The following is a 57,671-nucleotide window of genomic DNA, read 5'->3' as shown; positions in this document are numbered from 1 at the left end:
TTAGAGCTGACCATTCGTAGTTTAATTAATGAAGCGTACAATAACCAACAAGCCCTACTTGAGCACCTAAACAAACTATTTGGTCAGGAACGTGTAAAAAAATGGCTCAACGTTGCCGATCGTGATGACGTATTGAGCGGTACCCTTTTCAGTGAACTCGCCTCACTATTTATTGATAAAGACGAATATCCCATCCACTACTCTCCACTTTATCAATATACCCCTTTGCTCAGCTTTGTTAACGATAAACGTAGAACACTGAATACCTTTCTTGACGATATTCGCGTAATTCGCAACCGTCTGGCGCATCATAAGCGGGTAACCTCCGTCCAAACAACATTGATGAATTACTATTACCAAGAAATTACTGAGCCGGTACAGGAGGCCTTCGACGAAGGCCGGGTAAAAGTTAACCCTGATCGCTTTTTTGATGACAGCAATGCTGAGGTTGCTCACTATTTCGAACAGACAGCCCAAAAAATTGAAGATCTCGGCGGTGACGTTCAGGAAATAAAGGATGATCTGGTGGCTCAGGCTCAGGATATTGGAAAAATCAAAATTGATACGCGCATCATTCGCAATCGAGTAGCCTGGGTGCTGGGCGGTATCGTCGTCATTATTGTTGGCTCAGTACTGACTTTCGGAACCTCAACCAAGACGCTGGTGAATACGGAGTCCATCCGTAGCGATCTCGGGGAAGTGGGTAAAACGGTTGCTGGGGCGAAAAAAGAAACCAGTAACGATCCGCGTAAAGAACTGGCGAATATCGGCATTGCCTGGGATGAAAAAAATCTTCGCGCCGCTATCGACCGCGGTGATACCCAGGTTGTCAATCTGTTTCTTGCCGGAGGCATGCGCTGGAAACTGTATTATGCCGAAGCCGCATTACAGGAAGATCGCCAGGAAACGTTGAATGCCCTATTACAATCAGCGTCGTTGATGGATGAAAAAAACGGCTGCCTCAGAATGGCCGGTAAATTACGTCAGCAAGCGGACCACAATGGCACGCTGACCCCCATACAGATTCGTTATTTAAAAACATTCTGTTCTTCTGCCAAGGATGTTCAGGGTATTAAAGCGGAACTGGACAGAGCGCTTAATTTTGAGAAAGCCCAGAAGAAAGCTTACGATGAAGAAATGGCCAAAAATGAACCTGCAGGTCGCTGTGAGCGCCGTCTGATGGCCGATAATGCGCGTGAGTTACTGGCTGACGCGGCGCAATTTTCACTGCAAAGACCGACCACTTATTCACTCCATGATGTGTTATTGAAAGAACTGAATACGCGTCTGATGTTCGGCACACTCAACGAGGCAGAGTTAAAAAGCCTGGTTAAGAACTACTGCGTAAAACAAGAAAACCATGAGCCCAATATTGCGATTGGCGATAACTGGAGTCGCTCACAACGGGTCATTTATAACGTAGTCAAATAATGAGCGATCCAACAACACATTCATCGAAAGAGAATTATATGTTCGCATTCAATAATGCATGGCCGCTGTTTACTTTCGAGTTCAATCCGTCGCAGCGTGATGCACCGGCAGGCAGCCTACTGATCGGATTGGGCGACGGCAATGATACGGAAAGCCAAAAGGGTGTCGCGCTCAATAACAAAGGATACCGTGCAGGTCACTACAATTCGGTGAGTGAACTGGTGGCAAATGCCGACGATCGTCAATGGTCTATATGGCGCAGTAAACTCTCAAGTGTCCAGGGAATACAACGAATCGTTATCGAAGATTTCTCTCTGGATACCTGTTTTACGCTGTTGCTGTTTTTGAACCATCTCGATGCCGCTGGTTCGCTGTCGCTATCAACACATCCGTGGCTGGAATACGTCACCGCATGGGAAAGCGGTATTTATCTGGACGGTGATGATACAACTCGTTCTGCCGCTTGCTTGTTATCCGCACTCGCGCATAGCAGCCTGTGCGAGCAATCCATGGATGATACTGCCGTTGTTCGCCACAACATGCTGGCCTGCCTTCGCCTGTTGAGCGATATGATGATAGCCAACCCAGACCCCACCGCAGGCATTATGCCCATGCACACGCAATGTTATGCAAGTGCGGTCGCAAGTCTGGCGTATGAGCAACAGATTTACCAACACGTTATCAAGCGTTCGGTTACCTGCCAACTCCTGCTGGATCTCGGCACAGGCCGGCGGCAAACGGTGGTTGATGCACTGTTTATTACCGAAACGCTCCCCTCTGGTATGTTGAAAATTCTCGCGCGGTGCGATAAAGAACGCAGTTGGACGCACAATGGATTTGGGTTGCTGGCCATTTATCGACCGCGAGAAGTGGGTACGGGAAATGATATCGTTATTTCGCTCAACCCGATTCAGGGGACACGCCTTGATGCCCTGTGGTCCGCTCTGGAACAACGTGAAGATGTGGCCTGGCAAGGGCTACGCCCGCGCGATACTCCGCGTTTTCTCGAAAGCTATCGCCTGGCCGGAAGCGATAAATTGATCCCAGGCGCACCGAACCAACCCTGGTACGACGATCAAGGCAGAATGACGCTAATTGCGGCACCGAAGCAGCTTGCGCCCGGAGAGCCCGGCTCGAAACTGACCTGGCAAAAAGACGTTTTGCCCGCAATCTGGGAAAATTATTTTACCCGTTATCTTGATAACGCCATTGTGCCAATAGCTTTACCCGAACTTGATTGCCGCACAAAAGGTAAATGCATTCGTGTCTATCAGCATCGCATCCCGGAGGGTGGTGATATTACGATCGTCCCGCTGATGCGAATGATCGATACCCCCACCTTTCATGCCTGGCTGGCAGCACAGAGCGATAGCACGCGCGTCGTTAGGAGTCCTGCGGATCTCCCCCCCACCAGCGAGTACCACTGCCAATGGTACAGCAATATTCTGGTTATCGCTCACCGTCATGGCGTCACAATCTTCTGTCGCGAAGAAGAGGATAAACATCTGGCGATACTGATTAAAGCGGCCATTTCTGTAGCGGATGTAAGCCATGAGTATGAAAATTTTCTGGCGAACTCTGCCCAACAGATTGAACAGTGGCTCAAGGATCTGCTCGAGTCGCAGCAAAAACACAACCGAAAGGGAAAAATTCGTCGTCTATCTGACTGGTCCGAAATGATGCTGGAAACCAAAGCCCAGGCGCTAAAAGCCATGAATAAAGGTGCTTTAGTCGGCAACGATGCCCTACATAACCAACTGAGTGAAGATCTCTCTCGGCAGTGGGGATTGTCTGAGCAACGTCAGGAGCTCATGACGCAGATAGAGCAATTGGATCAGCTCATGCGCCAGGCTATTAGTCAGCGTCAGGAAAAACGCCAACGTATTTACGGCGCACTGTTTTCTGCTTTAGCACTCGGCGCGGCGGCTAACCATATTTGGGAACCGATTAAAGAGATAAAAACAACAAACCTTTATGAATGGCAACTCATGCTATTCAAAGAGCAGCCAGCCCCGGCAATGGACAAGTTACAGACGATTGCTGCAGATGCCGCGCGATATGAAGTCTATACCCTGGCTATTCTGCTAATTTTTGGTTTTATTGGTTTTATCTTGTTCTGGTTTTTCGATTTTAATGGCAAAGAAGAGTAAGGAATAACGTTTTACTCATGATGCCGTCAGCATAAACTTTGCCGCATCTCTCACTTCCGCTGTTTTATGCACCACCACGTTTCAATATGGAACATTAAAAGATGCTAATGTTCCGTATTGAAACACCAATCACATCAATTTTCTTTTGACTACCCGTGTGCAAAATTACCTTATCGGCAGCGAGCGGTCGCCGTGACGTTGAACCAACCGATACCCTACATCAGATGCCTGCCCGAATTTGGCAGCCATCCAGGACTGTCTGCGGAGCATAAATAATGAAAAAATTGATCAACCGTGTTGAAGACGTACTGAATGAACAACTCGCCGGACTGGCGAAAGCGTATCCTTCCCTGGCACTGCATCAGGATCCTGTATATGTCACCCGCGCAGATGCGCCGGTGATGGGCAAAGTGGCTCTGCTTTCCGGTGGCGGCAGCGGACACGAACCTATGCACTGCGGCTACATTGGTCAGGGCATGCTCTCTGGCGCCTGTCCAGGTGAGATTTTTACCTCACCCACGCCGGATAAAATGTTCGAATGCGCCATGCAAATTGACGGTGGCGAAGGCGTGCTGCTGATAATCAAAAATTACACCGGCGACATTCTTAATTTCGAAACCGCCACCGAGCTGCTGCATGAAAGCGGTGTCAAAGTCACCACCATGGTGGTGGATGACGACGTGGCGGTGAAAGACAGTTTGTATACCGCCGGTCGACGTGGTGTGGCGAATACCGTATTGATCGAAAAACTGGTCGGCGCGGCCGCCGAACGCGGTGATTCGCTGGAAGCCTGTGCGGCGTTGGGCCGTAAGCTGAATAACCAGGGCCACTCCATTGGCATAGCCATTGGCGCCTGTACCGTTCCAGCCGCTGGACAACCGTCGTTCACGCTGCAGGATAACGAAATGGAGTTTGGCGTAGGTATCCACGGGGAACCCGGCATTGACCGTCGCCCCTTCACCTCTCTCGATCAGACCGTTGATGAAATGTTCGATACCCTGCTGGAAAACGGTAACTACAGCCGTACACTCCGCCACTGGGACAACGTCCAGGGCGCGTGGCAGGAAGGTAAAGAAAGCAAGCGTGCGTTACAAAGTGGCGATCGCGTTATTGCGCTGGTCAATAATCTCGGTGCGACGCCGTTGTCTGAACTCTTCGGCGTGTATAACCGCCTGGAAAGCCGTTGTCAGGATGCAGGCATCGTCATTGAGCGCAACCTGATCGGTTCTTACTGTACCTCTCTGGATATGACCGGTTTCTCGATCACCCTGTTACAGGTAGATGACGAAACGCTGAGATTATGGGATGCACCGGTTCACACCCCTGCCCTCAACTGGGGTAAATAAGGAGATTCATGATGTCCCTCAACAGAACGCAAATTGTTAACTGGCTCTATCGTTGCGGCGAGATCTTCACCACAGAAAGTGATTTTCTCACCGGACTTGACCGAGAGATCGGCGATGCCGACCACGGTCTGAACATGCATCGTGGTTTCAGCAAAGTCGTTGAAAAGCTGCCGTCCATCGCAGACAAAGACATCGGCTTTATTTTGAAAAACACCGGTATGGTGCTGCTCTCAAGCGTCGGCGGGGCCAGTGGACCGCTGTTTGGCACCTTTTTTATTCGCGCCGCTCAGGTGACTCAGGCTCATCAAAGCCTGACGCTTGAAGAGCTGTATCAAATGATGCGTGATGGCGCAGAAGGTGTGATTAGCCGCGGTAAGGCTGAACCTGGCGACAAAACCATGTGCGACGTCTGGCTGCCAGTAGTCGAGTCCTTACGCCAGTCCTGCGAGCAGAAACTGAGTGTACAAGCAGCGCTGGAAGCGGCAAGCCAGCAAGCGGAAGCCGCAGCACAAAGCACCATCACCATGCAGGCTCGCAAAGGCCGTGCCAGCTATCTTGGTGAGCGCAGTATTGGGCATCAGGATCCCGGCGCAACGTCGGTCATGTTTATGATGCAAATGCTAGCTCAGGCGTCCAGAGAGTAAGGATAAAGCGATGGTAAACCTGGTTATTGTTTCTCACAGCGCCCAACTGGGCGAAGGCGTCGGTGCGCTGGCCCGGCAGATGTTAATGGGCGGTGATTGCAAAATCGCCATTGCCGCAGGCATTGATGATCCTGAGAATCCGATTGGCACCGATCCGATCAAGGTGATGGAAGCCATCGAGTCCGTGGCCGATACGGACCACGTGCTGGTGATGATGGATATCGGTAGTGCATTACTGAGTGCGGAAACCGCGCTGGAACTGCTCGACCCTGGCATTGCCGCCAAAGTGCGTTTGTGCGCAGCACCACTGGTTGAAGGCACACTGGCCGCGACGGTTAGCGCCGCCGCGGGTGCTGATATCGATCGGGTCATCCGTGATGCCATGAACGCCCTCGACGCCAAATGTGAGCAACTGGGTTTACCTTCGCCATCCGCAGCGAAACCCGCATCTGCTGCACTGTCTCCCGATGCAGATGCCCGTTCTGTTGCCATTGTGGTGAAAAACCCTAACGGCATCCACGTTCGCCCGGCTTCGCGGCTGGTTTCCGCGTTGTCTGGTTTTAACGCCGACATGTGGCTGGAGAAAAACGGCAAGTGTGTGGTTCCTGATAGCCTGAATCAGATAGCTCTGCTGCAGGTACGCTGTAATGACACGCTGCGCCTGATTGCCAAAGGCGAACAGGCAGAGGATGCGCTGGCCGCATTTAAACAGCTGGCAGCGGAGAATTTTGGTGAATCGCTCGAGTCCGCTAATGCTGATAACAAGGCAACTCAGGCTCCCTCAAAAGTCACGGGGACGGCATTCTGTTACACGCCGTTCTCACCCGAGGTAAACCCGCAGCCAGCCGCATCACTCCAGGCTGAGCAGCAGCGATTACAGACCGCCATCCAAAGTACGCTGAACGATCTGAGCGAACTCACCGCACTTGCTGAAGAACGATATTCCGCAGATATCGCTGCCATCTTCTCCGGTCACCACACGCTGTTGGACGATCCTGAACTGTTTGAAATGGCCTGCGATGTAATGCGCGAAAAGCAGTGCAGCGCCGCCTGGGCCTGGCATCAGGTGCTGAGCGATCTCAGCCAGCAGTATTTACAGCTCGATGATCCTTATCTGCAGGCGCGATACATTGATATTGAAGATTTGCTGTCCCGTTCACTGCAGCATTTGACGGGAGAGAGCGCACAAATTCCCGCGTTCTTGCGCCCCACTATCCTGGTCGCTGATGTCATTTATCCGTCTACGGTACTGCAACTCGATCCGAAGACCATCAAAGGTATCTGCCTGCGGGACGGCAGCGAAGCCTCGCATCCGGCGATTATCGCTCGTGAAATGGGTCTGTGCTGGATGTGTCAGCAAGGCGCGGCTCTCGATAGCATCAAGATGGGCGATACTCTGACCATTGACTGTGTCACACAGCGGATAACCCGCGCAAACTGATACCGAAGCACACCCTTTCCAACAAAGGGTGTGCTTCTTCTCTATTCGCGTCGGGAAATGTCTGTTTATTCGCAAAATGGGGAGCCGATCACGCGAAACGGTCATTCCTGAACTAAGGTTTTCTCATGGTAAATGCCGCTACTTCGGCACGCCGCTAAGGAGATTAACCGATGATAACGCCAGCAACTCGCCATCCTGGCCTGCTCTCTGTTGCAATAAAACTGACGCTCGCAAGCACCTTTTTTGCCCTTTCCTCTTTTACCGTCAACGCCGAGGACGCACCAGCCGCTACGCCTGCTCCGCCTGATATTCTGCTTGGCCCCCTGTTTAACGATGTACAAACAGCCAAACTGTTTCCTGACCAGAAAACCTTTGCGGACGCGGTGCCAAACAGCGATCCATTAATGATCCTTGCCGATTACCGGATGCAGAAAAACCAGTCCGGATTCGACTTACGCCATTTTGTGCAAGTGAATTTCACCTTGCCGAAAGACGGCGAGAAATACGTGCCCCCGGCTGGGCAATCATTACGCGAACATATCGATGGCCTGTGGCCGGTACTCACCCGTTCGACAACCGACGCTGAAAAATGGGATTCGCTGCTGCCGCTCCCGGAACCGTATGTGGTACCTGGCGGGCGTTTTCGCGAAATATATTATTGGGACAGCTATTTCACCATGCTGGGGCTTGCCGAGAGCAATCACTGGGATAAGGTCTCGGACATGGTGGCAAACTTCGCTTACGAGATTGATTCCTGGGGACACATTCCTAACGGCAACCGCACCTACTACCTGAGTCGTTCGCAACCGCCGTTCTTTGCCTTTATGGTTGAACTACTGGCGCAGCACGACGGGAATGACGCGCTGAAAAAATACCTCCCACAGATGCTCAAAGAGTACAGCTACTGGATGGAAGGCGTCGAAACACTCCAGCCCGGTCAGCAAAATAAGCGCGTAGTTAAACTGGATGACGGCACCATTTTGAACCGCTACTGGGATGAGCGCGATTCGCCTCGGCCAGAGTCGTGGGTAGAGGATATCGCCACCGCTAAAAGCAACCCGAACCGCCCGGCCACAGAAATCTACCGCGACCTGCGTTCAGCTGCCGCGTCCGGCTGGGATTTTAGTTCCCGCTGGATGGACAATCCTAATCAGTTGGGCACTCTGCGCACCACCAGCATCGTTCCGGTCGATCTCAATGCGCTGATGTACAAAATGGAAAAAATGATCTCCCTCGCCAGCAAGGCTGCTGGTGATGATGCCAAAGCGGCGCAGTACGATGGCTTCGCTAATACCCGACAAAAAGGGATCGAGAAGTACCTGTGGAACGACAAAGAAGGCTGGTATGCCGACTACGATCTGAAAAGCCACAAAGTACGCAACCAGCTCACGGCTGCCGCCCTGTTCCCGCTATATGTCAATGCAGCGGCAAAAGATCGCGCCAGTAAAGTCGCCACGGCCACCCAGGCACATCTGCTGCAACCGGGCGGCCTTGCTACCACGTCGGTGAAAAGCGGCCAGCAGTGGGATGCCCCCAATGGCTGGGCCCCGCTCCAGTGGGTAGCAGCATCCGGGTTACAGAATTACGGTCAGGATACTGTCGCCATGGACGTGACCTGGCGATTCCTCACCAATGTTCAACACACCTACGATCGCGAGAAAAAGCTGGTTGAGAAGTATGACGTGAGCACCACTGGAACCGGCGGTGGCGGCGGTGAGTATCCGTTGCAGGATGGTTTCGGCTGGACCAACGGCGTAACGCTGAAAATGCTCGACCTGATTTGCGCCAAAGAAAAGCCCTGTGACAACGTACCCGCATCACGACCTACCCCGGCAAGTACTGCGCCAGTCGAGTCTAAAAAACAGACTCAACCGACGCCATAACATCATAGCCTGAGCCGTTTTACTTCCTGAATCCGCGCTTCGTCGCGGATTTTTCTTTCTTATATTTCCCCCTTCCAGCTGTCTCTATGGCCTCTAGCCCTTATGGGGTATCCAGGGTTTTCATCCGTGAGAAATTGATTCTGAACATGTTTTTATTCGCTGTATATGTAAATATATAGCGATTTTGTAACCTTCAGGATAACAATAATGCCACTGACAAGACGGATGTTTGCCCAACTCGTGGCATCTGCACTGCTGCTACGCCATCTTCCCGCGTTTGCTCAAACCTCGCTGACTGTGGCCATTGGAGACTCTCCGAAGCCAGAAACGACCCAACGCGTGGTCAGCGCGGGCGCGCCTGCTGACATGCTGCTGCTGGCCGTCGCACCGGAAAAACTGGTGGGGCTTTCCTCCTTTGATTTCTCTCGCCAGACCGCCATCCCGTTTAACGATAACATTCGGACTTTGCCGAAACTCGGCAGGCTGGCGGGGCGCGCCAGCACGCTCTCGCTTGAAGCACTCCTGGCGCTTAAACCTGACCTGGTTATTGACTGCGGTAATGCCGATGAAACCTGGCTTTCTCAGGCCAGACAAGTGAGCACACAAACACACATTCCCTGGCTGCTGATTAACGGCGAATTGCGCCATACCCCAGAACAGTTACGCGCAGTCGGTGAAGTATTGGGCGTCGTCTCGCGAACCGCAATGCAGGCCGCGCTGGCCCGTCGATTTATCGATGATGCAATAGCTTTCTCGCATTCACCCGCGGCGAATCTGCGTTTTTATGCCGCGCGCGGTGCCAGAGGACTGGAGACTGGTTTACAAGGTTCTCTGCATACCGAAGCAGCAGAACTACTGGGGTTGCACAATGTGGCGCACATCCCCGGACGACAGGGGCTCACACAGGTCTCAATGGAAAATCTGCTCAGCTGGCAGCCGGATATTATCCTGGTGCAGGATGCAGTGACAGCGCAGTTCCTACGAGAAGATCCGGTCTGGCAAGGGGTCAAAGCGGTTGCTGACCGGCGCATTCTGTTTCTCAGCGGTCTGCCGTTTGGCTGGCTGGATGCACCTCCTGGCATCAACCGTTTACTGGGGTTACGCCGCCTGCACGCCTGGCTTGATCCACAGGTTGAAGCGAGCTTTAAAACCGATATGCAGAACTACAGTGAATTGTTCTGGCACACCACGCTAAGCGACGCACAGTATCAAAGGTTGGTGGCAGTCTGATGAAAACATCAACCCTCGGTTTTCTGATGATTGCTGCGGTAGTGCTTTGCGCGAGCGTCGCCGCGGTATCAGGCGCGTATCGCCTGGATGCACAACAGGTTTTGAATCTCGTGGCCGGTGCAGATGGCGTTCCAATGCAGGACAAAATCGTCTTCTGGCAAATCCGCCTGCCACGCATACTGGCTGCATTGCTGCTCGGCGCGGCGCTGGCGGGCGCAGGAACCACCTATCAGGGCATGTTCCGCAACCCGCTGGTCTCGCCGGATATTCTCGGCGTGGCGGCGGGTGCGGGTTTAGGTGCCTGTTTAGCAATCCTGTTAGGTTTACCGATCCTGTTCATTCAGCTGTATGCGTTCACGGGCGGTTTATTCGTGGTCGCCGGTGTCTGGTTGATTACCCGGCGAGTCAAGCGTCACGACCCGGTGTTAACGCTGGTGCTGGTCGGGATTGCGCTGGGCACGGTATGCGGCGCGGGAATTTCACTCATCAAAACGCTGGCCGACCCGTATACCCAACTCCCCTCTATCACTTTCTGGCTGCTTGGCGGTTTATCGACGATCACGCCGCACGATCTGTGGTTCTCGGCACCGCTGATCTTCGCAGGACTGGTCCCGCTATTGCTGCTGCGCTGGCGCATGAACCTGCTCACCCTGTCGGATGATGAAGCACGATCGCTTGGGATCAACGTCTCCCGATTGCGACTGGGACTGATCGTCTGCGCAACGTTAATCACCGCCTGTACCGTTGCCATCGCGGGCATTATCGGCTGGATTGGGCTGGTTGTACCGCACATCGGCAGACTCCTCAGTGGCAATAACCACCAGCAGTTGCTGCCAGTTTCCATGGGGATCGGCGCCATTTTGCTGCTGCTCACCGATACTCTTGCCCGCACGCTGAGCAGCACAGAAATCCCGCTGGGGATCCTGACGGCATTTATTGGCGCACCGTTCTTTTTGCTGCTTTTGCTACGGGGAAATCGCCCATGACGCTTCTGACCGTTCGCCATGCGTCGTTGGGATACCACAGTCACCAGCCCGTGTTACGCGATGTCTCATTTCAGGTTTCGCCCGGCTCCGTCTGTTGTCTGATTGGGGCCAACGGCAGTGGAAAAACCACCCTGATGCGCACCATTCTCGGCGTTCTTTCGCCGCTTCACGGTGACATTCTGCTTGATGGCGTCGCTATAAATCATCTCAGCGATCGGCAACGCGCCGCCGCTATCGCCTGGGTTCCTCAGGCACATGACGGCGCGTTTGCCTTCACTGCGCTGGACATGGTGATGATGGGGCTGGCCCCGCAATTGGCGGCATTTGCGGTTCCCGGCGCTAAAGAGCGTGAAAATGCGCACCAGCAGATGACGATGCTGGGCATCTCTCACCTGGCGCCCCGACGCTGGAACATGCTGAGCGGCGGAGAGCGGCAACTGGTGTTAATTGCCCGCGCGCTGGCGCAGCGTCCGCGTCTTTTGTTGCTGGATGAACCCGCTTCCAGCCTGGATTTTGGGCATCAGATCCGTCTGCTCGACACGCTGGTGACGCTGAAAAATTCAGGTATGGCCCTGCTAATGTCGACGCATCATCCGTTGCACGCCCGGGCAATCGCCGACAGCGTGGTACGCGTTGAACCGAACGGTGAAGTGTCGCAGGGGCTTCCTGAACATCAGCTTGCTGCCGATCGTCTGGCGGAACTGTATCGCGTTACACCGTCACAAATCGCTCACCATCTCTTTGGCTCACATAACTAAGGAATAATAATGCTCATTGACGACATTGATTTTGCCGATCTTTACCGTAAACAGTTACAGCTGGCGAACAGAACCGAGAAAAAGCCGGAGCACTGGGATAAACGTGCGGAAAAAATGGCGGAAAATTGCGCCTCATTAACCGACAGCTATCTGCTGCAACTGCTGGGGAAAATCGACCTGAAAGGGGCGGAGTCGCTGTTTGACATGGGTTGCGGTCCCGGTACCGTCTCGCTGGCGCTGGCTAAAAAGATGCCAATAATTTACGGCGTAGATTACAGCCAGGGCATGCTTAGCGTAGCTGCCCGCCGCGCTGCGCAAATGAACGCCCGTCACGTGCAGTGGGTGCAGCGGGCCTGGGAGGAACACTGGGATGATTTACCCCAGTGCGATATCGCCGTCGCCTCGCGCTCTACGCTGGTTGCCGATATGCGCCAGGCGATGACCAAACTGAATAATCAGGCCCGACTGCGGGTTTACACCACTCATCTCGTCAGTTCATCTTTCGTTTCCCCCACCATTCAGCGTGCACTGGGCCGCGAAGTGATTGAGCTTCCCAACTATATCTATGCGCTTAATGTCCTGTATCAGATGGGGATCCACGCGCATGTTGATTTTATCCGCGGACCCAACTGCCAGCAGGACAACAGCACCTGGACGCGTTTTCTGGAAAACGTGCGCTGGAGTATGGGTGAACTGAGCGCCGACGAGGTCGAACGTCTGGAAACCTGGTATCAACAGCAGGATCCACGCACGATTGCCCCCGCCAGCCGTGACTGGGCGCTTATCTGGTGGGACAGCGTGCCGCGGGAGGCGCTGCGATGATCTACTTTTCGCAGGCGCAAACCGACGCGCTGCTGCTGGAAGATATTCAGGGCGGCGATCTGACTACCCGCGCGTTGGGGATCGGCGCACAGCCGGGCGTTATGGCGTTTTACCATCGCCAGGGCGGATGCGTTAGCGGCACCGCCGTTGCCAGACAAATGCTCACCTCATTAGGGCTGACCGTCAGCGACATGGTGGCCGATGGTGAACAGGTAAGTGCAGGACAGCGATTGATTCGCGCACATGGGAATGCGGCGGCGCTACACCAGGGTTGGAAAGCGGTACAAAATGTCCTGGAGTGGAGCTGCGGGGTTTCAGGCTATCTTGAGAGCATGTTGAGCCAACTGCGCCAACGCTATCCTGATGGGCAGATTGCCTGCACCCGCAAAGCCATTCCCGGCACGCGTTTGTTGGCGACTCAGGCAATACTCGCCGCGGGAGGCATTATCCATCGCGGAGGATGCGCCGAAACGGTACTGCTGTTTGCTAATCACCGCCATTTTCTTACCAATCCAAACGACTGGACAGGCGCGATTGCGCGCTTACGCCGCCATGCGCCAGAAAAAAAGATTGTGGTTGAAGCAGATACGCCAGATGAGGCATTAGCCGCGCTACGCGCCGCGCCCGATGTCCTGCAACTCGACAAATTTACCCCTGAGCAAGCAACAGAAATTGTCCGCCAGGCCCCTTCTCTGGCCCCCCATTGCACGCTGGCGCTGACTGGCGGCATTACCCTCGCCTCGCTGGCGAGTTATCTCGACTGTGGCATCAGACTTTTCATCACTTCCGCGCCTTACTACGCTCCGCCCGCGGATATCAAAGTTAGCCTGAGCCCGGACGCACGTGGCATATAACATTAATAAATGGACTAAAAATAATGAATTTCAACAAAAGTTGTCTTTACACAGCCCTGTCGTTTGCTTTCGCGCACAGTGCTTTTGCTGGGCAGGAAAGCGAAACCATGACCGTCTGGTCAAGTCCGGCCTCCGCCGCAACCACTACGGTTCTCGGCCAGGAAACGATGCAGCAACTGGATAAGCAAAACGTGGCGCAGGCACTGAGCGTTGTCCCCGGCGTCGTGCTGCAAAAGTCAGGCAACCGCAATGAACAGCAGGTGAAAGTCCGCGGTTTTGACAGCCGTCAGGTTCCCGTCTATTTTGACGGCGTGCCGGTATACATCCCCTATGATGGCAACCTCGATTTAGGCCGTTTTCTGACCTCCGATATCGCTTCGGTTGAAGTCTCCAAAGGCTACTCGTCGCTGTTACAAGGGCCGAACCAGATGGGCGGCGCCATCAATATCACCACCCAAAAACCCACCAAACCGATTGAAGGCAGCATTGGCTATCGCCAGGGCTGGAGTCGTAGCAAAGACAATGCCCACGATATGCACGCTTCATTTGGCGCCAGCAACGATCTCGGCTACATCCAGCTCAGCGGCAGTCAGTTGAAGCAGGATTTCCTAGGCTTACCGCACGGCGTGGACAATCCTATTGCGGGCAGCAACGGCAAGATGATTAACTCCTCCGCCGATGACAAACGCGGCATCGTGAAGCTGGGCTTTACCCCACGTGGTAATGACGAATATGTGCTGACCTATATTAATCAGGACGGTGAAAAAGATAACCCGCCGTACGCTGGAACCAGCAGTCAGAAATCACGCTACTGGCAATGGCCACAGTATGATAAAGAGAGCTACTACTATCAGGGCACCACCCATCTGGGCGATCGTTTCACACTAAAAAGCCGTCTGTATCGCGATACCTTTGAAAATACGCTGATGATGTACAACTCACTTGCCGATCTGAAAAACAAGAAAGGCAACTACAGTCATTATTCAGACTATAGCGATGGCGCTGGCCTGCAACTTGCTGCGGATATGCGTGAAAACGACCAGCTCTCTTTCGCCGTGAACTGGAAAGATGATGTTCACCGCGAGAAAGGCGCTCCGAATGCGGCTTACGATCGCTACGAAGACCGCACCTGGTCCGTTGCCAGCGAATACCAGTGGGCAGCGGCGGATAACGTCGATGTCGTGGCGGGAATAAGCTATGACTGGCGCGACAGTCTGGAAGGCATGAAGCACGAGAAAAATGGCAGCGTCACCCACTATGATGACAACAATCAGTCGGCCTTCAACTGGCAGATGATGACCAAATATCACTTTGAAAATTCAGACACATTAGCGCTGTCCTACTCTGACAGAACACGTTTCCCGACGTTGAAAGAGCGCTACACCACCTCGAAACCGGCCTATAACCAGGTGGCGCTGGTCAATCCGCAGCTTAAACCGGAACGCGCCCGCAGCGTGGATCTGACCTGGAATGGTTCACTTGGTAAAGACTGGGGATTCGAAGCCAGCGTCTATTACAACCGCATCAGCGATGCGATTCTTTCACACAATATTGATGCCGATACCATCCAGAATCAGAACAGCGGCCGAGTGGATTACACCGGTCTGGATGCAGGCGTTAAAGGTAAAGTCTTTGATATGCTGGATGTTGGGCTGAGCTATGGCCTGATTCATGCGGACGTCAAACGCAGCGACATCGGCAAAATAACCGATTTGCCAACACAAACCCTCACCGCCTGGATGACGCTGAAACCGTGGGATCCGCTGAGCATTACGCTGTCTGAAGAGGCCCGCTCATCGAGCTATAGCAATAGCGACGGCTCTCAGAAAGCCGCAGGTTTCGCCATTACCCATTTACGCGCCGACTACGCCATCGGTCACGGTTTTAGCGTCAACGCTTCGGTCAATAACCTGTTCGATACACAATACGTGTACAGCGAAGGATTTATCGAAGAAGGCCGTAATTACTGGGCGGGAATTGAGTACCAGTTCTGACTTAGACATATAGAGAAACGGCCCCCACAGGGGCCGTTCGATTAATCTCGTCGTACAAGCCGGAAGACACCCAGCACAACAATCGCGCCGACCACGGCCACCAGGAAGCTATGGAGATTAAATCCGCTGACATCGCCGCCAATACCAAACATCGTTGCCAACCATCCACCGACCACAGCACCGACAATACCGAGAATACAGGTCAGGATAAACCCACCGCCATCACGCCCCGGCATAATCAGTTTGGCGATAACCCCCGCAATCAGACCAAAAATAATCCAGGCAATAATTCCCATTTTCAGGCCCTCTTTCCAGTGAACGCACGCGCAAGACGTTCCTGCGCCAGCACTTAAAGTATAGGCAAGCCATCGCGACATGCTTTTATCACTCAGACTTAATTCATTGGGTTTGGTAAAAAATTTCATCCATTTGTATTAAGTTCCGTCGATTAATGCCGATAACCCAACGACAAACCAGGCATCCAGGAGTCATTAGGTGTGAGTAACTACAATGAGCAGTTCCTGAAGCAAAATCCGTTAGCGGTGTTAGGTGTACTTCGGGACTTAAAGTCGCAGCAGGTTCCACTGCGTATCTCCTGGTCAGGCGGCCAGTTCATCAGCAAAATTCTGACCGTCAGTCCCGATGAACTGATCATGGATTTTGGCAGCCAGGAATATGAAAACCAGGCCGTACAGCGGGCCAGCCAGATCTCAATTATCGCCGAAACGCAGGGAGCCAAAGTAGAATTCACCCTGCCACAGCTGAAAAAAGGCGAGTATCAGCAACTGCCGGCGTTTATTTCATCCTTGCCGCCTTCTCTGTGGTTTGTGCAGCGTCGGGAATATTTCCGTATCGGCGCTCCGCTGCATCCTCCCTATCGCTGCACGGCAAAAATGCCGGACAACAGCATTCTGCATTTTCGCTTATTCGATCTATCTCTCGGCGGCATGGGCGGGCTGTTAGAAGTGGCAAAACCAGAGGGGTTGGCAGAAGGTATGCGCTTCTCGCAGGTTGAACTAAATATGGAGCAATGGGGGGTGTATCACGTTGACGCCCAACTTATTTCCATTAGCGAACGCAAGGTTATCGATGGGAAAAACGAAACCATTACCACTCCCCGCCTGAGCTTTCGTTTTCTCAACGTCGGCCCGGCGGTGGAGCGGAACTTACAGCGGATTATTTTTTCCCTTGAACGCGAGGCCCGGGAAAAGTCGAACAAGGTGCGCGATTAGCATCACCTGAATTACATCACATCCAGCGCTTGTTGAAGCTTCCAGATATAGCGCGGGGCCTGCGGCGCCGGATGATTGTCCGCAACATGTTCAATAAATTCATCCGGGCTGAGGTCGTTGATTTTATTGATCGCTTTTTTCCTGTCGGATGAGAACGTGCGTAACAGTGCGCCCGCACCGTTGGCGTACGAGACTACCAGCGCGTACTGCATCACCTGCGGATCTTCAATCCCGGCCAGCGGCCCGGTTTCGAGAATACTCAGGTATGCGGCCCCCATCGAGATATTGCGCTCGGGGTTTTTCAACTCACTGGTCGACGGCTCTCCGCTCCAGCCCATGCGGCGATAAACATCGCGTCCTGAAGTTGAGGCTTTCAACTGCATCAGACCAATCGCATTGGACTTACTGACCGCATTCGGATTTCCGCCTGATTCAATGGCGATAATAGCGGTAATCAATTGTGGACTGACACCCCAGGCCGCACCGGCTTTTTCACTGATCGGCATCCATTGCATTGCGCGTTTAACCGGAACTTCAGCATTCCACGGCGGGTTTTTGTAATCCTGTTTTGAACTACAGCCCGCAAGTAATACAACCAAAAAAGCAAACCATCTCAATTTCACGTCATCTATCCTTATAGCCGGAACCTGTCGCTGAGGTGACAACGACATACCTACGCGGCATGATATACATTTGGTTTTAGTTGTAGCAAGGAAATGCCATGTCCCGGTTTCACTTAATTGCCCCATCGGGCTACTGTATCAATCAGCAGGCTGCCTTACGTGGGCTTGCGCGTCTTACTGAGGCCGGTCATCAGGTCGACAATTCAGCGGTCATTGCGCGCCGCTGCCAGCGTTTTGCGGGGACAGAGGCAGAAAGGCTTGCTGATGTGAACTCGCTCGTTAATCTGAAAACCCCCGATACCATTGTGATGGCGGTACGCGGCGGCTATGGCGCGAGCCGTTTACTGGAAGATATTGACTGGCAGGGGCTGGCAGCCCGCCAGCAACAAGATCCACTGCTGCTGTGCGGACACAGCGATTTTACGGCGATCCAGTGTGGTCTGCTGGCACAGGGGAATGTGATTAGCTTCAGCGGCCCGATGCTGGCGGCGAACTTCGGCGCCGAAGAAATGAACGCATTCACCGAGCACCATTTCTGGCAGGCTTTGCGTAATGCCCAATTTACCCTCGAATGGCAGGGTGACGGTCCGCAGTGCGCAACTGAAGGTACACTGTGGGGCGGAAATCTGGCGATGATCATTTCGCTGATGGGTACACCGTGGATGCCGGCCATCAAAAACGGCATTTTGGTGCTGGAAGACATTAACGAGCATCCATTCCGTGTCGAGCGCATGCTGCTGCAGCTGTACCACGCCGGAATATTGGCCCAGCAAAACGCCATTATTCTCGGCAGTTTTAGCGGTAGCGCACCCAATGATTACGATGCCGGTTACAATCTTGATTCAGTTTGTGATTTTCTGCGCACCAGATTGTCAGTACCGTTGATCTGCGGCCTCGATTTTGGCCATGAACAACGCACTGTCACCCTGCCTTTGGGAGCCAATGCGGTGCTGAAAAATGATAAAAACGGCACTCAGCTCACCTTAAGTGGGCATCCGGTACTAAAATCGTAAAAAAAGCGGCTAATGGGGCTAAGCAAAACGCTGTTTCTGTCGTTATTATGGTAGGGTTTATTAATACGAAACAGCGTAATTCAGGAGTAACCGAACGTTGGATGCCGCAGCAATTATTAGCCTTTTTATTTTGGGTTCCGTTCTCGTCACCTGCAGTATCTTACTCAGTTCATTCTCATCACGTCTTGGTATCCCTATCCTGGTGATATTTCTCGCTATCGGTATGTTAGCGGGCGTAGATGGTATAGGCGGCATACCTTTCGATAACTATCCATTCGCCTACATGGTGAGTAACCTGGCACTGGCAGTTATCCTGCTCGACGGCGGGATGCGCACCCAGGCCAGCTCTTTTCGCGTTGCGTTAGGCCCGGCGCTATCGTTGGCGACGGTCGGTGTGCTGATTACTTCCGGACTCACTGGCATGATGGCCGCGTGGCTGTTTCATCTGGATCTTATCGAAGGACTCCTGATTGGCGCGATTGTTGGTTCAACCGACGCCGCGGCGGTCTTTTCCCTGCTTGGCGGTAAGGGGCTTAACGAACGCGTTGGCTCTACGCTGGAAATTGAATCCGGCAGTAATGACCCGATGGCCGTGTTTTTGACCATCACGCTCATCGCCATGATCCAAAACCACGAAACCGGTTTAAGCTGGATGTTCGCGGTGCACATTATCCAGCAGTTTGGCTTAGGCATCGTTATCGGTCTGGGCGGTGGATATATGCTCCAGCAGATGATTAACCGCATTTCTCTGCCTGCCGGACTGTATCCGCTATTGGCGTTAAGCGGTGGGATCCTGATTTTTGCCCTGACCACTGCGCTGGAAGGCAGCGGTATTCTGGCAGTTTATCTGTGTGGTTTCTTGCTGGGTAATCGCCCTATTCGCAACCGGTTTGGTATTCTGCAAAACTTCGACGGTCTGGCCTGGCTGGCGCAAATCGCCATGTTCCTGGTGCTCGGACTGCTGGTTACGCCGTCCGACCTGCTGCCTATCGTGGTTCCTGCGCTGATTTTGTCTGCGTGGATGATTTTCATTGCCCGCCCACTTTCGGTTTTCGCCGGACTGCTGCCGTTTCGCGGCTTCAATCTGCGCGAACGCATTTTCATCAGTTGGGTGGGTCTGCGCGGTGCGGTACCCATCATCCTCGCCGTCTTCCCAATGATGGCGGGTCTGGAGAATGCACGCCTGTTCTTTAACGTCGCCTTCTTCGTGGTACTGATCTCGTTGCTGTTCCAGGGAACCTCTCTTTCATGGGCCGCTAAAAAAGCCAAAGTGGTGGTCCCTCCTGTTGGCTGGCCCGTGTCGCGCATTGGCCTGGATATTCATCCGGATAACCCGTGGGAGCAGTTTGTTTATCAGCTCAGCGCCGATAAGTGGTGCGTAGGAGCCGCATTGCGCGACCTGCATATGCCGGAAGAAACGCGAATAGCCGCCCTGTTTCGTGACAACGTGCTGTTTCACCCCTCCGGCAGCACACGTCTTCGCGAAGGCGACGTATTGTGTGTTATTGGCCGCGAGCGCGATCTCCCGGCTCTTGGCAAGCTGTTCAGCCAGTCGCCACCTGTGTCGTTAGACCAGCGCTTCTTCGGTGATTTTATTCTTGAAGCCAGCGCAAAATATGCCGATGTGGCGCTGATTTATGGCCTGGAAGATGGCACCGAGTATCGTGATAAGCAGCAAACGTTGGGTGAAATTGTCCAGCATCTGCTTGGTGCCGCGCCGGTCGTCGGTGACCAGGTGGAATTCGCTGGCATGATCTGGACCGTAGCCGAGAAGGAAGATAATGCGGTGCTGAAGGTCGGTGTTCGCGTTGCTGAAGATGAGGATGAGTAAAGCGGATGTTTTGCCGGGTGGCGGCTGCGCCTTACCCGGCCTACAAAATGCACTGACTCTGGAGGCCTGATAAACGCAACAGCATCAGGCAATGCTATATAAAGTTACACCGTCACAACTGGCACGCGCAGCGCCAGAGAACACATTAACTCGTAGCCTACCGTACCTGCGGCGGTGGCCACATCGTCAATTTTAATCTCTTTGCCCCACAGCTCTACCGGCGTCCCGATCCCTGCCTGCGGGCATGGTGTCAGATCTACCGCCAACATATCCATTGAGACTGTCCCCACCGTCCCGGTACGTACACCGTCCACCAGCACCGGAGTACCACTTGGCGCATGGCGTGGATAACCGTCTGCATAGCCGGTCGCTACAATGCCAATGCGCTGCTCGCCGCTGGCAGTGTAGCGTCCACCGTAGCCCACCCGATCGCCAGCTTTCAGCGTCTGTATGCCGATGATCTCACTGCTCAGCGTCATCACTGGCTTCAGGCCGGTGTTAGCGATGTCCCGCCATTGTCCTGAAGGCGACGCACCATACAAAATAATGCCCGGACGAACCCAGTCATAATGCGCTTCAGGGTGCCACAGCGTGGCTGCCGAATTCGACAGCGATCGTCTGCACTCCAGCCCTTCAGTTGCCTGCGCAATACGTGTCATAGCCTCCTGGATACCTTCCGGGTGCTCTGCATCGGCAAAATGTGACATCAGCGTCATTTCACCGACGTTGGGCATCGTCCGCAGCTGTTGCCAGACCGTGGGAACTCTTTCCGGTAAAAAACCAAGGCGGTTCATACCACTGTTCACCTTCAGGTAAACATCGAGCGGCGCCTTCAGGCGCGCATTCTGCAATGCTTTTAGCTGCCAGTTACTGTGTACACAGGTGGTGAGTCGATAATTGTCATATACCGTCAGGTCTTCGGCGTGGAAAAAACCCTCCAGCATGAGTATCGGGCCTTTCCATCCGCGCTCGCGTAGGGTTATCGCCTCTTCAAGATTGAGCATGGCAAAACCATCGGTTGTGCCCAGCGCATTCCAGACGCGTTCAATACCGTGTCCATACGCATTGGCTTTCACCACCGACCAGACGCGGGCGTCCGGTGCGGCCTGGCGGGTAATGGTCAGATTTTGTTTCAACGCCTGCAGGTCAATGCTGGCCAGTATCGGGCGGGTCATCTCACGTCCTTATCAGTTATGTGCGCCATGTAAATGCCGTGGACGAGATGGGGTAAACCCCGGACTGTAACGCGCCACGCTCAGATCGTCATAAGGTATGGCTGGCGTGCGGCCAGAAAGGATATCGCTCAGTAGCTGACCGGAGCCGCAGGCCATGGTCCAACCCAGCGTGCCGTGGCCGGTATTGAGCAGCAGATTCTTAAAGCGGGTGCGCCCCACCACAGGCGTTCCGTCCGGCGTCATCGGACGCAGTCCGGTCCAGAAGGTTGCCTGCTCCACATGACCGCCGCGCGGGAAGAGATCGCGTACGACCATTTCCAGCGTTTCACGACGAGGTTGTAGCAATTCTGTATTAAAGCCGACAATCTCCGCCATGCCGCCAACGCGAATACGATTGTCAAAGCGGGTAATAGCGATTTTGTAGGTTTCATCAAGGATAGTAGAAACCGGCGCACCGTCGTCTTGCGCCACCGGAATAGTCAACGAATAGCCTTTGAGCGGATAGACCGGGATATCAACGATCCCTTTCAGCATTGCCGTGGAGTACGAACCAAACGCCATCACATAGGCATCGGCTTTAACTATCTCTTCGCCGCACTGGACGCCATAAATCTGCTCACCATCGCTCAGCAGCTTATCGACCGGGGTGTTAAAGCGAAACTTAACGCCCGCCTGCTCCGCCATCTGAGCCAGACGCTGGGTAAACAGCTGGCAGTCGCCGGTTTCATCATTCGGTAAACGCAAACCACCGGTCAGTTTGTGCGCTACTTCTGCCAGTGCGGGTTCGACTTCCGCCAGACGGTTTGCTTCCAGCAGTTGATATGGCACGCCAGCGTCTTCGAGCACGGCGATGTCGCGGGTAGCGTTCTCATACTGTTGAGCGGTACGGAAAAGTTGCAGGGTTCCGCCCTGGCGCCCTTCGTACTCGATACCGGTAGAAGCGCGCAGCGCTTTCAGGCAATCACGGCTGTATTCCGCCAGTCGCACCATGCGTCCTTTATTTTCCATATAGTGGCTGGTGTCGCAGTTGCGCAGCATCTGCCACATCCATTTCAACTGGAACTGGGTTCCGTCAAGACGGACGGCCAGCGGAGCGTGGCGCTGAAACATCCACTTAATTGCTTTTAGCGGTACGCCTGGTGCCGCCCATGGTGCTGCATAACCTGGAGAGATTTGCCCCGCGTTCGCCGCACTGGTTTCCAGTGCCGGACCGGGCTCACGATCAATGACGGTGACATCGTGTCCAGCCTGACTTAAGTACCAGGCGCTGGTCACGCCAACGACACCACTTCCCAGTATGACAACTCGCATAGCCACTCCGTTAACAGTAAAAGAACAATCATCTAATTACATCTTGATAACTCAGTTGAAAATATTATTCAACATATGGCTTTTTTATGGTGACTTACCTCACATATAGCGGTGATAGCTGGGGACTCTCCGCTTTGGCATCTCCTGCTGTGCGTTATTTTTATCCAGCATAAAATTTTGCGGCCATGCCATTTTTCGACGCCTCGCTAACGTGAAATCGCAAAGAAAAAATTTCTGCCGCAGCACGTTTTTTAACACCATGATCTATGCTTGACATGAGGTACTCCAGACAGAGAGTGCCGCCAACAATGAGGGTGCGCGAATGGCTACGATTGATTCCATGAACAAGGACAGCACACGGTTAAGCGATGGACCCGACTGGACGTTTGATCTGCTGGATGTCTATCTGGCAGAGATAGACCGCGTGGCGAAACTCTACAGACTGGATACCTACCCGCACCAAATCGAGGTGATCACCTCCGAACAGATGATGGACGCTTATTCCAGCGTCGGGATGCCGATCAACTATCCTCACTGGTCGTTTGGTAAAAAGTTTATTGAAACCGAGCGCTTGTATAAGCATGGTCAGCAGGGGCTGGCCTATGAGATCGTTATCAACTCCAATCCGTGCATCGCGTATCTGATGGAGGAGAACACCATCACCATGCAGGCGCTGGTGATGGCGCATGCCTGCTACGGACACAACTCCTTTTTCAAAAACAACTACCTGTTCCGAAGCTGGACGGATGCCAGTTCCATTGTCGATTACCTGATCTTCGCGCGAAACTATATTACCCAGTGTGAAGAGCGTTACGGCGTGGATGAAGTCGAAAAGCTGCTCGACTCCTGCCATGCGCTGATGAACTACGGCGTTGACCGTTACAAACGCCCGCAAAAAATCTCCCTACAGGAAGAGAAAGCCCGTCAGAAAAGCCGTGAAGAGTATCTGCAAAGCCAGGTGAATATGTTGTGGCGCACGCTGCCGAAGAAAGAGGAAGAGAAAACCGTGGCGGAAGCCCGGCGTTATCCCTCTGAGCCACAGGAGAACCTGCTGTACTTCATGGAGAAGAACGCCCCGCTGCTGGAGTCCTGGCAACGCGAAGTGTTGCGCATTGTACGCAAGGTCAGCCAGTATTTTTATCCGCAGAAACAGACGCAGGTGATGAACGAGGGCTGGGCCACTTTCTGGCATTACACTATCCTGAACCATCTTTATGATGAAGGTAAAGTCACCGAACGGTTTATGCTGGAGTTTCTGCATAGCCATACCAATGTGGTATTTCAGCCGCCCTACAACAGCCCGTGGTATAGCGGGATAAACCCGTACGCTCTGGGGTTTGCCATGTTCCAGGATATCAAACGTATTTGTCAGTCGCCGACCGAGGAGGACAAATACTGGTTCCCGGACATAGCGGGTTCTGACTGGCTGGAAACCCTGCATTTTGCGATGCGCGATTTCAAAGATGAGAGCTTTATCAGCCAGTTCCTGTCGCCAAAGGTGATGCGTGATTTCCGTCTGTTCACCGTGCTGGATGACGATCGTCACAACTATCTGGAGATTTCAGCGATTCATAACGAGGAAGGATATCGTGAGATCCGCAACAGGTTGTCGTCGCAATACAACCTCAGCAACCTGGAGCCGAATATTCAAATCTGGAATGTCGATCTGCGTGGCGACCGTTCGCTCACCTTACGCTATATTCCGCATAATCGCGCACCGCTGGATAAAGGACGCAAAGAAGTGCTCAAGCACGTACACCGGCTTTGGGGTTTTGACGTGATGCTGGAGCAACAGAATGAAGATGGTAGCGTGGAGCTGTTGGAGCGTTGCCCGCCAAGGATGAACGGTCTGTAAATCTTATTACCGGAGGCGGTGTAAACACCATATCCGGCCTACGAAGTGCACGTATTGTAGGCCGGATAAGACGCTTTGGCGTCGCCATCCGGCTTTGATCAATTAACGGCCCTGAATCGCCAAATCGCCCGGCAGGCTCTTTTGCATGCGATGCCAAATTTCGCCACTGTCGTGACCATAGCGACGCACCGTTTCATACACTTGCTCATGAGCGCCCTGCTCGCAGAGTTCTGACAGTTTACGGTAGAAGCTCAGCGCCAGCGCGCGCGCTTCCGGATTGGCAAAATAATGACGACCAATGCGGGTATATAATCCTTTCATACCGTTGAGGATCAAACCGTAAATCGGATTGCCGGAGGCAAATGCCAGGCCGCGGAAAATGTTATAGTCCAGATCGGCAAATGCGTCAGCGTGGTCGGCCACCTGATTTGCCGTCGCCAGAACCTCCTGTGCTTTATCAGGATGCTGGCGAAACGCAGTACGAACAAAGATCGTCGAAATATTGGTACGCACGGACAGCAGATTATCAATCAACTGCGGGACACTCTCGTGATCGAGACGCGCCAGCGTTTCAAGAATATTCAGCCCGGAGGTTTCCCAGAAGTTATTCACCTTCGTCGGTTTGCCGTGTTGAATGGTCAACCAGCCATCTCGCGCCAACCGCTGCAATACTTCGCGTAGCGTGGTACGTGTCACCCCAATAAGTTCGGAGAGTTCACGTTCAGCGGGCAAAATAGTGCCAGGTGGGAAGCGGTTATTCCAGATACTTTCAATGATGTACTCTTCCGCGAACCCAGCCGGGCTTTGCGCCTTAATGACCATAGTAAAAATTCCATTACACAGCAAAACATAGTTACACACATCATACCAGATGGGTATCTTAGCTGATAGCTGACGCAATGAAGAAAAAGTGGATCAAGGCTTCATTTTCCAAATAACGCTACAGCACAGCCAACCTTGCCAGTCTCGTGAATAGCTTGCCTGTACTCCCTCCTCCCGCTAAGCTTTGCGGTCAAACATAAAAACATGATTTCATTTTTAAAGGTAGGGAAATCACCATGGAGCTATCATGGGGCCGCGCTATGTGGCGCAATTTTTTAGGTCAATCACCAGACTGGTACAAACTTGCACTGCTTGTCTTCTTAGTCGTTAACCCGATTATTTTTTTCATCAACCCTTTTATCGCCGGCTGGTTGCTGGTGGCCGAGTTCATTTTCACGCTGGCGATGGCGTTAAAATGCTACCCACTGCTGCCAGGCGGGCTGTTGGCTATCGAAGCTGTCATTATTGGCATGACCAGCGCCACGCATGTGCGTGAAGAGGTTGCCGCAAATCTTGAGGTGTTATTGCTGCTGATGTTTATGGTGGCAGGCATCTACTTTATGAAGCAGTTATTACTGTTTATTTTCACGCGTCTGCTGCTCACTATTCGCTCCAAGACGCTGCTGTCACTGTCTTTTTGTGTTGCAGCCGCTTTCCTCTCTGCGTTCCTCGATGCGTTGACCGTCGTTGCCGTGGTAATCAGCGTTGCGGTCGGGTTTTATGGTATCTACCATCGCGTTGCTTCTTCTCGCGCGGAAGACAACAACATGCTTGATGACAGCCATATCGATCAGCACAATAAAGTCGTACTTGAGCAGTTCCGCGGTTTTCTGCGTAGCCTGATGATGCACGCGGGTGTCGGTACGGCGTTAGGCGGCGTGATGACCATGGTGGGCGAGCCACAAAACCTGATTATTGCCAAAGCGGCTGGCTGGCATTTTGGCGACTTCTTCCTGCGCATGTCGCCAGTTACCGTCCCGGTACTGATTTGCGGCCTGTTAACCTGTGTACTGGTCGAGAAATTGCGCTGGTTTGGCTATGGCGAAACGCTGCCGGAGACCGTCCGTGATGTCCTGCAACAGTTTGACGATCAGAGCCGCCAACAACGTACCCGCCAGGACAAAATCAAACTGATTGTCCAGGCGATTATTGGCGTCTGGCTGGTCGTTGCTTTGGCCCTGCATCTGGCAGAAGTCGGATTGATCGGTTTGTCGGTCATCATTCTGGCAACCTCGTTGACCGGCGTAACCGACGAACATGCGATAGGTAAGGCCTTTACCGAGTCGCTACCCTTCACCGCGCTGCTGACCGTGTTCTTCTCTATTGTCGCGGTGATTATCGATCAACAGCTCTTTTCACCGATTATTCAGTTTGTTTTGCAGTCGTCTGAACATGCACAACTGACGCTGTTTTATCTCTTCAACGGCCTGCTGTCTTCGATCTCTGATAACGTTTTTGTTGGTACGATTTATATCAATGAAGCCAAAGCCGCGATGGAACATGGGACCATCAGCCTTAACCAATTTGAGCTGTTGGCGGTGGCGATCAATACCGGGACCAACCTGCCTTCGGTGGCCACGCCAAACGGCCAGGCTGCATTCCTGTTCCTGCTGACCTCTGCACTGGCGCCGTTGATTCGCCTCTCTTATGGTCGCATGGTGTGGATGGCCCTGCCTTATACTCTCGTCCTGACGCTCGTCGGCCTGCTTTGCGTCGAGTTCACGCTAGTTCCGGTGACCGAGTGGATGACCCAAACGGGCTGGTTAGCTACACTTTCATAACAATTAACCGGGCAAATCACTGCCCGGTTTGACTTTTTGCATGATAAATATCCGATTACGCAAATTTTCAATTCCCGCTAGTGGCGCATAAAGTGAATTGGTTTAAACTGCGGTCTCTACGCATGTTGCAGGGAAATGATTATGTTGCGATTTTTAAACCAGTGCTCCCGAGGTCGTGGAGCATGGTTATTGTTGGCGTTAACCGCCTTTGCGCTGGAGCTCGTCGCGCTGTGGTTCCAGCACGTCATGCTGCTAAAACCTTGCGTGTTGTGTATTTACGAACGTAGCGCATTATTTGGCGTGATGGGTGCAGGGCTGGTGGGTGCTATCGCACCAAAAACACCGCTTCGCTATGTGGCGATGATAATCTGGATTTACAGTGCCTGGCGCGGACTTCAGTTAGCGTATGAGCACACCATGATTCAGCTGCACCCATCCCCGTTTATGACCTGTGATTTTGCCGCACGCTTCCCAAGCTGGCTGCCGCTGGACAAATGGCTGCCGCAGGTGTTTTTAGCGTCCGGTGACTGTGCTGAGCGCCAGTGGTCTTTTTTAACCCTGGAAATGCCGCAGTGGCTGTTGGGGATCTTCGCCGCCTACCTGGTGGTCGCCGTGCTGGTAGTGATAGCACAGCCGTTCAAACCGAAAAAACGTGACCTCTTCGGTCGCTAACAGAGACGCTCCTTCGGGAGCGTTTTTTTTGCCTTAAATTCATTGCCTGCTGGCATCTATAAGATGTATATTAAATACATCTTATAGATGCCACACCAAGGAGATGTCTTATGTCCCATTTACGCATCCCGGCAAACTGGAAAGTTAAACGCTCTACTCCCTTCTTCACGAAAGACAACGTCCCGGCAGCACTGCTTTCTCACCATAACACTGCAGCAGGCGTTTTTGGACAGCTTTGTGTGATGGAAGGTACGGTAACGTATTACGGCTTTGCCAATGAAGACGCAAAAGAGCCTGAAGTGAAAGTGGTGATTAATGCCGGTCAGTTTGCGACCAGTCCACCGCAGTACTGGCATCGCGTTGAATTAAGCGACGACGCGCAATTCAACATCAATTTCTGGGTTGAAGATGACAACCATGGCGATGAGATGTATCAGGCGAAAAAGTCTTAAGCCTTAACGCCTGCTAATCGATGGGCGGCTTAGTCCGCCCATGAAGGTTTGTTCAGAATATGATCCTGCCAGTCACGCACTTCCGATTCTTTCACCGCAATATGACGTACTGAAATACGTTCACCGTGCATCGCCGCTTTTGATCCCGTCAGCAGTGGATGCCACTCCGGCAGCCCTTTACCTTCCGCTAGCAGACGATACGCACAGGTCATCGGCAGCCATTCAAAGGTAGGCAGATTATCGCGCGTCAGTTTGATACAGTCAGGCTCGTACTCGAATCGGCGTTCGTAATTACGGCACTGACAGGTTTTGATATTGAGCTGCTTACACGCGACGTTAGTAAAATAGATTTCGTCGGTATCTTCATCCATCAGCTTATGCAGGCAGCATTGACCACACCCGTCACATAATGACTCCCACTCGGCATCGGTCATTTCATCCAGGGTTTTACTTTGCCAGAAAGGTATGTCGCTCATCAGGGTATCCGCTATTGCAATAAAGCTGCACCTTATAACCAGTCTGGCACGCTGATGCAAGTTTTGCCGCCCGAAAAGGCGGCAAGAAGAGATTACAGCACGCGTGTCGTCAGCGTTTGACCATGAAAACTGATAGCCAGTTCATCACCGCTGTTTAACGGCCCAACTCCTGCTGGCGTCCCCGTCAACACAACATCGCCCGCTTTGAGGGTAAAGAAACGACTCATGTAGGCAATCAAAGGAACGATGTGATGGATCATATCCGCCGTGGTGCCGTGCTGGCGCTGTTCACCGTTAACCGTTAACCCGAGCATCGTATCCTGAGGATCACCATTAAATTCCGCCACCGGAATAAACCCTGACAGCGGGCAAGAGTTATCAAAGCCCTTCGCTTTTTCCCACGGTTGCCCCGCCTTCTTCATTTTGCCCTGAATATCACGCAGGGTCAGATCCAACGCGACGCCATAGCCCGCAATGGCTTTGCGCACATGTTCTTCCGTCGCCTGACGTAGGGTCGCGCCAATCAAAACAGCCAGCTCAACTTCATGGTGAACCGCACCCATATCAGATGGGATCACCAGCGGCTGGCGTAAATCGCACAGCGCGGTTTCCGGTTTAATAAACAGCACCGGTTCTTCCGGAGGCGTTCCACCCATCTCTTTAATATGGTTGGCATAGTTACTCCCTACGCAAACCACCTTACTCACCGGATAATCCAGCAGAGCACCATGCCAGTTATGATGTTGATACATTACTTTCCCCTAACGTAGTTATCAATTTCAGGTACTGCATCGATGGGGCGTGCTGCTGCCGGATGCAGTTTAGCGTTTATCGTCTGGTGTATTTTGTTTCGTCGCGGCCAGATGCTGTTTAAGTAAATCTTCTGGCGGCGGTGGTATTTGTAAATAATAGCCCTGCTCGGTGAGTGCCTGTTTTACTTTTTCCAGATCGGCATTAACCAGCTTTTTACGGCCATCAAGCGGCAACATCATTGCCAGCGTCGGCTGACCAAATCCTTTCATCAGTTCTTCAGGAACTCGCGAGAAATCGTCTTTTTTTTCGACATATAAATAGGTCTGGTCACGTTTACTGCTTCGGTAGATCACACAAAACATATCTTTTACTCTGAATTCACGGAATGGTGGCTTGCCTCAATATAATACTGACTATAACATGCCTTATAGTCTTCGGAATATCACCCCGCGCTGGGGATGATAAATAGCAAATTGAGTAAGGCCAGGATGTCAAACACGCCAATCGAGCTTAAAGGCAGTAGCTTCACCTTATCAGTGGTTCATTTACATGAAGCAGAACCCGAGGTTATTCGTCAGGCGTTGGAAGACAAAATCGCGCAGGCACCTGCTTTTTTAAAACATGCTCCCGTAGTGGTTAACGTGAGTGGTCTTGAAAGCCCGGTAAACTGGTCAGCGCTGCAGAAGGTTGTCGCGTCTACCGGATTGCGCATTATCGGCGTTAGCGGATGCAAAGACGCCAGACTCAAGGCAGAAATCGACGAAATGGGTCTTCCTTTACTGACTGAAGGTAAAGAAAAAGCTATTCGTCCTGCGCCCGTTGAGGCCCCGGCTCCCGTCGCTCCGCCACAAAACGTTACTCCCATCACAAAAACACGATTAATAAATGTGCCGGTTCGTTCCGGTCAGCGCATTTATGCACCACAATGTGATCTGATTGTTACAAGCCACGTCAGTGCAGGCGCAGAGCTTATCGCTGATGGCAATATTCATGTTTATGGAATGATGAGAGGCCGTGCGTTGGCAGGCGCAAGCGGTGACCGGGAAGCGCAAATTTTTTGTACCCATCTGACGGCAGAACTGGTGTCTATCGCAGGTGTTTATTGGCTGAGTGATAAAATCCCAGCAGAATTTTATGGCAAAGCGGCACGTCTGCAATTAGCAGAGAACGCTTTGACAGTTCAACCGTTGAATTGATCCCTTTTTAACAAGGAATTTCTATGGCACGCATTATTGTTGTTACTTCGGGTAAAGGGGGCGTTGGCAAAACCACCTCCAGCGCGGCCATCGCTACAGGTTTGGCCCAGAAGGGAAAGAAAACTGTCGTTATTGATTTTGATATCGGCCTGCGTAATCTTGATCTGATTATGGGTTGTGAACGCCGCGTCGTTTACGACTTCGTCAACGTTATTCAGGGCGATGCGTCGTTAAATCAGGCGCTAATCAAAGATAAGCGTACCGAAAATCTCTTTATTCTTCCGGCCTCACAAACTCGCGATAAAGACGCGCTGACGCGTGAAGGCGTCGCGAAAGTTCTGGACGATCTGAAAACGATGGAATTCGACTTCATCGTCTGCGACTCTCCGGCGGGTATTGAAACTGGTGCGCTGATGGCCCTGTATTTTGCCGATGAAGCGATTATTACCACCAACCCGGAAGTCTCCTCTGTACGTGACTCTGACCGTATTCTGGGTATTCTGGCGTCGAAATCTCGTCGCGCGGAAAACGGTGAAGATCCAATTAAAGAGCATTTGTTGCTGACGCGCTACAATCCTGGCCGCGTAAATAAAGGTGACATGCTGAGCATGGAAGACGTACTGGAAATTCTGCGAATCAAGCTGGTTGGCGTGATTCCTGAAGATCAGTCGGTCCTGCGCGCGTCTAACCAGGGTGAGCCGGTTATTCTCGACATCAATGCTGATGCCGGTAAAGCCTATGCTGATACCGTAGACCGTCTGTTGGGAGAAGAACGTCCTTTCCGCTTCATTGAAGAAGAGAAGAAAGGTTTCCTCAAACGCCTGTTCGGAGGATAAGTTATGGCATTACTGGATTTTTTTCTCTCGCGGAAAAAGAGCACAGCGAACATCGCTAAAGAGCGACTGCAGATTATTGTTGCGGAACGTCGTCGTAGTGACGCCGAGCCACATTATTTACCGCAGCTGCGCAAGGATATTCTCGACGTTATCTGCAAGTATGTACAAATTGATCCCGAAATGGTCACAGTACAACTTGAACAAAAAGACGGCGATATTTCGATCCTCGAACTTAACGTGACATTACCTGAAGCGGAAGAGTCTAAATAAGCTCTTTTGTCGCTAAATCATGGTTACGAAAAAGGCAGATTATTCTGCCTTTTTTATTTTCTGTCTCTGACTAACCTATCGAGCATTTATTCCAAAGTAAACTTTGGGTAGTTTTCGGCAAAATAGCGGCGTAAATACTCAACCGTAATACGGATTTTTGCCGACGTCGCCAGCCGGGAGACATAAACCGCCCATATATTGGCGGGTTGATAATACTCAGGCAATATATGCACCAGATGTCCGCTGGCAATGTTGTCGCAAACGTCCCACCACGAACGCAAAGCAATTCCCTGCCCATCCAGACACCATTGATGTACCACTTCGCCATGGTTAGACGACAGCGGCCCCGTAACCTTTATTGAGTGTGCGCCCTCTTTATTACGCATTTGCCAGATACCAAACGGATGGTCGCGTTCTTTAATAACCAGGCAGGGGAAAGTAGAAAGATCGTTCAGTTGTTTCGGCACTCCATGCCGCGCCACAAATTCCGGCGAGGCGCACAGAATACGATAGTTAGTCGCCAGCTTGCGGGCAATCAGGTTCGGCGCGATATCATCCCCGATACGAATATCGAGATCGACGCCCTCATTGACCATATCGACCAGACGGTCTTCAACATCGAACCTCAGTTCTAACTGCGGGTACTCTTTTGCCAGCGCAGACAGCGCCGGAGCGACCACCCGGCGGCCAAAACCAAAGCTACTGATAATTCGTAGCATCCCCTGCGGGATCTGCCTGGCATCGGACAGCTCGTCCATCATCTGATCGACATCCTGCAGGATCCGCTGTGCCCATTCGTAGATCCGCTCCCCCTCTTCCGTGATGGTTACGCGCCGCGTTGTTCGGTGCAACAGCATCACGTTCAGCGTTTGCTCCAACAGGGCAACGCGCTTACTGATAAAAGCCGGAGATACGCCCAGCTCTTCGGCAACGGCGGCAAATCCCGCACGACGGGCAACCAGCATAAAGACGCGTAAATCATTTAGCAGCGGCAGATTATTCATGATCTGTGTTTTATGTTTCACCAGTTAGGGGGATTAACTATTAATCAGTCAATTATAGGATAAGGGGAAAGTCAATTTTGATGGCGTACAAGTGAGAGCTGCTATGAAGAAAACCTGGCGTATCGCCGCTATCCCCGGAGATGGCATTGGTAAAGAAGTTCTGCCTGAGGGCATTCATGTGTTGCAGGCAGCCGCCGAGCGTTGGGGGTTGTCGCTCAGCTTTGAGCAAATGGAATGGGCCAGCTGCGAATACTACGCCCATCACGGCAAGATGATGCCGGATGACTGGCATGAGCAGTTGCAATCCTTTGATGCTATCTATTTTGGCGCGGTTGGCTGGCCGGACACCGTGCCTGATCACATCTCATTATGGGGTTCGCTGCTTAAGTTTCGCCGCGAATTCGACCAGTACGTCAACCTGCGCCCGGTGCGCCTGTTTCCGGGCGTCCCTTGCCCACTGGCTGGCAAGCAGCCAGGCGACATTGATTTCTACGTCGTACGCGAAAACACCGAGGGAGAATACTCTGCCCTCGGCGGACGCGTGAGCGAAGGTACCGAACACGAAGTGGTTATCCAGGAATCGGTCTTCACCCGTCGCGGCGTCGATCGTATATTGCGTTACGCTTTCGAGCTGGCACAAAATCGCCCGCGCAAAACCCTGACCTCGGCGACCAAATCCAACGGCCTGGCTATCAGCATGCCGTACTGGGACGAGCGCGTGGAAGCAATGGCGGCTCACTATCCCGAGATCCGTTGGGATAAACAGCATATTGATATACTCTGCGCCCGCTTTGTGATGCAGCCGGAGCGTTTTGACGTGGTGGTTGCCTCCAACCTGTTTGGCGACATCCTCTCCGATCTCGGTCCAGCCTGTACCGGAACGATCGGCATTGCGCCTTCAGCCAACTTAAACCCGGAACGCACCTTCCCGTCTCTGTTCGAGCCAGTACACGGTTCGGCCCCCGATATCTACGGCAAGAACATCGCCAACCCTATAGCGACTATCTGGGCTGGCGCCATGATGCTCGATTTCCTTGGCAACGGTGATGCTAACTATAAAGCCGCCCACGACGGTATTCTGGCGGCAATTGAGCAGGTTATTGCCAGCGGCCCGAAAACACCGGATATGAAAGGCACTGCCACCACCCAACAGGTTGGCGAGGCCATCTCTCGGGCATTGCGTTAGAGGTCAAACCACGGAATATGAGCCGCGTCACTGACGCGGCTTTTTTATGCTTTTTATGGCGCCAATAACCTGCGCCAATTCACCTTTTATTATTTCCGTTCCGTGTTTTATTGCTTCACGCATCGAGCAATTGTTTAATTCATGTAATGAACAAATAATAAAATTGTTAAATACAAAGTCACTGATTCCCTACAGCATGATAACAACGACAGGCTAATGCCATACGCGGGCAACTGTGCCCAGGAGATCCCATGTTGAGCAACGTTAAGAAAAAAGACATGCCGCTGATAGCCATCAGTCTGGTGGCTATTCTTTTCATCGCCGCCACACTTAGTCTCTTCCCTCAGCAGTCTGCACAAGTCGCAAATACCCTTTTTAACGGCGTTACCCGGATGCTGGGTTCCGCCGTGCAGATCCTCGTTCTGATGGCGATGGGTCTGGTCGTCTGGCTGGCCACCAGCAAATACGGCAACATTCGTCTGGGAGAAGGAAAAGCGGAATACAGCACGCTGTCCTGGCTGTTTATGTTTATTTGTGCCGGGCTAGGTTCCTCCACGCTCTACTGGGGCGTTGCTGAGTGGGCCTATTATTACCAGACCCCGGGTCTGAATATCGCTCCGCACTCGCAAAAAGCGCTGGAATACAGCTTACCCTACTCTTTTTTCCATTGGGGAATCAGCGCCTGGGCGACCTATACGCTGGCTTCATTAACCATGGCCTACCACTTTCATGTGCGGAAAAACAAAGGGCTGAGCCTGTCCGGAATAATCGCCGCTATCACCGGCGTGCATCCGCAGGGCGTCTGGGGCCGGCTGGTTGATTTGATGTTCCTGATCGCCACAGTTGGCGCGTTAACCATCTCTCTGGTTGTCACCGCCGCCACCTTTACCCGTGGTTTATCTGCTCTCACAGGTTTACCGGATAACTTCACCGTACAGGCGTTTGTTATCCTGTTCTCTGGCGGCATTTTCTGTCTGAGCTCCTGGATTGGCATCAACAACGGCTTGCAACGTCTGAGCAAAATGGTCGGCTGGGGGGCGTTTTTACTGCCGCTGTTGGTGCTGATTGTCGGCCCGACCGAGTTCATCACCAACAACATCATTAACGCCATCGGTCTGACGACACAAAACTTTTTGCAGATGAGTCTGTTCACCGACCCGCTCGGCAACGGTGAGTTCACCCGCAACTGGACGGTGTTCTATTGGCTGTGGTGGATCTCCTACACCCCTGGCGTGGCAATGTTTGTCACTCGCGTATCCCGTGGTCGCAAAATCAAAGAGGTTATCTGGGCGTTAATCCTGGGTAGTACCGTTGGCTGCTGGTTCTTCTTTGGCGTGATGGAAAGCTACTCCATTCACCAATTTGTGAACGGTGTGATCGACGTACCGCAGGTTATGGCCACGTTAGGCGGCGAAACAGCCGTACAGCAAGTGTTGATGTCGTTGCCTGCCGGGAAACTGTTCCTGGTGGCGTATCTGGCGATCATGATTATTTTTCTCGCCTCGCATATGGATGCCGTCGCCTACACCATGGCGGCCACCAGCACGCGTAACCTGCAGGAAGGGGAAGATCCGCAGCGTAGCTTACGTCTGTTCTGGTGCGTGGTCATCACCCTGATCCCATTATCGATTTTGTTCACCGGCGCGTCCCTGGAAACCATGAAGACCACGGTGGTTCTGACCGCACTTCCCTTCCTCGCCATACTGTTGGTGAAGGTTGGCGGTTTTCTTCGTTGGGTACGGCAGGACTATGCCCACGTTCCTGCACATCAAATTGAAGGTCATCTCCCCGAAACGCCAGTGGACGTCCCCGTCGCACCACCGGCCGGGACATTACTCAAAGGCGACAATTAAGCGCCAGTAAAAAATCCTCTTACTCACAAATTAAAGGTATTCCAATGAGCAATCTGAGCCCTGAGTTTATTCTGCCGCAAAATTTCTGTGCCAACCCACAGGACGCCTGGACTATCCCTGCCCGGTTCTATACCGACCATCAGGCCTTCGAGCACGAGCAGGAGAAAGTGTTCGCTAAGAGCTGGATTTGCGTCGCCCACAGTAGCGAACTGGCGAAACCCAATGACTATGTAACCCGGGAAGTGATTGGCGAGAACATCGTGCTGGTACGTGGTCGCGATAACGTGCTGCGCGCGTTCTACAACGTTTGCCCGCATCGTGGTCATCAGCTGTTGAGCGGCGAAGGGAAAGCGAAAAATGTGATTACCTGCCCTTACCACGCCTGGGCATTCAAGCTTGACGGTAACCTGGCGCATGCACGTAACTGCGAAAACGTTGCCAACTTCGACAGTGAGAAAGCACATCTCACCCCGGTACGGCTGGAAGAATATGCCGGATTCGTGTTTATCAACATGGATCCGAACGCGGGCAGCGTAGAAGAACAACTCCCAGGTCTTGCAGACAAAGTTATCGAAGCCTGCCCTGATGTGTATGACCTGAAGCTGGCGGCGCGCTTTACGACCCGAACTCCAGCCAACTGGAAGAATATTGTCGATAACTATCTGGAGTGCTACCACTGCGGCCCGGCTCACCCTGGTTTTTCCGACTCGGTTCAGGTTGATCGTTACTGGCATACTATGCACGGCAACTGGACGCTACAATACGGTTTCGCCAAACCGTCAGAGCAGTCATTTAAGTTCGAAGAAGGTGTTGATGCCGCCTTCCACGGTTTCTGGCTGTGGCCGTGCACCATGCTCAACGTTACGCCAATCAAAGGCATGATGACCGTTATCTACGAATTTCCAGTGGATGCCGAAACTACGCTGCAAAACTATGACATCTACTTCACCAACGAAGAGCTGACCGAAGAGCAGAAACAACTGATCGAATGGTATCGCAACGTCTTCCGCCCTGAAGATTTACGTCTGGTTGAAAGCGTCCAAAAAGGGTTGAAATCGCGCGGGTATCGCGGTCAGGGCCGCATTATGGCCGACACCAGCGGCAGCGGTATCTCCGAACATGGCATTGCCCATTTCCATAATCTGGTCGCGCAGGTGTTTCAGGAATAACCAGAGGCTGTAACGACAGGTTCCGGCGCATCGTCAAGCCGCGCCGGACAGATTTTTTAGGGAGTGCCGCAATGTCTGATTATCAAATGCAAGAAGTCCGGGTCAGCCGGATTGAGACGATTACCGCGCAGGTAAAACGCTTTACCTTAACGGCGACATCAGGCGAGCCGTTGCCCGCGTTTCAGGGTGGCAGCCATATTATCGTGCAGATGCGCGATGGCGAGAATCTGTACAGCAATGCTTACTCGCTGATGAGTTCACCCTTTGATACGAGCGCCTGGCAAATCGCCGTACGACTGGAGGAAGCATCCAAAGGCGGCTCACGATATCTGCATCAAAACGTGAAACCCGGCGACACGCTCACGATCTCCACACCAAACAATCTGTTCGCCCTCGCTCCTCAGGCACAACAACATCTGTTGATTGCTGGAGGTATCGGCATCACACCGTTTTTATCGCATATCCCGGAACTGGAACACTCTAAGGCGCAATGGCAACTGCATTATTGCTCTCCCAGTCAGGACAACTGCGCGTTTTATGACGAACTCCTGCAACACCCCAGCGTCGATCGTATTCATCTGCATCTGTCAAGCGCAGGGACCCGCCTTGATTTATCTCGCCTGCTGGCCGATGTCGAACCCGGCACACATATTTACACCTGCGGGCCAGCAGTGCTCAACGATGCCGTCAGAGAAGCGGCTTCCCTCCATAGACTGGACAGCAATACGCTACATTTCGAACAATTTGCGCTGGAAGGTAAAAGCGGTGATGCCTTTACCCTGGTTCTGGCGCGTTCAGGACACGAGTTTGTGGTCCCGGAAGAGATGACCATTTTGCAGGTTATCGAAAATAACAAAGCCGCGCGCGTTGAGTGCCTGTGCCGGGAAGGTGTTTGCGGCACCTGTGAAACGACGATTCTTGAAGGGGAAGCGGATCACCGCGATCAGTATTTCAGCGACGACGAAAAAGCCAGCCAGCAAAGCATGCTTATTTGCTGCTCACGCGCCAAAGGTAAGCGCCTGGTGCTTGATTTGTAGCGTTGCGCAGGCCGGGTTAGCAATGGCGCAACCCGGCGAGCCTGGTGACTTACTGCGGATATTCCTGCAGCAGCGCGTTGAGACGATCGGACATCAGTTCGCCACGCCAACCGGAAACCAACTCCGGCAGGGTCTGCTGCGGCTTTAATTTCCAGTGCCAGTTGAGTAGCTGGTTGATTTGACGGCGTGAAGCCAGCAGTTCGACGCTAAGATTATGCTCAGTACTCACCTCGGCAACCAGCGCCTTAATGGCTTTAAACGCTTTGCGGTATCCAGGCATATCCATCAAATTCAGCAGCGGCTGTGGCAGTGATTCTTCCGGTAAAGCCTGCGCTTTTTCTACCAGAGAAATCAGCGTTTTGCCGTGGAAGCGAATTTCACTACCGGAAAGGCCGAGGCTGTCCAGTTCACCCAGACTCCCTGGCATATAACGAGCGACCGACCACAGGTGTTCTTCACGCACTACAAAGTTCACTGCCAGATCGCGCTCACGTGCTTTACGCAGTCGCCAGTCGGCAAGCAGTTGCAGGCAGGCCAACTGACGAGTACGCAACTGCCAGGCGTTAGTGATATCGCGCCATGCGTCTTCAGGCGCCAGAACCTCCTGGCGACGCTGCTGCATTAAGCGACATTCGTCCAGTGCGGCTGGCAGCCAGCCGCTGGCTTCAGTTTCAACCATCAGTTTTGTGGTGATCGGTAATAGATACCAGACATCAGCCGCCGCGTACTCACACTGACGCTCGGTCAGCGGTCTGGCCAGCCAGTCGGTGCGGGATTCGCTTTTGTCCAGCGCCACCCCCGTAAACTCTTCCACCATCGCGGCAAACCCCCACGACAGCGGACGACCGCAAAAAGCAGCCAGAATTTGTGTATCAATCAACGGCTGCGGCAGTTCGCCAAAAGCGTTGAGAAACACTTCCAGATCTTCGCTACCTGCATGCAGGAATTTGGTGATGGCAGTATCACGCAGAATATCGCGCAGCGGCGACCAGTCGGTGATCCCCTGCGGATCAATCAGAGCAACGTGTTTGCCATCAAACAGCTGGATCAGCCCCAACTGCGGATAATAGGTACGCGTGCGAACAAATTCTGTATCCAGGGCTATCGCCGGAAATTCACGGACGGCTTCGCACAGCGTGGCCAACGCGTCGTCCGTGGTGATCATTTGATAATTCAAATCGTGCTCTCTTAGGTTTGCGCCAAAAAAAACGCCGGATTTCCCGGCGTTTTCTACTGGCTGACTTAACGCTCAGCCTTTATTGTCCACTTTGGCACGCGCTTCGTCACGTAATTCTCGTCGCAAAATTTTACCAACGTTAGATTTCGGCAACTCATCGCGAAACTCCACCAGCTTTGGTACTTTATAGCCCGTCAGGTGACGACGACAGAAAGTGACCAGCGCTTCATCGGTTAACGAGGCATCTTTCTTCACTACGAAAATTTTCACCGCTTCACCGCTGCTGCCGGACGGAACCCCAACCGCAGCCACTTCCTGCACGCCAGGGTGTTGCATAACCACGTCTTCAATTTCATTAGGGTAGACGTTAAAGCCGGACACCAGGATCATATCTTTCTTACGATCGACAATACGCAGGAAGCCTTCATCATCCATCACCGCAATATCGCCGGTGTGCAGCCAGCCGTCTTTGATGATTTCGTCAGTGGCGTCTGGTCGCTGCCAGTAGCCCAGCATCACCTGTGGACCTTTCACACACAGCTCACCCGGTTCTCCCGGCGGCACTTCGTTGTCGTCGTCGTCCACCAGCTTGACCTCAGTGGAGGGAACCGGTAAACCGATACTTCCGCTGTGGTAGTCAATATCGTGAGGGTTGACACTCACCAGCGGCGCGCACTCCGTCAGGCCATAACCTTCCAGAAGATACTGCCCCGTCAGCTTCACCCAACGTTCAGCTACCGCCTGTTGAACCGGCATTCCGCCACCTGCTGAAAGGTGCAGTGACGAGAAGTCCAGTTGCTGAAACTCTTTGTTATTCAGCAGCGCGTTAAACAGCGTATTGACGCCGGTCATCGCGGTAAACGGATACTTCGCCAGCTCTTTTACCAGCCCCGGAATATCACGCGGGTTAGTAATCAGCAGGTTTTGACCGCCTAGCTCAATAAACAGCAGACAGTTCATCGTTAGCGCAAAAATGTGATACAGCGGTAACGCCGTCACCACTAATTCTTTACCCGGATGCAGCAACGGACCGTAGGTAGCATGAACCTGCTCAAGGTTAGCCAGCATGTTGCGGTGTGTAAGCATCGCGCCTTTCGCCACGCCGGTTGTCCCGCCGGTATATTGCAGAAACGCCAAATCTTCCGACACCACTTCGGGCTTCACATACTGCATACGATAGCCGTTTTGCAGCGCACTGCGAAATGAGATGGCATCCGGCAGGTGATACTTTGGCACCAGGCGCTTGATGTACTTCACGACAAAGTTAACCAGCGTTCCTTTGGGGGTAGACAGCTGATCGCCCATACGCGTCAGGATCACGTGTTGCACCGACGTTTTGTCGACCACCTTTTCCAGCGTATGAGCAAAGTTAGATACGATGACAATCGCCGACGCGCCGCTGTCGTTGAGCTGATGTTCCAGCTCGCGAGGCGTATACAACGGGTTCACATTCACGACGATCATGCCGGCACGTAAAATCCCAAACAGTGCGACCGGATATTGCAGCAGATTCGGCATCATCAGCGCGACGCGATCGCCCTTTTTCAGCCCGAGCCCCTGTTGCAAATAAGCGGCAAACGCACGGCTACGCTCTTCAAGCTTGCGGAAGGTCATCACCTCCCCCATGTTTACAAACGCGGGCTGATCGGCATACCGTCTTACTGAGTGTTCAAAGAGTTCCACCAGGGATTGATAACGGTCAGGATTGATCTCCGCAGGAACACCAGCGGGATAACGGTTAAGCCAAACCTTTTTCAATACATCACCTCTAAAATGCGTATTCGTCGTCATCACAACCCCAGGCAATAAACAAACTGTTAACATAATATTAACTCAGCGTACCAGTTTGTTTATTACACAACGACAAGGTTGCGAAGCACGTCACTATTTATTTTTCTTATATCCACGTTAATGCAGAAACAGCGGACGAGCCGCTGTTTCTTTTACCATTAAAACAAAGAGTTACTCTGTTACTATGGTCTGAACCTGTGCCGGGCCGGGATTGTACCAGCCCCATCCGCCGTAGCCACCGTAAGGCCAGCCACGCGCACCGTAGAACCAGGGGTCGATAGGCTGAGGCGGCATGACAATCTGCTGAGTAATATGCCAGCGTTTATAACCAGTTACCTGCATCAGCATGAATTTATACGGCGTATTACCGATTTTTCCGTCCACTGTACCGCTTATCGGGCCGACGACGGTGACCAGTTGCCCGCGAAAGTCCACCGGGTCAAGGAAGCCATTTACATCAGCATATATCCGCCCACGAGAGGCTTCACCCAGCACGGGGCGTGCACCGCTATCGAGCGGAACGGTGGCAATTTCCAGACGGGATTTTCCCTGCTGGTTCTGAATATCCACCACTTTGCCGCCGAAACGCGCTTCCTGTCCGACATACAGCTGCGGCGCATTCATCACCCGCACCAGATCCTGCTGCGGCATCGGGCTCGAACCTTTAATCGCATCCGGGATGGTGACGCAGCCGCTAAGCATTAACGCTAAGGCCCCCGCCAACACACCTTTCAATAACTGCTTTTGCACCGCCATATTGTGACTCCCTTTTCTTAGCTTCTGCCCCAGCCTGTTCACAATGCTGTGCACTGACGACTGTACGTCTTAGCCGGGGTTCTACTACTAAGATTCATTCTTTACCGGGAAGTTTCTTCCACGCCACGGTGTTACGTAAATAAACCGGTTCAGCGTGTTCGACCGCTACGGTCTCACCCGCAGCCAGCATTTGCGTGGCGACGGGCAGCATGTCTTCAGCCGCTGGAAGCAGCACGTCACCATCGCTGAGCGTCAGCCCGCTGTCTTTACCAAGCTCAGGCCATGCCGGCCAGCCCGTCCCGACCGTCACCCAGTCGCCAGACAGCTGCAATAAACGCTCATGTACCTGCTCGGGGGTTAACACCGCTTCGGTTTCTTCACCGTGCCAGTTACCGTTGTCATCACGCTGGTATTCGGCCCAGTAGACTTCGCCCATTCGCGCGTCAATCGCCGCCAGCACGCGAGTCGCGCCCGACTTACGCCAGGCGCCCTGCGCCATGGTAGCCAGGGTGGAGACGCCGATCATCGGTAAGTTTGCGCCTAACGCCAGCCCCTGAGCAATGCCAATACCGATACGCACGCCGGTGAAACTGCCGGGACCGCGACCAAACGCCAGGGCGTCGATATCGGTTAACGTGAGATCGCCAGCGGCCAGGATTTCCTGAACCATCGGTAAAATTCGTTGGGTGTGTTCTCGTGGGCAAAGCTCAAAGTGAGCCTTGATAGTACCGTCATTCCACAGGGCAACAGAGCACGCCTCTGTGGCGGTATCGATAGCCAGAATTCGCATGGGTGTTTGTGATCAGATCAATAAATTTGGCGCGCATCTTACCACACTCCGTAACAAATTACTCAGTCGTTGGTATGGCAAGAAAGCGAACCGCGCGAGCGATGTCACGCGTCCGCGGCGCAGGAGGAAGACTCGCCAGGAAGGTGGCGCCGTATGGCCGCATAACCAGACGATTGTCGCAAATCACCAGCACGCCGCGATCGTCAGCATCACGTATCAGACGCCCTACCCCCTGCTTCAGGGTGATTACCGCATCCGGCAACTGGACGTCTTCAAACGGATCGCCGCCGCGCAGTCGACAATCCTCCATTCGGGCTTTTAACAGCGGGTCGTCCGGCGAGGTAAACGGCAGTTTATCGATTATTACCAGCGACAGGGTATCACCGCGCACGTCCACGCCTTCCCAGAAGCTGCTGGTGGCAACCAGTAGCGCATTACCTGCGCTGACAAACTGCTGTAGCAGTTGTCCTTTGCTGGTTTCGCCCTGCAGCAGTACGGGAAGCGTCATAGTAGCGCGGAATTGTTCCGCCAGATCGCGCATCATCGCGTGCGAAGTGCACAGCATAAAACAGCGACCGTTGTTCGCTTCGATAATAGGTCGCAGCATGGATGCCAGCTGACGCGCAGCCCCCGGCTGGTTGGTTTGCGGGAGATTACGCGGTACGCACAGCAGCGCCTGGCGCGTGTAATCAAATGGGCTCGGCAGCAGCATCGACTCGGCATCTTCAATACCCAGTCGTGCAGTGAAATGATGCAGGTCATCGTTTACCGACAGCGTCGCGGAAGTAAAAATCCAGCAGCCCGGCTTTTGTTCCATCACTTCTTTGAATTTATCCGCCACCGTAAGCGGCGTCAGCGCGAGGGTGAAATGGCGGGAGGTGCATTCATACCAGTAGCTGAAGCCTGGCTGGTTGATCTCTTTCAGGCGCTTCAGACGCGCACGATAAAGCGTGGCGCGCTCAAACGCGGCATCCAGCAACGCCGAACGCCCGAGGGACAGCTTCGCCACGTCATAACACAGCTCCAACGTGTCATCGAGCAGCAAAAACGCGCGCTGTACGCGCTGGTCGGCCAGCAGTTCCCGCAGGTTTCCGCGATAGCCCGGCTCACCAAGCTGCAAGCGGAAGTCCTGAGCGCTTTGTGCAAGGCGATCGGCGCACTTTTGCAGCTGCTGAGTGTCTTTCAGCTCGGTGCGATAGGCAATGGTGATGTCTTTCGCCAGGTCTAACAGCTGGCGACTGGAGAGCGATTGACCAAAGTACTGGCTGGCGATATCCGGTAACTGATGCGCTTCATCGAAGATCATCACATCAGCTTCCGGGATCAGTTCGCCAAACCCGCTCTCTTTTACCACCATATCGGCGAGAAACAGATGATGGTTAACCACGACGACATCCGCATCCATCGCTTTTTTACGCGCTTTAACGACAAAACACTCTTTATACAGCGGGCAGTCGCTGCCCAGACAGTTGTCATTAGTGCTGGTCACCAGCGGCCAGGCCTGAGAGTCTTCCGCCACGCTGACGCAGGTGCTGATGTCCCCATCAAGGGTTTGATTTGACCAGGAGCGCAGCAGAATGACGTCGCTTAACGTTTGTACCGGCAAGTCGCCACCCGCCAGCGCCTGCTGTTCGAGACGCTCAAGGCACAGATAGTTTGAACGCCCTTTCAGCAGCGCCAGTTTACCGGTGAACTTCAGTGCTTTCGCGACGGTCGGGAGGTCGCGGCTGTATAGCTGATCCTGCAACGCCTTCGAGCCCGTGGAGACAATGACCTTCTTTCCGGCACGCAGCGCTGGGGCAAGATAAGCGTAGGTTTTACCCGTTCCGGTTCCGGCTTCTACCACCAGTGGTTGTGATTTTTCGATGGCATGACTGACGGCGATGGCCATCTGCCGCTGTGGTTCTCGCGGTTTAAAACCCGGTATCGCTTTAGCCAACTGACCGTCTGCTGCAAAATCGTCCGTCACACTGCCCCCTGTTCATTTGAACAGGGATTATGTCAGGCCAGCGGGTCTTTCGCCAGTTGAAGAGGTGACGTGGGCACAACATTATGGCAGTCTTGGCGAAACCCAAAGCTATTATGAAAAAACGTAAACGAGGAATGATTTATGACGATTGTGCGCATTGATGCCGAAGCGCGTTGGTCCGACGTGGTAATCCACAACAACACGCTGTATTACACCGGCGTGCCGGAAAATCTGGATGCAGACGCCTTTGAGCAGACGGCAAATACGCTGGCGCAAATTGATGCGGTGCTGGAAAAACAAGGCAGCAACAAGTCACGTATTCTTGACGCCACCCTGTTTTTGGCAGACAAAAACGATTTTGCCGCCATGAATAAAGCCTGGGACGCGTGGGTCGTTGCTGGCCACGCGCCGGTACGTTGTACCGTTCAGGCCGGATTGATGAACCCGAAATACAAAGTTGAGATTAAGATAATCGCTGCAGTTTAAGCGGCGTTATTCGTCTTCATCTTCAAAACGCGCCACGATCCGCTCGCCGGTATGACTGGCGCGTAACTCTTCAGCAACCAGAGCAATGGCTTGTCCGCTGCTCATCCCCTGCGACATCAGCTCCTGAATACGCTCTACCGCTTTTTGCTGCTGCTCATGACTGAGTGAAGGTAAACCTGCAAACATTGTTAACTCCTGCTAAATTGTCTGCGCTAATTATTTCATGCTACCGGGCAGTTAGCCAGTAGAGTAGCAACGAGTCAGGACTGATGAAGACGTTATCTCCCGCAGTAATCACATTACCCTGGCGTCAGGACGCCGCTGAACGCTATTTTTCGACATTAAGCCATCTGCCCTGGGCGATGCTGCTGCATTCAGGTCAAGCCGACCATCCGCATAACCGCTTTGATATTCTGGTGGCGGATCCCGTCACCACGTTGGTTACACGTGCTGAAGAGACCGTAGTGCAGGACGGGCACGCAATCACGCGCTCGCTTGATGATCCAATGACGGTATTACATTCCGCGCTAGCTGCACACAAGATTCACCACGAGTATCACCCGGATCTGCCGTTTCAGGGCGGCGCGTTAGGTCTGTTTGGCTACGACCTTGGCCGACGCTTTGAATCTCTGCCGACTATTGCTGAGCGCGATATTACGCTACCGGATATGGCCGTTGGCATTTACGACTGGGCGCTGATTGTTGACCACCAGTTGCAGACCGTATCGCTGCTCAGCCATACCGATGTCGAGGCTCGCCTGAAATGGCTCGACGCGCAACAACCGCCAACGCGTGAGCCGTTTACATTGACCTCGGCGTGGCAGTCCAATATGAGCCGCGCCCGGTATGGCGAAAAATTCCGCCAGGTACAGGGCTATCTGCACAGCGGCGATTGTTACCAGGTCAACCTCGCGCAGCGTTTTCAAGCGCATTACGAGGGGGATGAGTGGCAGGCATTTGTCAAACTCAATCACGCTAACCGCGCCCCGTTCAGCGCGTTTATTCGTCTTGAGGAAGGCGTTATCCTCAGCCTTTCGCCAGAACGTTTTATTCTGCTGGAGAACCAGCATATCCAGACCCGTCCTATTAAAGGTACGTTGCCCAGGCTTGAAGATGCCGATGCCGATCGTGAGCAGGCCCGGCGGCTGGCGAATTCGCCGAAGGATCGTGCGGAGAACCTGATGATCGTCGATTTGATGCGTAATGATATTGGCCGCGTTGCCGTACCGGGTTCGGTACAGGTTCCGGAGCTGTTTGTCGTCGAACCGTTCCCTGCCGTTCATCATTTGGTCAGCACCATTACCGCACGTCTGCCAGAGTCATTACACGCCACCGATCTGCTACGCGCAGCCTTCCCCGGAGGCTCTATTACCGGTGCGCCGAAAGTGCGGGCGATGGAAATTATTGACGAACTGGAGCCACAAAGACGTAATGCCTGGTGTGGCAGCATTGGTTATCTGAGTTTTTGCGGCAATATGGATACCAGCATCACCATTCGCACGCTGACAGCCACAAACGGACAAATTTATTGTTCCGCTGGCGGCGGCATAGTGGCGGACAGTCAGGAAGACGCTGAATATCAGGAAACATTTGATAAAGTGAATCGTATTTTGCACCAACTGGAGAACTGAGACGTGGAATACAGCAGCCTGACGCTTGATGATTTTTTATCGCGCTTTCAACTCCTGCGCCCGCAGGTCAATCATGCCGCGTTAAACCAGCGCCAGGCCGCCGTACTGATCCCCGTCGTGCGTCGTCCACAGCCCGGGTTGTTGTTAACCCAGCGTTCCGTTCACCTGCGCAAGCACGCCGGACAGGTCGCCTTCCCCGGTGGGGCGGTGGATAGCAGTGATGCCTCGTTAATTGCCGCCGCCCTTCGCGAGGCACAGGAAGAGGTAGCGATCCCACCTTCATGCGTAGAAGTGATCGGCGTTCTGCCGCCGGTCGACAGCGTGACCGGTTTCCAGGTCACCCCAGTGTTAGGCATTATCCCGCCTAATCTGCCGTATCGCGCCAGTGAAGATGAAGTTTCAGCAGTGTTCGAAATGCCGCTGGCCCAGGCCCTGCATTTAGGTCGTTACCACCCGTTGGATATTTACCGTCGTGGCGATTCACATCGCGTATGGCTTTCCTGGTATGAGCAATATTTCGTCTGGGGAATGACTGCCGGAATAATTCGTGAGCTGGCGCTGCAAATTGGCGTCAAGGCCTGACTATACTTATCTTTACGCGCGCCATAGACAACTTGAAACTCAGGTCACAACATTAGTAAAACCGCGGTTATCTATTAGTTTAATTCATGTGAATAGTTAAGCCGATCGCCGCGTTCCCTCTTACACTATGCGCAGTTATAACATCGTTACTGGAAAGCCCAGTCGCCCTGTAGGAGTATTATCGTGATTAGTCTATTCGACATGTTTAAGGTGGGGATTGGTCCCTCATCTTCCCATACCGTAGGGCCTATGAAGGCGGGTAAACAGTTCGTCGATGACCTGGTCGAAAAAGGATTACTGGACAGCGTTACTCGTGTCGCCGTCGACGTGTATGGTTCACTGTCGCTCACGGGTAAAGGTCACCACACCGATATCGCCATTATTATGGGTCTGGCGGGCAATGAGCCTGCTACCGTGGATATTGATAGCATCCCCGGATTTATCCGCGACGTAGAAATGCGTGGACGCCTGCTGCTTGCACAGGGTCAGCACGAAGTGGATTTCCCGCAGAATGACGGGATGCGTTTTCACAACGGCAACCTGCCGCTGCATGAAAACGGAATGCAGATCCATGCGTACAATGGCGAAACCGTCATTTATAGCAAAACCTACTACTCAATCGGCGGTGGATTCATCGTTGATGAAGAACATTTTGGTCAGGATGCCGCGGGCGAGGTCAGCGTGCCTTATCCGTTCAAATCCGCGACTGAAATGCTGGAGTACTGCAACAGCACCGGCCTGTCTCTCTCTGGCATGGCGATGCAGAACGAACTTGCTCTGCACAGCAAAAAAGAGATTGAAGAGTACTTTGGCCACGTCTGGCAAACCATGCAGGCCTGTATCGATCGTGGCATGAACACCGAAGGTGTGTTGCCGGGTCCGCTGCGCGTTCCTCGTCGTGCTTCAGCTCTGCGTCGTATGCTGGTTTCCAGCGATAAGCTGTCCAACGATCCGATGAACGTGATCGACTGGGTGAACATGTTCGCGCTGGCCGTTAACGAAGAAAACGCCGCGGGCGGTCGCGTGGTGACAGCGCCAACCAACGGTGCCTGCGGTATCGTGCCTGCGGTACTGGCCTATTACGATCATTTCATCGAGTCCGTCAGCCCGGATATCTATACCCGCTATTTCCTGGCGGCCGGTGCAATTGGCGCGTTGTACAAAATGAACGCCTCAATCTCTGGTGCAGAAGTAGGTTGTCAGGGTGAAGTGGGCGTAGCCTGCTCCATGGCTGCCGCTGGTCTGGCTGAACTGTTGGGCGCGAGCCCTGAGCAGGTGTGTGTTGCTGCCGAAATCGGCATGGAACATAACCTCGGCTTAACCTGCGATCCGGTTGCCGGTCAGGTACAGGTTCCATGCATTGAACGTAACGCCATTGCTTCAGTGAAGGCGATCAACGCTGCGCGTATGGCAATGCGCCGTACCAGCGCGCCGCGCGTCTCGCTGGATAAAGTCATTGAGACCATGTACGAAACAGGTAAAGACATGAACGCCAAATACCGCGAAACGTCACGCGGTGGCCTGGCAATCAAAGTTCAATGTGACTAATACTTAATTTTCGCCCATCTGCGACGGATGGGCGAATTTGCCCCCTCTCCCTCGTCTACTGTAATTTTCCCCACTACACTTGCTCTGTTGCTGTTGGCTTCTGTGACCAACGGCTTATCGGGCGGCCCGCATGCAAACAGCACAACGGATCATTAAAAATTATCGCCGGAATCGCTTAATCGTCTGCACAGTATGTGCACTACTGACGCTCATCCTCACATTAACTGTTCGATTTATTTCGGAGCGTAATTTAAATCACCGAAATATCGTCACCTTTGCCAACCATGCTGTAGAAGAACTGGATGACGTACTTTTACCCTTGCAGACCGGACGTGATGTATTGTTGCCGTTAATTGGCCTCCCCTGCTCAGTGGCACGTTTACCGTTAAGCAAACATGCCGCAAGACTGCAAACGGTGCGTTCTATTAATCTGATTCAAAGCGGGATCCTCTACTGCTCCAGCATTTTTGGGTATCGCAATGTCCCCATTCGTCAACTACAGCCCGAATTACCCAGCCGGGAACCGCAACTGCTGCTGTCTACTGACCATTCGCTGATTAAAGGCAGCCCGATTCTGACGCAATGGTATCCATCCTCTGCCGATGGTGAAGATGGCGTGCTGGAAATCGTCAATATTGATTTATTGTCGTCTATGTTGCTTGAACCCCAGCCGCCGCAGATCACCGATGCCAGCTTAACCGTTGGTAATCGGCATCTACTGTATGATCAAGGTGTGGTCGATACTCTGCCTAAGCTAAATGATGAAAAACGCTACCAGCTGTCATCTCAACATTTCCCGTTTACCATTAGCGTCACCGGCCCCGGTCCCAGTGAACTGGCGATTAAACATCTGCCAACACAGCTGCCGCTGGCGGTGATCCTAAGTTTATTAGTGGGTTACCTGGCATGGCTGGCGACTGCCAGCAGAATGAGTTTTTCCTGGGAGATTAATCTGGCCCTTGCAGCTCGGGAATTCGAGCTGTTTTGCCAGCCGCTGCTTAATGCGCAAACCCAGCAATGCATGGGCGTGGAGATTCTTCTACGCTGGAATAACCCACGCCAGGGTTGGATCTCTCCGGAAGTGTTTATTCCCATCGCTGAGGAGCACAACCTGATTGTGCCGCTAACCCGTCATGTCATCGCAGAAACCATTCAGCAAAGACACGTTTTCCCGATGAGCAGTCAGTTTCATATTGGGATTAATGTCGCCGCCAGCCATTTTCGTAACGGCACTCTGCTAAAAGATCTTAATCAGTACTGGTTCAGCCAGCACCCAATCCAGCAGTTGGTTATCGAACTGACCGAACGAGATGCGTTACTGGATGTGGATTATCGGGTCGTACGCGAATTAAATCGTCTTGGCGTAAAACTGGCAATTGATGATTTCGGTACCGGTAACAGCTCGCTCTCCTGGCTGGAAAAACTCCGCCCGGATGTGCTGAAGATCGATAAATCATTTACTTCGGCAATAGGAACAGACGCCGTGAACTCAACCGTCACAGACATCATTATCGCTTTGGGGAAAAAATTGAATATAGAACTGGTGGCGGAAGGCGTTGAAACCCAGGCGCAGGCTCAGCATTTGCGCCGACACGGCGTACATTTGTTGCAAGGTTTTTTGTACGCAAAGCCAATGCCGCTGCGTGATTTCCCAAAATGGCTGGCGGGCAGCACGCCGCCGCCCACCCGACATAACGGGCGACACAGTATGCCCGTCATGCCGTTTCGCTAAACCCGATTACTCGTCTTCGTCGTGAGCGGGTTGTTCTTTAACAATGCGAACTAAATCCACACGATAGTCATTCGCTTCGACAATCGTAATGCTCAGCGGTGCAACCTCGATAACATCACCTACGCGTGGAATATGGCCGTTAGCCGCAATGACTAAACCTGCCACCGTGGCGATATCTTCGTCTTCATTCACTAACGTATCCACGTCCAGCGCCTGTTGCAACGCATGCAGATCGGTACCGCCTTTGACCAACCAACCACCTGCATCAGCAATAATTTCAGGTGTTTCATCGGCATCCGGGAATTCACCGGCAATGGCTTCTAATACGTCCAGCGGCGTGACCAGACCCTGTACTACGCCAAACTCGTTAGTGACGATAACGAAGCTACCGCGGGCACGACGCAGTACGCCTAACAGATTGATCGGGTCCAGCGTCTCCGGAACAACAATAGCCGGAGAAGCAGAGGCAATCGCCGCCACATCCACACCGTCTTCCAGCGCCACCAGCAGCTCTTTAGCACGCACGATACCGATGATTTCATCCAGTTCCCCACGACACACCGGGAACAGGCTGTGAGGTGATGAGAGCAACTGCTCGCGAATTTCTGCCACGCTCAGGTCGGCATCAACCCAGCTGATTTCACCACGAGGCGTCATAATGCCGCGTAACGAACGCGACGCCAGGGAGAGGACGCCGTTGATCATATAGCGTTCTTCTTCCACAAACGCGCCTTCCGGGACAGGAACCGGCACCGGGTTATCGGATTCCATCTGCACGCTGGCCTGACGTTTACCGCCCATCAGACGCAGGATTGCATCGGCAGTACGTGCACGCAGCGGCAGCGTCGACTGGTGGCGAATAAAGTTACGACGGGCAATCTGGTTAAACAACTCGATGATGATCGAGAAACCAATCGCCGCATACAGATAACCTTTCGGAATATGGAAGCCAAACCCTTCGGCAACCAGGCTCAGACCAATCATCAACAGGAAGCTCAGACACAGCACCACCACCGTCGGGTGTTGGTTCACAAATCGTGTCAGCGGCTTAGAGGCCAGCAGCATCACGGCCATGGCAATCACTACTGCCGCCATCATCACTGGCAGATGGTTGACCATACCGACCGCTGTAATCACGGCATCCAGCGAGAACACCGCGTCGAGGATGACAATCTGCGTTACGACAACCCAAAAGCTCGCATACCCTTTCGTCTGCCCGGTATCATGTTCACGGTTTTCCAGCCGCTCATGCAGCTCTGTCGTAGCCTTGAACAAGAGGAAGATCCCCCCCAGCAGCATAATCAAATCGCGCCCCGAGAACGCATAGTCCATTACCATGAACAGCGGCTTTGTCAGCGTCACCATCCACGAAATCACGGACAACAAGCCCAGACGCATAATCAGTGCCAGTGACAAACCGATTAAACGCGCTTTATCACGCTGTTTCGGCGGCAGCTTATCAGCCAGGATCGCAATGAAGACCAGGTTATCAATACCCAGAACAATTTCGAGAACGACAAGCGTGAGCAAACCCACCCAAATCTGCGGGTCCATTAATAATTCCATGACAAGCTCCTGCTTAAGGAATGACCAAACTGCGCGCTGAGGATCTCAGGCGTTAAAGCGATATGCAGAGAAAATTTGTGGCAAAAAGTGCCAATCTGACAGGCTTGATACGGCCTGAAGGTGAAATGACGTCGGTGACGATCCATATGGTGGGCTACTGCCCTATACTCCTGAGTAATTAAACAGATGCTAAACATAACAGAGAGAAGCTGTTTTTAGCAAAGATTTACCTTCCTTTGCAATAAGTTGTTTCGGAGATATTTTACCCTTCGAAATTTCTTTTTATCGGAAGTTAAATTACGGATCTTCATCACATAAAATATTTTTTTCGATATCTAAAATAATTCACGAAAATCATAGGTTTTTCTTTGTAACCCTTATCTGAATCGATTCGATTGCGGACGACGATTCAAATACATCTTCACGTTGATGTGTTAACGATAATAAAGGAGGTAGCAAGTGACCATTGCTATTGTAATAGGCACACATGGTTGGGCTGCAGAGCAGTTACTTAAGACGGCAGAGATGCTGTTAGGCGAGCAGGAAAACGTCGGCTGGATCGATTTCGTTCCAGGCGAAAATGCTGAAACGCTGATCGAAAAGTACAACGCTCAGTTGGCAAAACTCGATACCAGTAAAGGCGTGCTGTTTCTCGTTGACACATGGGGAGGCAGCCCGTTTAACGCTGCGAGCCGCATTGTCGTCGATAAAGAGCATTACGAAGTAATCGCCGGTGTGAACATTCCCATGCTGGTTGAGACCTTCATGGCGCGTGATGACAACCCAAGCTTTGATGAATTAGTGGCACTGGCCGTTGAAACCGGCAGCGAAGGCGTGAAAGCGCTGAAAGCAAAACCGGTGGAAAAAGCCGCTCCTGCCCCCGTCGCGGCACCGAAAGCAGCAACCCCCGCGAAACCGATGGGGCCGAACGATTATATGCAGATCGGCCTGGCGCGTATTGATGACCGCTTAATCCATGGTCAGGTGGCAACTCGCTGGACCAAAGAAACCAACGTAACGCGCATTATCGTCGTCAGTGATGAAGTTGCCGCCGATACCGTGCGTAAAACGCTGCTGACTCAGGTAGCACCTCCGGGTGTGACGGCGCATGTGGTTGATGTCGCGAAAATGATCCGCGTCTACAACAACCCGAAATATGCAGGTGAGCGTGTGATGCTGTTGTTCACCAACCCAACCGACGTAGAACGTATCGTTGAAGGTGGTGTGAAAATTACCTCCGTAAACATTGGCGGTATGGCTTTCCGTCAGGGTAAAACGCAGGTAAACAACGCAATTTCTGTCGATGACAAAGACATCGAAGCCTTCAAGAAACTCAACGAACGCGGCATTGAGCTTGAGGCCCGTAAGGTTTCTACCGATCAGAAACTGAAAATGATGGATTTGATTGCCAAGGTGAAATAATTCCCTGGCATTTACTTAGTTTTCACACTTAAGTCTGTATAGCAATAGGAGAAGTACAATGGAGATTACCACTCTTCAGATTGTGCTGGTGTTCATCGTCGCATGTATCGCGGGTATGGAGTCGGTACTCGATGAATTTCAGTTCCACCGTCCGTTGGTGGCCTGTACGCTGATTGGTGCCGTTCTTGGGGATATGAAAACCGGTATTATCATCGGTGGTACCCTGGAAATGATCGCCCTGGGCTGGATGAACATCGGTGCTGCGGTTGCACCAGATGCCGCACTGGCCTCAATTATCTCTACCGTTCTGGTTATCGCGGGTCATCAAAGCATTGGTGCCGGTATCGCGCTGGCTATCCCACTGGCAGCAGCAGGCCAGGTACTGACCATTATCGTTCGTACAATCACCGTAGCATTCCAGCACGCAGCGGATAAGGCAGCCGAAAACGGTAACCTGACTGCGCTCTCCTGGCTGCACGTATCCTCGCTGTTCCTGCAGGCTATGCGTATCGCTATCCCGGCGGTAATCGTAGCGATTTCTGTTGGTACCAGTGAAGTTCAGAGCATGCTTAACGCCATTCCGGAAGTCGTAACCGGTGGTCTGAACATCGCAGGCGGTATGATCGTAGTGGTTGGTTATGCGATGGTCATCAACATGATGCGCGCAGGCTATCTGATGCCATTCTTCTACCTCGGCTTCGTCACCGCGGCATTTACTAACTTCAACCTGGTTGCTCTGGGTGTGATTGGCGCAGTCATGGCCATCCTCTACATTCAGCTGAGCCCGAAATATAACCGCGTAGCCGGTGCACCTGCTGCGGCGGCTGGCAATAACGATCTCGATAACGAACTGGACTAGCAGGTGAGCGAAATGGTTGATATGACTAAAACTACCACCGAGAAAAAACTCACTCCGAGTGACATTCGTGGCGTGTTCATTCGTTCTAACCTGTTTCAGGGTTCATGGAACTTCGAACGTATGCAGGCGCTGGGTTTCTGTTTCTCCATGGTACCGGCTATCCGCCGCTTGTACCCGGAAAACAACGATGCACGTAAGCAAGCGATTAAGCGTCACCTGGAATTCTTTAACACCCATCCGTACGTAGCGGCTCCAGTACTGGGCGTTACGCTGGCAATGGAAGAACAGCGTGCAAACGGCGCAGAGATTGACGATGGTGCCATCAACGGTATCAAAGTTGGTCTGATGGGTCCGCTGGCAGGCGTCGGTGACCCGATCTTCTGGGGTACCGTACGTCCGGTCTTCGCCGCACTCGGCGCAGGTATCGCGATGAGCGGCAGCCTGCTTGGGCCACTGCTGTTCTTCATCCTGTTTAACCTGGTTCGTCTGGCAACCCGTTATTACGGTGTGGCATATGGCTACCGTAAAGGTGTCGATATCGTTAAAGATATGGGCGGCGGCTTCCTGCAGAAACTGACCGAGGGGGCGTCAATCCTCGGCCTGTTTGTCATGGGGGCATTGGTTAACAAGTGGACGCACGTAAACATCCCGCTGGTGGTTTCCACTATCACCGGTCAGGATGGTCAGACTCGTGTTACCACCGTGCAGACTATCCTTGACCAGTTGATGCCGGGTCTGGTTCCTCTGCTGCTGACATTCGCCTGTATGTGGCTGCTGCGTAAGAAAGTGAACCCGCTGTGGATCATCGTTGGCTTCTTCGTCATCGGTATCGCGGGCTACGCTGTCGGACTGCTCGGCCTGTAAGACTGTTGTACATCACCGGGGGCTTGCCCCCGGTTTTTCTATTTAGAGGGTTGAGGATTCATGACTATCACGGACCTGGTGCTGGTTCTATTTATCTTTTCGCTGCTGGCGTATGCCATTTACGATCAGTTCATCATGCCCCGCCGTAATGGCCCTACTCTGCTTACTGTCGCCCTGCTTCCCCGCAGCAGAGTCGACAGCGTTATCTTCCTTGGCTTGGTAGCTATTCTTATCTACAACAACATCACCAGCCACGGCGCGCAATTTACCACATGGTTATTATGTGCACTGGTATTGATGGGGTTGTATCTGTTCTGGATCCGTACGCCAAAAATCATCTTCAAGCAGAAAGGTTTTTTCTTCGCCAACGTCTGGATTGAATATAACCGCATTAAAGAGATGAATTTATCTGAAGACGGTGTATTAGTGATGCAATTAGAACATCGAAGATTGTTAATCCGTGTGCGAAATATAGACGATCTTGAGAAGATATATAAACTTTTAATTTCAAATCAATAGGTTACAAATATAGCCTGAACTATGTTTTTTATATATCAGTATAAAAACAAACATAGCCAAGGCTATATTTAACTGTCCACAATGTTATTTATTTTAACGTTTTATTTATAAATAAGTCTAAATGAAAATCGTTTTCAATTAGAAGTCAAATATTATTTCTGCGTTTCTTGTTTTATATTCTCAAAATATGTTAAGGTTGCGCCCGTCGTTGGGGAGTAGCCGATTTCCAGACTCCGGAAATGTACGTGTCAACATACTCGTTGAAAAACGTGGCGCGTACGGACTGAATTTACAGGTTCAGTCAGGCGAGACCATAGGCACATCAACTGCAATGCATATCTGAATGGCGCTGTATTTACAGTGATTCCGGCCTGTATGCATGGTTACTGGGGGCAGTGATGTGTTTTATGGATACCCCGGTCAGGACGCTGTTATGAATCTCACCGCTACCGTTCTTCTCGCTTTTGGCATGTCGATGGATGCTTTCGCTGCATCAATTGGCAAAGGCGCCACCCTGCATAAACCCAAATTTTCTGAAGCATTGCGCACAGGTCTGATATTCGGCGCAGTTGAAACGCTTACGCCGCTGATTGGCTGGGGCATGGGTATGTTGGCCAGCAAATTCGTGCTGGAGTGGAACCACTGGATCGCCTTCATTCTGCTGATCTTTTTAGGCGGGCGAATGATAATCGAAGGTTTTCGCGATAACGGTGATGAGGATGAAGAACCGCAGCGCCGTCATGGTTTCTGGCTGCTGGTTACCACCGCCATTGCCACCAGTCTCGACGCAATGGCCGTCGGGGTGGGTCTGGCTTTCCTGCAGGTCAATATTATTGCCACTGCGCTGGCCATCGGCTGCGCCACATTGATTATGTCCACGCTCGGCATGATGATTGGTCGTTTCATTGGCCCGATGCTGGGCAAACGAGCAGAAATTTTGGGTGGGGTGGTGCTGATTGGTATCGGTGCCCAGATCCTCTGGGCACACTTCCACGGTTAATTCAGACGCTGCCAGACATGAATACTAAAGTCGGTCTGGCAGTCAAACGTCGTTTTCTCCGCTAACGTTTCCCACACCTCCGGCTTTGCCCGCCAGGCGAACGGCGTCATTTGCAGTAACGCAACGGCCTCGCTGCCCTGAAGCTGCATCTGATACCCCAGCGCAATACTCTGTTGCAGAACAAAACCGTCCAGTTGCTCTGTGTGCGGCGCATGCAAACGCACCTCATCATAAATAAGCCCTTTCAGTTCCATTAAATGACGCGGTCCCGGCGTGGCGGTGATAACCCATCCCCCCGGTTTAACCACGCGTGCCAGCTCTTGCGCTTTACAGGGCGCGTAGATCCTGATGATGGCATCCATTGACTCATCTGCGAACGGCAGACGATGGCTGGAGGCAACGCAAAAGGTCACCTGCGGATAGCGTCTGGCTGCAGCTTTAATTGCCACTTTGGAGACGTCAAGACCAAAGGTTGTACAACCCGTCAGCGCGTCGGCAAACGCATGGGTGTAATACCCTTCCCCACAGCCAATATCCAGGATCGCTGCATCTTCTGAAGTCGACTTCTCTTTCAGCACATTCACAATCGCATCACGCAACGGTTGATAGTGCCCGGCATCAAGAAATGCCCGTCGTGCCTGCATCATCTCAGCGCTGTCACCCGGATCGCGCGATCGTTTATGCTGAACCGGCAGTAAGTTGACATACCCTTCTTTCGCCACGTCAAACTGGTGCCGCCCGGGGCAGACAAAACTGTTATTCGCTTGAGTAAGAGGCTGGTGGCAAAGAGGACAGGAAAACGACATGACAACTCCGGCAGGTGACTTAAGGGCGCAAGTGTAACGCGAATTGCGCCCTGGGAAAATAACTTACAACGACGGCGAGGATACGTT

At 52.7% G+C, this 57,671-nt stretch carries 55 protein-coding genes (2 of these 55 only partly in view); 36 read left to right on the top strand and 19 right to left on the bottom strand.

What is annotated here, in order from left to right:
• The 12 genes from OGX96_RS16375 to OGX96_RS16320 all read left to right on the top strand — a co-directional run.
• Window positions 1–1,431 carry the 3' portion of an STY4199 family HEPN domain-containing protein gene (locus OGX96_RS16375; protein ID WP_133158641.1) on the top strand. It extends 429 nt beyond the left edge of the window, so the window shows 1,431 of its 1,860 coding nt (coding positions 430–1,860); the start codon falls outside the window, past its left edge; it ends in the stop codon at window positions 1,429–1,431.
• Between the two features lie 38 nt (window positions 1,432–1,469).
• Window positions 1,470–3,581, top strand: coding sequence for a hypothetical protein (locus tag OGX96_RS16370; protein ID WP_137377341.1), 2,112 nt, complete (start codon window positions 1,470–1,472; stop codon window positions 3,579–3,581).
• Between the two features lie 275 nt (window positions 3,582–3,856).
• Entirely contained in the window at window positions 3,857–4,927 is a 1,071-nt protein-coding gene (gene dhaK / locus OGX96_RS16365; protein WP_137377342.1) for a dihydroxyacetone kinase subunit DhaK, read from the top strand.
• Between the two features lie 11 nt (window positions 4,928–4,938).
• Complete coding sequence (gene dhaL, locus OGX96_RS16360; protein ID WP_020996617.1) at window positions 4,939–5,571, top strand: dihydroxyacetone kinase subunit DhaL; 633 nt, start codon at window positions 4,939–4,941, stop codon at window positions 5,569–5,571.
• A gap of 10 nt (window positions 5,572–5,581) precedes the next feature.
• A complete protein-coding gene (gene dhaM, locus OGX96_RS16355) occupies window positions 5,582–7,012 on the top strand; it encodes a dihydroxyacetone kinase phosphoryl donor subunit DhaM (protein ID WP_286583630.1) in 1,431 nt (476 codons plus the stop codon).
• A gap of 170 nt (window positions 7,013–7,182) precedes the next feature.
• Entirely contained in the window at window positions 7,183–8,895 is a 1,713-nt protein-coding gene (locus tag OGX96_RS16350) for an alpha,alpha-trehalase (RefSeq protein ID WP_286583629.1), read from the top strand.
• Between the two features lie 207 nt (window positions 8,896–9,102).
• Window positions 9,103–10,125, top strand: coding sequence for an ABC transporter substrate-binding protein (locus OGX96_RS16345; protein ID WP_286583626.1), 1,023 nt, complete (start codon window positions 9,103–9,105; stop codon window positions 10,123–10,125).
• A 26-nt stretch (window positions 10,126–10,151) separates the two neighbouring features.
• Window positions 10,152–11,111 (top strand): FecCD family ABC transporter permease, encoded by a 960-nt coding sequence (locus OGX96_RS16340; RefSeq protein WP_502872655.1) that lies wholly within the window; start codon window positions 10,152–10,154, stop codon window positions 11,109–11,111.
• Entirely contained in the window at window positions 11,108–11,869 is a 762-nt protein-coding gene (locus OGX96_RS16335; protein ID WP_286583622.1) for an ABC transporter ATP-binding protein, read from the top strand. The genes OGX96_RS16340 and OGX96_RS16335 overlap by 4 nt, the downstream gene beginning before the upstream one ends.
• Window positions 11,870–11,878: 9 nt before the next feature.
• Window positions 11,879–12,691 carry a class I SAM-dependent methyltransferase gene (locus OGX96_RS16330; RefSeq protein ID WP_032943738.1) on the top strand — a complete coding sequence of 271 codons (813 nt, stop codon included), beginning with the start codon at window positions 11,879–11,881 and terminating at the stop codon, window positions 12,689–12,691.
• The gene (modD, locus tag OGX96_RS16325; RefSeq protein ID WP_235127373.1) at window positions 12,688–13,545 is read left to right on the top strand and encodes a ModD protein; all 858 of its coding nucleotides are present in this window, start codon (window positions 12,688–12,690) and stop codon (window positions 13,543–13,545) included. Before OGX96_RS16330 ends, modD begins: the two co-directional genes overlap by 4 nt.
• A gap of 23 nt (window positions 13,546–13,568) precedes the next feature.
• A complete protein-coding gene (locus OGX96_RS16320; RefSeq protein WP_137377345.1) occupies window positions 13,569–15,539 on the top strand; it encodes a TonB-dependent receptor plug domain-containing protein in 1,971 nt (656 codons plus the stop codon).
• Window positions 15,540–15,580: 41 nt separating this feature from the next.
• Here the strand turns inward: OGX96_RS16320 and OGX96_RS16315 are convergent, their stop codons facing one another.
• Complete coding sequence (locus OGX96_RS16315; RefSeq protein WP_048212573.1) at window positions 15,581–15,835, bottom strand: GlsB/YeaQ/YmgE family stress response membrane protein; 255 nt, start codon at window positions 15,833–15,835, stop codon at window positions 15,581–15,583.
• Window positions 15,836–16,036: 201 nt separating this feature from the next.
• Between OGX96_RS16315 and ycgR the strand changes: the two genes are divergently transcribed.
• Entirely contained in the window at window positions 16,037–16,771 is a 735-nt protein-coding gene (ycgR, locus tag OGX96_RS16310) for a flagellar brake protein YcgR (RefSeq protein WP_048235228.1), read from the top strand.
• A gap of 11 nt (window positions 16,772–16,782) precedes the next feature.
• Here ycgR and emtA read toward each other — a convergent pair whose 3' ends face one another.
• Window positions 16,783–17,394 (bottom strand): membrane-bound lytic murein transglycosylase EmtA, encoded by a 612-nt coding sequence (emtA, locus tag OGX96_RS16305; RefSeq protein WP_016153365.1) that lies wholly within the window; start codon window positions 17,392–17,394, stop codon window positions 16,783–16,785.
• A gap of 98 nt (window positions 17,395–17,492) precedes the next feature.
• On the opposite strand from emtA, the gene ldcA reads away from it, so the two are divergent.
• Window positions 17,493–18,407 carry a muramoyltetrapeptide carboxypeptidase gene (gene ldcA / locus OGX96_RS16300; protein ID WP_286583618.1) on the top strand — a complete coding sequence of 305 codons (915 nt, stop codon included), beginning with the start codon at window positions 17,493–17,495 and terminating at the stop codon, window positions 18,405–18,407.
• A gap of 97 nt (window positions 18,408–18,504) precedes the next feature.
• The gene (locus OGX96_RS16295; protein WP_008785011.1) at window positions 18,505–20,238 is read left to right on the top strand and encodes a potassium/proton antiporter; all 1,734 of its coding nucleotides are present in this window, start codon (window positions 18,505–18,507) and stop codon (window positions 20,236–20,238) included.
• Between the two features lie 104 nt (window positions 20,239–20,342).
• On the opposite strand, the gene dadX is transcribed toward OGX96_RS16295, so the two are convergent.
• On the bottom strand, window positions 20,343–21,413 hold the full coding sequence (gene dadX, locus OGX96_RS16290; RefSeq protein ID WP_060682084.1) for a catabolic alanine racemase DadX: 1,071 nt from the start codon (window positions 21,411–21,413) through the stop codon (window positions 20,343–20,345).
• A 12-nt stretch (window positions 21,414–21,425) separates the two neighbouring features.
• Window positions 21,426–22,724: a D-amino acid dehydrogenase gene (locus OGX96_RS16285; protein ID WP_003833553.1), complete on the bottom strand. Its 1,299-nt coding sequence runs from the start codon at window positions 22,722–22,724 to the stop codon at window positions 21,426–21,428.
• A gap of 322 nt (window positions 22,725–23,046) precedes the next feature.
• Here OGX96_RS16285 and OGX96_RS16280 point away from each other — a divergent pair, with 322 nt between their 5' ends.
• Entirely contained in the window at window positions 23,047–24,579 is a 1,533-nt protein-coding gene (locus OGX96_RS16280; protein WP_003833557.1) for a SpoVR family protein, read from the top strand.
• A 102-nt stretch (window positions 24,580–24,681) separates the two neighbouring features.
• Here OGX96_RS16280 and fadR read toward each other — a convergent pair whose 3' ends face one another.
• Complete coding sequence (gene fadR, locus OGX96_RS16275) at window positions 24,682–25,401, bottom strand: fatty acid metabolism transcriptional regulator FadR (protein ID WP_003833559.1); 720 nt, start codon at window positions 25,399–25,401, stop codon at window positions 24,682–24,684.
• Between the two features lie 236 nt (window positions 25,402–25,637).
• Between fadR and nhaB the strand changes: the two genes are divergently transcribed.
• The 3 genes from nhaB (at window position 25,638) to OGX96_RS16260 (ending at window position 28,306) form a co-directional block, all read left to right on the top strand.
• Window positions 25,638–27,182: a Na(+)/H(+) antiporter NhaB gene (gene nhaB, locus OGX96_RS16270; protein ID WP_008785014.1), complete on the top strand. Its 1,545-nt coding sequence runs from the start codon at window positions 25,638–25,640 to the stop codon at window positions 27,180–27,182.
• Window positions 27,183–27,323: 141 nt separating this feature from the next.
• Entirely contained in the window at window positions 27,324–27,854 is a 531-nt protein-coding gene (gene dsbB, locus OGX96_RS16265; protein ID WP_003844060.1) for a disulfide bond formation protein DsbB, read from the top strand.
• A 110-nt stretch (window positions 27,855–27,964) separates the two neighbouring features.
• Window positions 27,965–28,306, top strand: coding sequence for a TehB family protein (locus OGX96_RS16260; protein ID WP_003020940.1), 342 nt, complete (start codon window positions 27,965–27,967; stop codon window positions 28,304–28,306).
• Between the two features lie 29 nt (window positions 28,307–28,335).
• Here the strand turns inward: OGX96_RS16260 and ycgN are convergent, their stop codons facing one another.
• The 3 genes from ycgN to OGX96_RS16245 form a co-directional block, all read right to left on the bottom strand.
• Complete coding sequence (gene ycgN / locus OGX96_RS16255; RefSeq protein WP_003020944.1) at window positions 28,336–28,782, bottom strand: cysteine cluster protein YcgN; 447 nt, start codon at window positions 28,780–28,782, stop codon at window positions 28,336–28,338.
• Window positions 28,783–28,874: 92 nt separating this feature from the next.
• Entirely contained in the window at window positions 28,875–29,534 is a 660-nt protein-coding gene (locus OGX96_RS16250) for a fumarylacetoacetate hydrolase family protein (protein ID WP_100272295.1), read from the bottom strand.
• Between the two features lie 69 nt (window positions 29,535–29,603).
• Window positions 29,604–29,897, bottom strand: coding sequence for a YcgL domain-containing protein (locus OGX96_RS16245; RefSeq protein WP_003833735.1), 294 nt, complete (start codon window positions 29,895–29,897; stop codon window positions 29,604–29,606).
• Window positions 29,898–30,023: 126 nt separating this feature from the next.
• Here OGX96_RS16245 and minC point away from each other — a divergent pair, with 126 nt between their 5' ends.
• The 3 genes from minC to minE are packed head-to-tail and all read left to right on the top strand — an operon-like array spanning window position 30,024 to window position 31,837.
• Window positions 30,024–30,731 (top strand): septum site-determining protein MinC, encoded by a 708-nt coding sequence (gene minC / locus OGX96_RS16240; protein WP_003833736.1) that lies wholly within the window; start codon window positions 30,024–30,026, stop codon window positions 30,729–30,731.
• Window positions 30,732–30,754: 23 nt separating this feature from the next.
• Entirely contained in the window at window positions 30,755–31,567 is an 813-nt protein-coding gene (minD, locus tag OGX96_RS16235) for a septum site-determining protein MinD (protein ID WP_003020956.1), read from the top strand.
• Window positions 31,568–31,570: 3 nt separating this feature from the next.
• Window positions 31,571–31,837 carry a cell division topological specificity factor MinE gene (minE, locus tag OGX96_RS16230; RefSeq protein WP_003833739.1) on the top strand — a complete coding sequence of 89 codons (267 nt, stop codon included), beginning with the start codon at window positions 31,571–31,573 and terminating at the stop codon, window positions 31,835–31,837.
• Between the two features lie 86 nt (window positions 31,838–31,923).
• Here the strand turns inward: minE and OGX96_RS16225 are convergent, their stop codons facing one another.
• A complete protein-coding gene (locus OGX96_RS16225) occupies window positions 31,924–32,841 on the bottom strand; it encodes a LysR family transcriptional regulator (protein ID WP_191215696.1) in 918 nt (305 codons plus the stop codon).
• Between the two features lie 103 nt (window positions 32,842–32,944).
• Between OGX96_RS16225 and OGX96_RS16220 the strand changes: the two genes are divergently transcribed.
• From OGX96_RS16220 to OGX96_RS16205, 4 genes are all read left to right on the top strand, one after another.
• Complete coding sequence (locus OGX96_RS16220; protein WP_198802411.1) at window positions 32,945–34,027, top strand: tartrate dehydrogenase; 1,083 nt, start codon at window positions 32,945–32,947, stop codon at window positions 34,025–34,027.
• A gap of 251 nt (window positions 34,028–34,278) precedes the next feature.
• Window positions 34,279–35,880: a BCCT family transporter gene (locus tag OGX96_RS16215; protein ID WP_008785019.1), complete on the top strand. Its 1,602-nt coding sequence runs from the start codon at window positions 34,279–34,281 to the stop codon at window positions 35,878–35,880.
• A gap of 44 nt (window positions 35,881–35,924) precedes the next feature.
• Window positions 35,925–37,049 (top strand): carnitine monooxygenase, oxygenase subunit YeaW, encoded by a 1,125-nt coding sequence (gene yeaW, locus OGX96_RS16210; protein WP_286583613.1) that lies wholly within the window; start codon window positions 35,925–35,927, stop codon window positions 37,047–37,049.
• Between the two features lie 71 nt (window positions 37,050–37,120).
• The gene (locus OGX96_RS16205) at window positions 37,121–38,086 is read left to right on the top strand and encodes a PDR/VanB family oxidoreductase (RefSeq protein WP_286583611.1); all 966 of its coding nucleotides are present in this window, start codon (window positions 37,121–37,123) and stop codon (window positions 38,084–38,086) included.
• 49 nt (window positions 38,087–38,135) lie between these two features.
• Here OGX96_RS16205 and rnd read toward each other — a convergent pair whose 3' ends face one another.
• The 5 genes from rnd to yoaA all read right to left on the bottom strand — a co-directional run bounded on the left by rnd (window position 38,136) and on the right by yoaA (window position 44,569).
• Entirely contained in the window at window positions 38,136–39,251 is a 1,116-nt protein-coding gene (gene rnd, locus OGX96_RS16200; RefSeq protein ID WP_003833751.1) for a ribonuclease D, read from the bottom strand.
• Window positions 39,252–39,335: 84 nt separating this feature from the next.
• Window positions 39,336–41,021: a long-chain-fatty-acid--CoA ligase FadD gene (gene fadD / locus OGX96_RS16195; RefSeq protein ID WP_286583608.1), complete on the bottom strand. Its 1,686-nt coding sequence runs from the start codon at window positions 41,019–41,021 to the stop codon at window positions 39,336–39,338.
• A gap of 204 nt (window positions 41,022–41,225) precedes the next feature.
• On the bottom strand, window positions 41,226–41,810 hold the full coding sequence (locus tag OGX96_RS16190) for a Slp family lipoprotein (RefSeq protein WP_003020975.1): 585 nt from the start codon (window positions 41,808–41,810) through the stop codon (window positions 41,226–41,228).
• A gap of 94 nt (window positions 41,811–41,904) precedes the next feature.
• Window positions 41,905–42,600 carry a tRNA (adenosine(37)-N6)-threonylcarbamoyltransferase complex dimerization subunit type 1 TsaB gene (tsaB, locus tag OGX96_RS16185; protein ID WP_032943756.1) on the bottom strand — a complete coding sequence of 232 codons (696 nt, stop codon included), beginning with the start codon at window positions 42,598–42,600 and terminating at the stop codon, window positions 41,905–41,907.
• Between the two features lie 58 nt (window positions 42,601–42,658).
• Entirely contained in the window at window positions 42,659–44,569 is a 1,911-nt protein-coding gene (gene yoaA, locus OGX96_RS16180; protein ID WP_003020980.1) for a DNA repair helicase YoaA, read from the bottom strand.
• A 141-nt stretch (window positions 44,570–44,710) separates the two neighbouring features.
• On the opposite strand from yoaA, the gene OGX96_RS16175 reads away from it, so the two are divergent.
• Entirely contained in the window at window positions 44,711–45,055 is a 345-nt protein-coding gene (locus OGX96_RS16175; RefSeq protein WP_003020984.1) for a RidA family protein, read from the top strand.
• A gap of 6 nt (window positions 45,056–45,061) precedes the next feature.
• On the opposite strand, the gene OGX96_RS16170 is transcribed toward OGX96_RS16175, so the two are convergent.
• Window positions 45,062–45,241, bottom strand: coding sequence for a YoaH family protein (locus tag OGX96_RS16170; protein WP_003020986.1), 180 nt, complete (start codon window positions 45,239–45,241; stop codon window positions 45,062–45,064).
• Between the two features lie 83 nt (window positions 45,242–45,324).
• Between OGX96_RS16170 and pabB the strand changes: the two genes are divergently transcribed.
• The 4 genes from pabB to pdeD all read left to right on the top strand — a co-directional run bounded on the left by pabB (window position 45,325) and on the right by pdeD (window position 50,548).
• On the top strand, window positions 45,325–46,686 hold the full coding sequence (pabB, locus tag OGX96_RS16165; RefSeq protein WP_198802417.1) for an aminodeoxychorismate synthase component 1: 1,362 nt from the start codon (window positions 45,325–45,327) through the stop codon (window positions 46,684–46,686).
• 3 nt (window positions 46,687–46,689) lie between these two features.
• Window positions 46,690–47,268 carry a CoA pyrophosphatase gene (locus tag OGX96_RS16160; protein ID WP_286583605.1) on the top strand — a complete coding sequence of 193 codons (579 nt, stop codon included), beginning with the start codon at window positions 46,690–46,692 and terminating at the stop codon, window positions 47,266–47,268.
• Window positions 47,269–47,451: 183 nt separating this feature from the next.
• A complete protein-coding gene (gene sdaA / locus OGX96_RS16155) occupies window positions 47,452–48,816 on the top strand; it encodes an L-serine ammonia-lyase (protein ID WP_100272287.1) in 1,365 nt (454 codons plus the stop codon).
• Between the two features lie 130 nt (window positions 48,817–48,946).
• Window positions 48,947–50,548, top strand: coding sequence for a cyclic di-3',5'-guanosine monophosphate phosphodiesterase PdeD (pdeD, locus tag OGX96_RS16150; protein WP_008785025.1), 1,602 nt, complete (start codon window positions 48,947–48,949; stop codon window positions 50,546–50,548).
• 6 nt (window positions 50,549–50,554) lie between these two features.
• On the opposite strand, the gene yoaE is transcribed toward pdeD, so the two are convergent.
• Both yoaE and OGX96_RS22715 read right to left on the bottom strand, forming a co-directional pair.
• Complete coding sequence (gene yoaE, locus OGX96_RS16145) at window positions 50,555–52,114, bottom strand: CNNM family cation transport protein YoaE (RefSeq protein ID WP_198802419.1); 1,560 nt, start codon at window positions 52,112–52,114, stop codon at window positions 50,555–50,557.
• Complete coding sequence (locus tag OGX96_RS22715) at window positions 52,102–52,260, bottom strand: protein YoaL (protein ID WP_370766360.1); 159 nt, start codon at window positions 52,258–52,260, stop codon at window positions 52,102–52,104. Before OGX96_RS22715 ends, yoaE begins: the two co-directional genes overlap by 13 nt.
• 313 nt (window positions 52,261–52,573) lie before the next feature.
• On the opposite strand from OGX96_RS22715, the gene manX reads away from it, so the two are divergent.
• The 5 genes from manX (at window position 52,574) to mntP (ending at window position 56,778) form a co-directional block, all read left to right on the top strand.
• Complete coding sequence (gene manX / locus OGX96_RS16140) at window positions 52,574–53,536, top strand: PTS mannose transporter subunit IIAB (RefSeq protein WP_003833768.1); 963 nt, start codon at window positions 52,574–52,576, stop codon at window positions 53,534–53,536.
• 58 nt (window positions 53,537–53,594) lie between these two features.
• Window positions 53,595–54,395 carry a PTS mannose/fructose/sorbose transporter subunit IIC gene (locus OGX96_RS16135; RefSeq protein ID WP_003021004.1) on the top strand — a complete coding sequence of 267 codons (801 nt, stop codon included), beginning with the start codon at window positions 53,595–53,597 and terminating at the stop codon, window positions 54,393–54,395.
• Between the two features lie 12 nt (window positions 54,396–54,407).
• Entirely contained in the window at window positions 54,408–55,259 is an 852-nt protein-coding gene (locus OGX96_RS16130) for a PTS mannose transporter subunit IID (RefSeq protein ID WP_003833769.1), read from the top strand.
• 60 nt (window positions 55,260–55,319) lie between these two features.
• Window positions 55,320–55,778: a DUF986 family protein gene (locus tag OGX96_RS16125; RefSeq protein ID WP_048216190.1), complete on the top strand. Its 459-nt coding sequence runs from the start codon at window positions 55,320–55,322 to the stop codon at window positions 55,776–55,778.
• Window positions 55,779–56,211: 433 nt separating this feature from the next.
• Entirely contained in the window at window positions 56,212–56,778 is a 567-nt protein-coding gene (gene mntP, locus OGX96_RS16120; RefSeq protein WP_020996621.1) for a manganese efflux pump MntP, read from the top strand.
• Here the strand turns inward: mntP and rlmA are convergent.
• A complete protein-coding gene (gene rlmA / locus OGX96_RS16115) occupies window positions 56,775–57,584 on the bottom strand; it encodes a 23S rRNA (guanine(745)-N(1))-methyltransferase (RefSeq protein WP_048235218.1) in 810 nt (269 codons plus the stop codon). The two genes, mntP and rlmA, sit on opposite strands and share 4 nt — an antisense overlap.
• A gap of 63 nt (window positions 57,585–57,647) precedes the next feature.
• Window positions 57,648–57,671: the 3' portion of a peptidoglycan DD-transpeptidase FtsI2/PBP3(PARA) gene (gene ftsI2 / locus OGX96_RS16110; protein ID WP_003833773.1), read on the bottom strand. 1,722 nt of this gene lie beyond the right edge of the window; only the last 24 of its 1,746 coding nucleotides appear in the window; its start codon lies beyond the right edge, outside the window — the gene reads right to left on this strand; it ends in the stop codon at window positions 57,648–57,650.

Origin of the sequence: Citrobacter sp. Cpo100, assembly GCF_030332595.1 — a bacterium.
GTDB classification, from domain to species: domain Bacteria; phylum Pseudomonadota; class Gammaproteobacteria; order Enterobacterales; family Enterobacteriaceae; genus Citrobacter; species Citrobacter portucalensis.
The sequence above is the reverse complement of the archived record's forward strand: the minus strand, read 5'-3'. Positions and strand labels throughout refer to the sequence as shown.

What these genes read in the sequence shown, in the direction of transcription:
- OGX96_RS16370 (WP_137377341.1), top strand. Translation starts at nt 1,470, where the DNA reads ATGTTCGCATTCAATAATGCATGGCCGCTGTTTACTTTCGAGTTCAAT.
- dhaK (WP_137377342.1), top strand. Translation starts at nt 3,857, where the DNA reads ATGAAAAAATTGATCAACCGTGTTGAAGACGTACTGAATGAACAACTC.
- dhaL (WP_020996617.1), top strand. Translation starts at nt 4,939, where the DNA reads ATGTCCCTCAACAGAACGCAAATTGTTAACTGGCTCTATCGTTGCGGC.
- dhaM (WP_286583630.1), top strand. Translation starts at nt 5,582, where the DNA reads ATGGTAAACCTGGTTATTGTTTCTCACAGCGCCCAACTGGGCGAAGGC.
- OGX96_RS16350 (WP_286583629.1), top strand. Translation starts at nt 7,183, where the DNA reads ATGATAACGCCAGCAACTCGCCATCCTGGCCTGCTCTCTGTTGCAATA.
- OGX96_RS16345 (WP_286583626.1), top strand. Translation starts at nt 9,103, where the DNA reads ATGCCACTGACAAGACGGATGTTTGCCCAACTCGTGGCATCTGCACTG.
- OGX96_RS16340 (WP_502872655.1), top strand. Translation starts at nt 10,152, where the DNA reads ATGATTGCTGCGGTAGTGCTTTGCGCGAGCGTCGCCGCGGTATCAGGC.
- OGX96_RS16335 (WP_286583622.1), top strand. Translation starts at nt 11,108, where the DNA reads ATGACGCTTCTGACCGTTCGCCATGCGTCGTTGGGATACCACAGTCAC.
- OGX96_RS16330 (WP_032943738.1), top strand. Translation starts at nt 11,879, where the DNA reads ATGCTCATTGACGACATTGATTTTGCCGATCTTTACCGTAAACAGTTA.
- modD (WP_235127373.1), top strand. Translation starts at nt 12,688, where the DNA reads ATGATCTACTTTTCGCAGGCGCAAACCGACGCGCTGCTGCTGGAAGAT.
- OGX96_RS16320 (WP_137377345.1), top strand. Translation starts at nt 13,569, where the DNA reads ATGAATTTCAACAAAAGTTGTCTTTACACAGCCCTGTCGTTTGCTTTC.
- OGX96_RS16315 (WP_048212573.1), bottom strand. Translation starts at nt 15,835, where the DNA reads ATGGGAATTATTGCCTGGATTATTTTTGGTCTGATTGCGGGGGTTATC.
- ldcA (WP_286583618.1), top strand. Translation starts at nt 17,493, where the DNA reads ATGTCCCGGTTTCACTTAATTGCCCCATCGGGCTACTGTATCAATCAG.
- dadX (WP_060682084.1), bottom strand. Translation starts at nt 21,413, where the DNA reads ATGACCCGCCCGATACTGGCCAGCATTGACCTGCAGGCGTTGAAACAA.
- OGX96_RS16285 (WP_003833553.1), bottom strand. Translation starts at nt 22,724, where the DNA reads ATGCGAGTTGTCATACTGGGAAGTGGTGTCGTTGGCGTGACCAGCGCC.
- OGX96_RS16280 (WP_003833557.1), top strand. Translation starts at nt 23,047, where the DNA reads ATGGCTACGATTGATTCCATGAACAAGGACAGCACACGGTTAAGCGAT.
- fadR (WP_003833559.1), bottom strand. Translation starts at nt 25,401, where the DNA reads ATGGTCATTAAGGCGCAAAGCCCGGCTGGGTTCGCGGAAGAGTACATC.
- nhaB (WP_008785014.1), top strand. Translation starts at nt 25,638, where the DNA reads ATGGAGCTATCATGGGGCCGCGCTATGTGGCGCAATTTTTTAGGTCAA.
- dsbB (WP_003844060.1), top strand. Translation starts at nt 27,324, where the DNA reads ATGTTGCGATTTTTAAACCAGTGCTCCCGAGGTCGTGGAGCATGGTTA.
- OGX96_RS16260 (WP_003020940.1), top strand. Translation starts at nt 27,965, where the DNA reads ATGTCCCATTTACGCATCCCGGCAAACTGGAAAGTTAAACGCTCTACT.
- ycgN (WP_003020944.1), bottom strand. Translation starts at nt 28,782, where the DNA reads ATGAGCGACATACCTTTCTGGCAAAGTAAAACCCTGGATGAAATGACC.
- OGX96_RS16250 (WP_100272295.1), bottom strand. Translation starts at nt 29,534, where the DNA reads ATGTATCAACATCATAACTGGCATGGTGCTCTGCTGGATTATCCGGTG.
- OGX96_RS16245 (WP_003833735.1), bottom strand. Translation starts at nt 29,897, where the DNA reads ATGTTTTGTGTGATCTACCGAAGCAGTAAACGTGACCAGACCTATTTA.
- minC (WP_003833736.1), top strand. Translation starts at nt 30,024, where the DNA reads ATGTCAAACACGCCAATCGAGCTTAAAGGCAGTAGCTTCACCTTATCA.
- minD (WP_003020956.1), top strand. Translation starts at nt 30,755, where the DNA reads ATGGCACGCATTATTGTTGTTACTTCGGGTAAAGGGGGCGTTGGCAAA.
- minE (WP_003833739.1), top strand. Translation starts at nt 31,571, where the DNA reads ATGGCATTACTGGATTTTTTTCTCTCGCGGAAAAAGAGCACAGCGAAC.
- OGX96_RS16225 (WP_191215696.1), bottom strand. Translation starts at nt 32,841, where the DNA reads ATGAATAATCTGCCGCTGCTAAATGATTTACGCGTCTTTATGCTGGTT.
- OGX96_RS16220 (WP_198802411.1), top strand. Translation starts at nt 32,945, where the DNA reads ATGAAGAAAACCTGGCGTATCGCCGCTATCCCCGGAGATGGCATTGGT.
- OGX96_RS16215 (WP_008785019.1), top strand. Translation starts at nt 34,279, where the DNA reads ATGTTGAGCAACGTTAAGAAAAAAGACATGCCGCTGATAGCCATCAGT.
- yeaW (WP_286583613.1), top strand. Translation starts at nt 35,925, where the DNA reads ATGAGCAATCTGAGCCCTGAGTTTATTCTGCCGCAAAATTTCTGTGCC.
- OGX96_RS16205 (WP_286583611.1), top strand. Translation starts at nt 37,121, where the DNA reads ATGTCTGATTATCAAATGCAAGAAGTCCGGGTCAGCCGGATTGAGACG.
- rnd (WP_003833751.1), bottom strand. Translation starts at nt 39,251, where the DNA reads ATGATCACCACGGACGACGCGTTGGCCACGCTGTGCGAAGCCGTCCGT.
- OGX96_RS16190 (WP_003020975.1), bottom strand. Translation starts at nt 41,810, where the DNA reads ATGGCGGTGCAAAAGCAGTTATTGAAAGGTGTGTTGGCGGGGGCCTTA.
- tsaB (WP_032943756.1), bottom strand. Translation starts at nt 42,600, where the DNA reads ATGCGAATTCTGGCTATCGATACCGCCACAGAGGCGTGCTCTGTTGCC.
- OGX96_RS16175 (WP_003020984.1), top strand. Translation starts at nt 44,711, where the DNA reads ATGACGATTGTGCGCATTGATGCCGAAGCGCGTTGGTCCGACGTGGTA.
- OGX96_RS16170 (WP_003020986.1), bottom strand. Translation starts at nt 45,241, where the DNA reads ATGTTTGCAGGTTTACCTTCACTCAGTCATGAGCAGCAGCAAAAAGCG.
- pabB (WP_198802417.1), top strand. Translation starts at nt 45,325, where the DNA reads ATGAAGACGTTATCTCCCGCAGTAATCACATTACCCTGGCGTCAGGAC.
- pdeD (WP_008785025.1), top strand. Translation starts at nt 48,947, where the DNA reads ATGCAAACAGCACAACGGATCATTAAAAATTATCGCCGGAATCGCTTA.
- yoaE (WP_198802419.1), bottom strand. Translation starts at nt 52,114, where the DNA reads ATGGAATTATTAATGGACCCGCAGATTTGGGTGGGTTTGCTCACGCTT.
- OGX96_RS22715 (WP_370766360.1), bottom strand. Translation starts at nt 52,260, where the DNA reads ATGGATCGTCACCGACGTCATTTCACCTTCAGGCCGTATCAAGCCTGT.
- OGX96_RS16135 (WP_003021004.1), top strand. Translation starts at nt 53,595, where the DNA reads ATGGAGATTACCACTCTTCAGATTGTGCTGGTGTTCATCGTCGCATGT.
- OGX96_RS16130 (WP_003833769.1), top strand. Translation starts at nt 54,408, where the DNA reads ATGGTTGATATGACTAAAACTACCACCGAGAAAAAACTCACTCCGAGT.
- OGX96_RS16125 (WP_048216190.1), top strand. Translation starts at nt 55,320, where the DNA reads ATGACTATCACGGACCTGGTGCTGGTTCTATTTATCTTTTCGCTGCTG.
- mntP (WP_020996621.1), top strand. Translation starts at nt 56,212, where the DNA reads ATGAATCTCACCGCTACCGTTCTTCTCGCTTTTGGCATGTCGATGGAT.
- rlmA (WP_048235218.1), bottom strand. Translation starts at nt 57,584, where the DNA reads ATGTCGTTTTCCTGTCCTCTTTGCCACCAGCCTCTTACTCAAGCGAAT.